Source organism: Streptomyces sp. NPDC058052 (assembly GCF_042885515.1).
GTDB lineage: Bacteria > Actinomycetota > Actinomycetes > Streptomycetales > Streptomycetaceae > Streptomyces.
In genome coordinates this window covers 1-56,824 of record NZ_JBHVRX010000025.1, presented here as the reverse complement: position 1 = coordinate 56,824, position 56,824 = coordinate 1, and the positions used below count along the sequence as shown (strand labels likewise).

Sequence of the window (56,824 nt, the reverse complement as noted above, 5' to 3'; positions counted from 1 at the left end):
GGTATTTTCTGCACGACCGTCCTGTACGTCTGCTCCCTCTCCTTCTCGGGCGCGCCCACCTCGCTGCTGTCGGGACACGACTTCCACCTCGTCGGGATGCAGTCGACCGCCGTGATGGCCATTCCCGCGGGATTCCTGCTCGGGTGGGTGGGCAGTGCCGTCGGACGGCGTGGACGGCCGGTGGAGGAACCTGGGGCGGACCTCCGCTGGCGCGAACGGGTCCTCGTCGGAGTGCGAGAGCAATGACGCGTGCCGCGGCCCGGCAGCTGGACCGGGCCGCGGCACACGCCGCGCACTCACCTACGGCAACGGAACGGGCTCACGGTTGCAGGGCCCGGCTCAGGCCGGCTTGGCCCCGATCCTGGCGGCCAGTGCGGGGAACTGGGCCAGCGCGTTGGAGCGCTCGACAGCCAGTCGCTCAGCAGGCGAGAAGGTCTCGCTCAGCTGGGGGGCGGGGTCTCCTGCCGCGAGGAACAGAGCGCTGGTGAACGGCCAGTCGGTGGCGAAGAGAACGCGCTCCGTTCCGGCCAGCTCGCGCACGGATTTCATCGCCTGGGGTGCTGGAGACAGAGCGGTGTCGTAGAAGATCTTGCGGAAGTTCGGGCTGCTGTCGTCCAGGCCGGCGGCCCCCACCTGCTGCGCGATCGCCGGGGTCAGGGTCAGCAGGCTGGTGCGGTAGGAGATGTACGGCAGGGTGCCGCCGGCGTGCGCGGCCAGCCACCGGATGCGCGGGTACCGCTGGTAGACGCCCTTGTAGAGCATGTTGACCAGTGCGCGGGTGGTGTCGAACGTGAACTCGTACAAGAAGGGCGGCAATCCGAGGTCCGGGTAGCTTTGCGGGGTCGAGGGGTGGATGAACACCATGGCGCCCAGGTCGTCGAGCGCCTTCATCAGTGGGGCGAACACGGGATCGCCCAGGTACGTTCCGCCGTAGCTGCTGAAGATGCCCACGCCGTCCAACTTCAGGTCCCGTACGGCTCGTCGAACCTCGGTGACGGCGTGGGAGACGTCCTGCTCGTCGACGGTGCCGCCCAGGGGCAGGACGGCGAATCCGCCGAAGCGGCCCTTCAGGTGCGCGGACGTCGTGTGGACCAGGTCCCGGCTCGTGTAGGTGTTCAGGCGCTGTGCCATCGCCACCCGGTCCGCCGGGGAGGACAGGTAGGTGACGCCCGGCTCGGAGACGGAGACCACCTGGGTCTGGATGCCGTAGCGGTTCATGAAGTTCACCGCGAGGTCCGGGCTCCACGGGGGGACCGGCACGCCTCCGATCTCGGTGATGCCGTGCGCCGCCAGGTCCCGGCGGTAGAAGTCCGGAATCAGATGACAGTGCACGTCGACGCGGTCTCTGCCGCGGCGTACCGGAGCGCCGGAGGGGGCGCTGCCGGCCGCGGTCGCCGGCCAAGCGCCGAGGGCTGTCGCGGTGGCTCCCAGCGGCAACGCCGCCTTGAGCAGTCCGCGCCGTCTCATGCCGTGTGAGTCGGCCTGTCCTGGAGCAGCCATGAAAACACCTCACCGAAGGGGGGATGGGGGAAGGCGCGTCCGCTGAAGGATCCACGCGGACACCGGGCAGCCACAGGTGGCCGGCGCGGCGGCGGTGACCGCACCGGCTTCTTGTAGTGTTCACTACAGTGACTGGAATGACCGCTACGGTAAGAGGGGTGAGGGTGGGCGTCAAGGATCGCGGCAGGGGTGATTCACGGAGGTGAGGGCCTGCCGGGTGCGCCCGCTGCCGACGGGCCGGGCGCCCGATGCCGGCTCAGGAAGTAGTGCTGTCCGCCGATCCGCCGCCCGAGCGCAGCACGCGGGACAGGCCCAGAGCCGCTGTCCGTACGGCGGGCGCCAGCTGGGCGGGGTGGAAGCGGCCGCGCGGCACGGCGACGGACAGGGCGGCCACCGCCGTCGCACCGTCGAAGACGGGCGAGGCGATGCAGTTGACGCCGAGGGCGGCCTCCTGCTCCTCGTACGCGAGACCGGAGACCTGGATCTGCTCCAGGGCGGTACGCAGCCGCGCCGGATCGGTGACCGAGTGCGGGGTGAGACGGGGCAGGGGCCCGGCCAGCACCTCGTCCGCCAGCTCGGAGCCGGAGAAGGCCAGCAGTGCCTTGCCGACGCCCGTGCAGGTCAGGGGAAGTCGTCCCCCGATGCGTGAGGGCAGCGTCAGGGTCTGGTGGCCGTGGATCCGCTCGACGTAGACGACATCGTGCCCTTCCCGAATGCCGAGGTGCACGGTCTCGTGGGTTGCCTCGAAGAGGTCCTGGAGGTAGGGCAGCGCGGCCTCCCGCAGGTCGAGCCGGCGTGGCACCAGCGAGCCCAGCTCGAAGAGCTTGCCGCCGAGCCGGTAGGTCTCTCCGGTGCGTTCGAGCAGACCGAGGCGCACCAGGTCGGCGCAGAGGCGGAACGCGGTCGTCTTGGTCAGTCCCGTACGGGCGGTGATTTCCGTGAGACGGAACGTACCGCCGTCCGGACGGAAGCAGTCGAGGACGGCAGCCGCCTTGTCGAGCATGTTCCCCTGCGCGCTGTTCCGTGTCATGGAACGTATTTTGCCGCGGCTCGAACCGTACGCCTATACCTGTCATGGATCGACGGACGGCCACCGCCGCCTCTCCGACAGCCCGCCACTCTCCGCCCGGAGGTACCCGCATGTTCGCTCCGCACCGACCCACCAGTGCCCGCCGGGGGCGACCATGAGCCGCCGCAAGCCCGCCGATGCCGTGGCCGACGCCGTGGCCGAGGCGGCCGCTGTCCTGGAGAAGGCCACCCGCACCGGCGTCCCGTGCGCCCCGGTGCGCTCGCTCCTGCCCGAAGCGGACATCGAAGCCGCGTACGCCGTACAGCGGCTGCACGTGGAACGCGGGATCACCGCCGGGCGACGGCTGGTGGGTCGCAAGATCGGTCTGACCTCACCAGCGGTGCAGCTCCAGCTCGGCGTGGACCGGCCGGACTTCGGCGCGCTGTTCGCCGATATGGCGGTGCCCGAGGGACGCCCGATCGCCCCCGGCCGGCTCCTCCAGCCGAAGGTCGAGGCCGAGGTCGCCCTGGTCCTCGGCACGGACCTGCCGCATCGTGACCCGACCCTCGCCGACCTGCTGCGCGCCACGGCGTTCGCGCTGCCCGCACTGGAGATCGTCGACAGCCGCATCGCCGACTGGGACATCACCATCGTCGACACCGTCGCCGACAACGCTTCCTGCGGCCTGTACGTCCTGGGCGGCACCCCCGTCCCCCTGGACCGCGTCGACCTGCGGGCCGTGACGATGACCCTCACCAAGAACGGCGAGACGGTCTCCGAGGGCACCGGAGCCGACTGCCTGGGCAGCCCGCTCACCGCCGCCCTCTGGCTCGCCTCCACCCTCGCCGGGCTCGGCGACCCGCTGCGGGCCGGCGACATCGTCCTGACCGGTGCGCTCGGCCCGATGGCCGTCGCCGCCGGGGGAGACGAGTTCACCGCGCACATCGAAGGGCTCGGCACGGTCACGACCACGTTCGCGTCCGCCGCCACGGAAGGGGCCGCAGCATGAGCACGAAGGTCGCCGTCATCGGGTCGGGCAACATCGGCACCGACCTGATGATCAAGATCCTGCGGCTCTCCGACTCCCTGGAGATCGCCGCCATGGCCGGGATCGATCCCGACTCCGACGGTCTGGCCCGCGCCCGCCGCCTGAAGGTCGCCACCACCCACGAGGGCGTCGACGGCCTGGTGAGGCTCGACGAGTTCGCGGACGTCGAGATCGTCTTCGACGCCACTTCGGCCGGCGCGCACCGCCACCACGACGAGGTGCTGCGCTCGCTGGGACGCAGGGTCGTCGACCTGACGCCCGCCGCGCTCGGCCCGTACGTCGTCCCGCCGGTCAACGGCGACGACCACCTCGACGCACCGAACGTCAACATGGTCACCTGCGGTGGCCAGGCCACCATTCCGATCGTGGCCGCCGTCGGGGCCGTGACGCCCGTCCACTACGGCGAGATCGTCGCCTCCATCTCCTCCCGTTCGGCCGGTCCCGGTACCCGGGCCAACATCGACGAGTTCACCGAGACGACCTCGTCGGCCATCGAGAAGGTCGGCGGCGCCGCCCGGGGCAAGGCGATCATCGTCCTGAACCCGGCCGAACCCCCGCTGATCATGCGCGACACCGTGTACTGCCTGGTCGGCGAGTGCGACGACGCCGCGGTGACCGCTTCGGTGGAGGAGATGGTCGCCCGGGTCCAGGCGTACGTGCCCGGATACCGCCTCAAGCAGAAGGTCCAGTTCGAGCGCGTCGCCGACGACGACCCCCTGCGCTCGCTGCTGCCCGCCGGCACACGGTCCACCGGCGCCGCGAAGGTCTCGGTCTTCCTGGAGGTCGAGGGCGCCGCCCACTACCTGCCCGCCTACGCCGGGAACCTCGACATCATGACCTCGGCCGCCCTGCGCACCGCCGAGCGCATGGCCGCCGCACAGCCCTTCACGGAGGTGGTCTCCCGATGACCGAGAACCAGCCCCCCGCCCTGTACGTACAGGACGTGACCCTGCGGGACGGCATGCACGCCGTACGCCACCGCTACACCGTCGACCAGGCCCGCACCATCGCCGCCGCGCTGGACGCCGCCGGGGTCGGCGCGATCGAGATCGCCCACGGCGACGGCCTGTCCGGCTCCAGCATCACCTACGGCGTCGGCGCGCACACCGACTGGGAGTGGATCGAAGCCGTCCGCGACGCCGTTCGCCACGCGGTGCCCACCACGCTGCTCCTGCCCGGCATCGGCACCCTGCACGACCTGCGGCAGGCCCACGCCCTCGGCATCCGCTCGGTCCGCGTCGCCACCCACTGCACCGAGGCCGACATCTCCGCCCAGCACATCGCGGCCGCCCGCGACCTGGGCATGGACGTGGCCGGGTTCCTGATGATGTCCCACATGGCCGAACCCGCCGAACTGGCCCGCCAGGCCAAGCTGATGGAGTCCTACGGAGCCGGGTGCGTCTACGTCACCGACTCCGGCGGCCGCCTGACCATGGACGGCGTCCGCGATCGCGTCCGCGCCTACCGCGACGTCCTCGCACCCGACACCGGAATCGGCATCCACGCCCACCACAACCTCGGCCTGGGCGTCGCCAACTCCGTCGTCGCCGTGGAGAACGGCGTCACCCGCGTCGACGCCTCCCTCGCCGGCCAGGGCGCCGGAGCCGGAAACTGCCCGCTGGAGGCGTTCATCGCGGTCGCCGACCTGATGGGCTGGGAGCACGGCTGCGACCTGTTCCCCCTGATGGACGCCGCCGACGACGTCGTACGTCCCCTGCAGGACCGCGAGGTCCGCGTCGACCGCGAGACCCTCACCCTCGGCTATGCGGGCGTGTACTCCAGCTTCCTGCGCCACGCCGAGGCCGCCGCTCGCCGGCACGGCCTCGACACCCGCGCGATCCTCGTCGAGGTCGGCCGCCGCAAGATGGTCGGCGGCCAGGAGGACATGATCACGGACATCGCCCTCGACCTCGCGGCGGCCGACTCCGTCGGCTGACCGGCAGCGGCTGGCACCGATACCCCGTGGCCGTTCGGCGGAGACGGCGCCACCGACACAGGGGGCCGGACCCGGCGGATGCGAAGCGAAGCCCGGTCGGCGTACTCACCGCCGAGGGCCGCATCAGGACCGGCGGGTCCGGCCGGGACCGGACGTGAAGAGATCGTCCGCGAAGCGACAGTCGCCCCGGTGACCTTCCGATTCACTTCCGGGGCCGTTCCTTCGAGACCCGATGCCCCTCTTGCGGTGGGCCGGCGCCGTCCTCGCCCGTACACGCCCGCCACGGTTTCTTGACCACGCGACCGCTCAACCGGCCCACGCAAAGGAAGCACCATGGAACCGCACCCCGATGGCAGCCACGGCCACCGGCCCGGGCCCGGCGACGGCTTCCCGCCCGTCCGCCCACCGCGCCGGAGCGCACGTCGCAGGGCCGTCATCCTCGCCACCCGCCTGTTCGCGGTGGGAGCGGCGGCCGTCACCGTCGACCGAGTCGCGGCGAGCCGTGTGGAGAGCCGTACGGTCGAGGCGTTCCAACAGGGGATGGGTACTCCAGCGCGCCCCTCGGTCGAGGTATGCGGCTTCCCCGTCCTGTCGCATCCCGGAGATTCTGGTCAGCTGCTGGTGTGAAGATCTCCAGTCAGAGCCGCAACGATGTCAGACCACGCCGCGGTGCCGAGCGCCGCGTCAGCCTCCGCCGTGCCGCCGTAGCGGAACCGCTCAGAGTGTCCGGCGGGCCCTTCCCCGGGCAACCGGGGACGATGCCCGGCATCGGACGAGGTCACAAGCCTGGCCGGGTGGCCCACCGAAGCGCGGCGCGCGGCCAGTTCCTGCGCGAAGGCCAGCGACGGCCACATCTGATCGTCCCCGCCCGCCACGAGGACTATCTGGGCGGCGGTCTCCTCGATCGGGATCGCGGCCGCGCGCGCAGCCGCCGCGTGGGTCTGCCTGCTCTGCTCGTAAAGGGTCCGACAGGTCGTCGGCTCGCCTTCTGCCTCTGCAGGAGTCCAGTCGTCATCGTAGGAGACGAACGGGACGGGCTCGCCCTTCCAGGTCCAGGAAGACCGATAGGGGTGGGTCAGACCATCGATGCAGGGTTCGACGTTCGCCCAGACCACGGAGGTGGGAGACATGGCCACCACCGCATCGACGCGCGGTTCGCGGATGGCCAGCAGCAGTGCCGCCTCGGCTCCCTTGGACAGTCCGATGACACCGACTCTCCCTCTTGCTTTGGTCTGCAGGAGGTCGATCGCCGCAACGAACCTCTCCAGCGGAATCTCGCAGATTCCCTGTGGCTGGCCGTCGCCGCCGAACCAGCGAATCGACAACGCGGTCATCCCCGCGCGAGCAAGTACACGGCAGCGTTCGACGTCGATGCGGCCACTGGAACCGGCCAGCACCAGTACGCCCACCCTGCTGCCTCCCACCGGCTCGACCAGCACACCATCGGAAGGCTCGCTGATCGCGTGTTCGATGATCTCCATGCCCCTCCCTCAGACATCGCCGTTCGCGATCATCTCAGGGAGAGTCGAACCGACCCACACAGGGCGAACGTTGCTTGATGCGGCACTAGCTTGATCTTTAACCATTGAGTCCGAACGAGTCCTCGCACTTGATCACTCGGACTGGTAACTGCCGTACACGCAGGCGGCCTTCGGCTGAGCATGTGATCCGACCAAGGAACACACAAGCTCATCGCGAAGGCCGTGGGGATGAGTCTGCTGCATCACGCCGTCCGGCAGGATCCGTTCGCGGAACTGTCACGCTTCCGGGGTGAGTTCCACTCCTGCCTGACCAGGCGTGCGGACGCACGGTTCGAGCTCGCGGACGCGGTGTTGTGCGCCGACGGCCCGGTCCGGTCGCTGGTAGAGCTGTCGCTGGTGGGCGAACACCGCCGCGGGCACGGCGGACTCTACGACGCTCTGGCCGCGGGCCGGGTGGACGTCGCCCGGTTGCGGCGGGCCCTGGCGACGGTGTCGCTGCCGCGGGCGGCGGACGGCCGGCTGCTCCTGGCCGCCGACATCACCTGCTGGCTGCGACCCAGTGCCCACGCCTCACCGCAGCGGATCCTGTGCCACACCTACGGACGGGGCAAGGACCAGCACATTCCCGTTCCCGGCTGGCCGTACTCGGTGATCTGCGCGCTGGAGACCGGCCGCAGTTCCTGGACCGCGCCACTGGACGCCCTGCGTCTGGCACCGGGCGACGACGCCGCCACGGTCACCGCTGGGCAGACGCGCGGGCTGGTCGAGCGGCTGATCGAGGCCGGGCAGTGGAAGGACAGTGACCCGCAGATCCTGATCGTGGTGGACGCGGGATATGACGTGCCCCGCCTGGCCTTCCTGCTGAAGGATCTGCCGGTGCAGGTGCTGGGCCGGATGCGCTCGGACCGCGTTCTGCGCCGGGCGGCACCGCGGCGCGAGCCCGGCGTCCGAGGCCGTCCGCCCCGCCATGGCGGCGAGTTCGTCTTCGGTGACCCGGCCACCTGGAACACCCCGGACGCACAGGCGGTGACCGCAACCCGTCTCTACGGCACCGCCACCGCCTGGGCCCGGGACCGGCTCCACCCGAGACTGACCCACCGCTCGGCCTGGACCGCCCAGCTGGGCGCCCTGCCGGTGATCGAGGGGACCGTGATCCGCCTGCAGGTCGAGCACCTGCCCAGCGGCGCGACACCGAAGCCCGTATGGCTACGGTCTGCCGCGCCCACCAGCACGCGGCCGGGGCCCGGGGGGCGGTGCTTGTGTTTCCTGCGCTTCGGAGCGGGCTGAGGTCGCCTGCCGTTTCGATTTCCCCGCCTCCGTGGGTTGGGGGGTTCGGGGGTCGGTGGCGGTGGGGGTCAGAGGAGCGCGGTGGCGGAGGGGGTGTTTCCGTTCTGTGCTTGTTGTGCACGGTCTGCCATCATTCGTCCGAGTGTGGTGAGTGATGGCTCGAGGTCGCCTGCTGCGGTGGTGTAGCGGACGAAGACGATGACCGTTCCGACCAGGACGCCTGCTTCGGCTTCCACGATGGATTCGTCGTCCTCGTTGAACCCGTTCTCGCCGGGGTAGGACTGGTAAGCGGTGCTGGTGTCGCCCATGGGCGGGAACGACAGGAGTGCTTTCTCCGAAGATTCCGCCAGATCGCTTCGGATCTTCTCGAACTCTTTGGCGGCGCGCGGGGCGCTGTCGAAGGCCGCGACGTAGAACACGGCCGTCTTCTGCGGTCTCTCGCGTTCCATGGTCGTCTCGGCGGTGAACAAGAGCCCCTCGCATTCGGGCCGGCATTCCTGTTCCCCGGTTTTCGTCACCGGCTCGCCCTGGCTCTTGAACTCGGCCGGAAGGCTGTTGCGGCCGGGAAGGACGCTCGTGACGGTGGTCAGCTCGGAAAGGGCAGCGACCTTCCGCTCGCCTTCGCCGTCGCCCAGCAGCTGCACCACGCTGCGCAGGCCCAGTACGACCAGCAGGGCCAGCACCACGCCGATGACAGCGAGGGTGACCACCGCACCGGTGGTCTTCTTCAGGTGCAGCGGCCCGACGTTGATGGTGGCGTGGTGGGCATTGCCGCCGATGTGGACACGCTGGGTGATCGTCGGCGGGTGCGCTGGAACCGGGGGAGGCCCGGCCTGCAGTGCGGCCCGCAGCTGCTCGGCGAGAGCGGGGTCTCCCTCCAGCTCGACGGTCAGCCGTGCCCGCACCGCTTGTACTGCCTGGTCCGATCCGGGTTCCGCGTCCCACAGGCCGAGCGCCCCGCGGCCCTCGTCCGAGCGGCCGAGGCGGGTGCGCACGAGATCGGCGAGGCGGGTGAAGGCGGCGGTGCCGGCACCGGAGGCCGCGCCCGAGGCGAGGGCGGCGACGACGGCACCCGCTAAATCCGTAGGTGACATGGACACATAATCCCGGAGTGGGGGGCGCTTTCGAAGAGGAGTGCGCCAAGTGGGAGAGCGGCGTCCGCACGCCTGAAAGCCGGATTCCGCGACGCCTTTCGTGTTTTGGCAGAGAGTGCCTTCCGTCGGCCTGGCGCCAGAGGAACGGAACGAGGGCTCTTCTTGTGAGAGTGGACGGTGGGTGTTCGGGTGTCGGTGACGTGGGACCGTGGCCGTGTCGCCCGCATCGGCCACCCTTCACCACGTCGCGTGCAGGGGCATGCCCTGTACGACGTCCTTGCCATGCAACGCTTCACCGCCCCGCGACGCCCTGGTCCGCGCGCACCAAGACGGCCGCGTCCCCGACGGGCACCGGGTCGGCGAACACCTCGGCATCCGCGGCACTGAGGCCGGCCACCTGGCCCGTGTCGGCCCGCTGCGGCCCGCCGTCCACGTCTGCAGCCGCTACCAGTCCCGCCGTTCGTCCCCCGCTGACGCCCTGTACCGCCTCGCAACCCTCGGTACTCTCCTCACCGACCCTGCGATCGACCGGGACACGGTCCGTCCCCCCGAGGGCCGGGCAGAGCGAGCGGCGTCGCGTCCTTCCCGTCGGACGCGACGGCGACGGAGGCCGGTCCGGAAGCAGCGGTGCAATCCGCGACCACTCCATATCGGTCAACGGCATGGCCGGACCAGCGACCCGGTGATTCGGATGCGACGACCTGTATGCAGGATGGGCTCGTGCTTCCTACCCGACTGCTGTGGCGTGATCCCCGGCCCATCCCCCGGTTCAATCGGCAGGAGCCGGTAACCCAGGTTGTCCGTGCTCCCGGCTTTTACGAACCGAGCGCTGAGGACGACTGCTCAGTGTTCTGGTACTTCTGCCAGGCCCATGACCGCCCGTACCGGTACGAGTCCTGTGGGGAAGGGCCGCACGTCATCTCACTGCACTGTCAGGAGCACGGGCCCGAGATCATGTGGCCGCAGCCACTGATGCTGATGTTCCCGGAAGGGTTCACTCCTCCGCTGAGTGACGCGCAGCTGGCCTGGGTGCGGGCGGAGGACGACGCTGTCTGGACATGATCCGAAAGAGACGCCTAGGTGCCAAGGCGGGCCGGTAGGGGCAGGCCAGGTCTCCTCATCCGGCCGGCTGGCGCAGGTAAGGGCCACTATGGGGGAGCCATCGCTGAGGACCTTGCCGTCGACTGTTGGGTACTGATTTCGGCTCGTCAAGGTGAAGCTTCGCGAAGGCCCTGACGGGTTTGGAGCGGTGGCTCTATCCGGTGGTGTGTGAGATACGCGGATGGAGGCGGGCTGACCGCCGTGGGCTGTGGCGCCGGGAAGTGGTACAGATCCAGGCGGCAGAGCTGTTCGAGCGGGGAGTCAAGGCACCGGAGGTCGCGCGACGACTGCGGTTGAGCCTGAAGTCGGCCTACCATGCGAGGGTGGTCCCCGTGGACGGGGCGATCACGGCGGACGCCCGCGAACGCGCCGCCGGACGGACGGACGGCGGACGGCATGAGCGAGGTCTGGCGAGGGCTGCAGCCCCTGCGCGTGGCACCCGGCTGGCGGATCGACATCAACAGCCTCTACGCCGTGGACCCGTCACCGGAGACCATCGAGTGGTTCTACGGCTCCGTGCTGGTGAGCGGCCACGGGGTGCACGACGGGCTCTGCTTCGACGCGCGCTGGGGGCCGGAGGGCGATCCTAAGGGGGCCTACGGCGTCGACTTCCTCCGGCTCGCCGGTTTCGGACCGAAGAGACGGAGCACCCGCGAGCCCACCCCTCTCGGCACCTGGACCACCAGGAGCCGGACCGCGCTCGTGACGGCCTTGGAGGAGTTCATGTTCACGGGGAACCTCCCCGTCGGCCACACCGCTCCGCCGCTGTTCCCGAACCATCACGATTGACTGCCTGACTTCGGCTCGTCAGGGTGAACCTTCGCGAAGTCCCTGACCTGTCGGACGAGTACGGCTGATTCGGCGTCGGGGGGAGGGTTCGATGCCGACGGCGATCATGCCGGTGCCGGGGTCGCCGTCTCGGAAGGTGACGCCGGTGCAGGGCCAGGGCCACCAGGCCGGCACGGGTGCGGTGAATGTGCCGGCCGTGTACCGGGCGCGCCAGCGGTGGCGGCGGCCGTCGGCCAGGGCGTCGGCGTCGGGTTCGTGCATGGGTTCAGTCTCCGTCTCCGGTGGTGGCGCAGAGTCCGGTGGAGCGGGGTTTGACGCAGGTGTCCCAGCCGCGGAACTTCTCGTCTTCTGTCCCTGCCGCACGGCACCCCGCCGTCGCCTCGACGCCGCACCGCGGACCTGCTGAGCATCAGCGGACTGCCCGGCACGGAGTGGTTCATGCGGAAGGCGAGTGTGTGCACGGACGACCTCAGCGCCATCCCCCGGCAGGACAGCAGGTGGGGCACCGCTTCAGCTCGCGGTCCCCGCCCCCACCTGGAGTACGGCCCGACGGCGGCGCCACCCGCCGCCCGGCCGAGGAGCCCGATCCGCGCCAGGACGTCTCCGGGCAGCGGGCGGGGCACGTGCCGCGGCTCCCACCGCACATCCCGGTGGCCGGGCGCCGGTGTACCCGGTCCCCGCTGCACCTTCTCGGGACCCGCCGTAACCCACCTGGCCGACCACCTCGAAGCCGGCCGGCTCTTCACCGACTGCGTGACACCAATGGCCATCGAAACGAAGCATCCGCCGCGCCCTCACGTCTTGGATCCGAAGGTTCGACGCCCGAGCCGCCGAAGGCGCCGAGGACGCCGCCGAACTCGCCGCCGACGTCGCCGAGATGCTGGAGCGGCTGGGGGAGGAGGCCGCAGCCGCGATGTTCTGTCCTGGGCCGGGGGCATCTCTCCGACTGATCCCGTAGTCACCGCTTCGCTCGCCCGGCCCTACTCCGGACTGGGCGCCGAGGCCGGATGCGGGGGTGATCGGGTGTGGGTGGGGGAGCCGACCGGGGCGGGTACTCGCGCACCGCGGGCACGTGAGACCCAGTGAACCCGCTGCCGGGGAGGCAGCAGGGAGCAATCCAGTGTCCGCCTGCCCGATCGACCCGGCGGAGTGGATGCCGCCGCTGTCCGACGTGCACTGCCGCTATGTGGGGGAGTGGACGGCGACGAAGCTGCGCTGGGGCCTGTCCGTCGACCCGGCGGAGGGCGACGCACCGGCCGTGTTCGAGGGGGCGTGCGAGACGACCGTCGTCCACCACACGCCCGCGCCGTAGACCTCGCCCCTCGCGGTCGGGGATGCGGTGATGTGCGAACGTCGGCAGAGAGGGGTGACCAGGCCGCTCCCGCTCTGACTACGCCGTGGTCCGTGGTTCTCCTCGGCTAGGCATGGCCGGTGTCGAGGCAGTCAGAGCGCCTCCGTCCGCTAGATCATCGACATCACAGGGGGCGTCGACGTCGCCCGTGGGCTGCGTATCAACGGCCCGAGACCGACCCCCCAGCAGGCAAGGGCACTTTCACCCGGCCGGCGCATCCGCGACAGTACGTGCTGCGCCATGCGGGTGGCATCCATGAGGGGCACCTGTCCGCCGCCGTGGTCGTCACGAAGCCCTTACGAGTCTCCGGCCGCCCGGCCGAGGAGCGACGAAGGAGTGAACATGCGCAACCGCACCATCACAGCGGCATCCGCGGCCGTTCTGGCCGCGCTGTGTGCGGCACCGGCGTTGGCGGCCTCCAGCCCTGTCCGGCAGACACTGCCGGTTCACGACCACAAGGCGCTGCGCGCGGTCGGCCTGACCGGGGATCAGCGCCTGGTCGAATTCGACGTGCGCAAGCCGGCCAAGACCTGGCCGCTGGGCAGGGTCTCGGGCCTGTCCGGTGACACCAAGCTCGTCGGGATCGACTTCCGCGTCCAGAACGAGAAGCTGTACGGCGTCGGTGACAAGGGCGGCGTCTACACCCTGAGCACCGCCGACGCCAAGGCCAGGAAGGTTTCGCAGCTCACGGTGACCCTGGCGGGCAGCGCGTTCGGCGTGGACTTCAACCCCGCGGCCAACCGGCTCCGGGTCATCTCCGACACGGGACAGAACCTGCGGCACAACATCGACGATCCGGCAGCCCCGCTGACCACCACCGTCGACGGCACCCTCACCAACCCGACGATGCCGCCGACAACCGCCATGGGCGTCACCGGCGCGGCCTACACCAACAACGACCTGAACGCCGCCACCGCGACCACCCTCTTCGACCTCGGCACGATGGCCGACCGGATCTCTCTGCAGTCCCCGGCCAACGCCGGAACACTGGCCCCCACCGGCGACCTGGGCGTGGACGCCGCCCTCGACGCCGGTTTCGACATCTACTACAACCCGGCCGCCGGCACGAACCACGGTTTCGCGGCCATCCGCAGCGGTGCCGCCTACCGCCTCTACGCGGTCGACGTACTGACCGGCAAGGCCACCGGTCAGGGTGCCTTCCCGGCCAAGTACCAGGTCACCGACCTGGCCCTGCCCATCGACCAGATGTAGCGGCACCCCGGACGTGTCGCTGACCCCGGGTTCTTCGTGGAATGGCCCGGGGTCACTGACCGTGGGTGGTTGGTGTCTCCGTCGCGAGCTGATTGGGGCATGAGGACGGTGTCGACGTTGTAGACGGTGTCGGGGCACACCCCCATGTGCTCAGCCAGGTACGCGGCCATGTGCTCAGCCAAAGTGGCCTCGACCGGGCAGGGATACGGGACCACCCGACGGCGACCACTGGGAATGGCCGCGGTCCGTCAAGGGGGATGCATCATGAGTAAGCCGCACCGTGTGACGCGCGCTCGCTCCGCGGTGTGGGTCAGCCGTGGTCCTCCCACTCCGCTTGGCAGAAGCGTGCCCCGCTGACCACGGCGTCGCCGGCTTGGGTGGCTCGGACATACATGTTGAGGCCGGTCGGGCCGGGATCTCCTCCGCAGCCGAAGGTCACGCCCAGCCCGCTCTCCTCCAGGTGCTGGATCAGGGACGCGTCCACGGACTGGACCGGCATGCCGATCAGCCCGATGCCCTCAAACTGCACCTGCGGCCCCGTGAGTCCGTCAACCGTGACGGCGCCCAGTGTGGGGGGCCAGCCTGGGCCGCAGGCGTAGTGAGCGGTCACGCCGGCTTGGTCGAACCGGTCGTGGTGCAGGATCCACTCCCCGGGGCCTTCCCACGGCTGCCCGAAGGGATACCTGCCGAGACGGGCAGCCGGCTTCTCGCCCAACGCGCGCCACACCTGCTGCGGGTTCATGCCGAACTGAAGGGGACCGATGCGCTGCAGCGGCGTCCAGTCCCAGCGCGGCCGATCTTGTTCAGCCTTCACAGGCCACGCCCCCGGGTTCGGTCGCTCATCACTGACATCGCACCAGTAGACGACCGGCTTGGACCCGTACGGATCTTCCGCCAGCTCACCGCTGACGAGCAGGGCATCAGTGATCATCGTGTCCTGCCGCTGCAGATCCCCCGCGGGCGACAGCCCCATTGCCTGTGCGGCGCCCATGGATACGCCCCACGCCTCGATCTCCGGATCACCGCTCCAGTTCACTCGCACGGAAGTCCCCTCCCGGTGTGCGAGGTCCTGGATATCCGCGCATGCCTCGGAGGGCACTCGGGCAATCAGCTCAATGTCCCGCAGACTCACCAGCGGTCCGTCCATCGCATCGATCGCTACCGCGACCAGGCCTGAATCCGCCCCAAAGATCCCGGTCACGCCCCAGTCGGTGTATGACCCCCAGCCCATACCGCTGCCCAGCCCCTGTGAGACATGGGCGATCGCCCCGTCCAGAGCCGATGCCACGTCGTCCGAGTTCATCCCGAACCGCAACGGCCCCACGCCCGCCAACGGCTCAAGCACCCACTGTGCCCGCTCCCCGGGCTTCCTGTTCCACCAGCGCACCCCAACCCCCACCGCTATTGCGAGCACTCCCGGCACTCTTGCTCGTGATCAGGGACCCACCCTAGGCGCGACCTCCGACAACGGACTCCAGCACTGCGGGCGCACGAGGATCGCGGAGGGACGTGGCCATTGAATCGAGACGAGCGACGACGAGGAACTGCAAGCGGTACCAGGGTGAGCACTTTGCCGCGTACCTGGTTGTGCACTTTCATGCGAACGCTGACAGACGGTGGCGTTGGCGGTGGGGATGCCGCAGACGACCTTGGAGGTGTCGCTGACGGTGTAGTTCTCGCCGGTGCCTTCGGTGGTGATCGTGGTCTTCTGGAAGGTTTCGAAGGTGCCGTTGTCCAGCCGGCCCTCATGACAGCGGTGACGAGGGTGGACAGGGGGGTTGTTGGAGGCGGCGGTGGCGACGGGGTCCTTGGTCGTACCCTCGAAGGAACCGGCCCCGCCCTCCGGCGCACCGGCACAGGCCCGCCCGAAGGGCTGGTCCATGGCCATGGGGTCCTCGGCGGGGGCCGTGCCGGCCGCGCTGGAGCCGGCGGCGGCCGAGGAGGGCGCGGCGTCCTTTGCGAAACCGCTTCCTCGGCCGGAACGCGGGAAGAGGCCCCACCTGCCCGACCATGCGGCCGGCTGCGGACTCCCGGACACCGAGGAGCGGTACGAGCCGGCGCAGCGTCAGGCTGGTACACCAGTGCACAGCTACCAGAAGCACTCGATCCCTCAGTGGAATCCCCCACGAGCGGCCCCGCCGAGTGATGTCGGCGCTCTGGAGCCCGCAGTGCACGCACCACCCGGTCGAACTGGCGCGGAGCCACGCCGGTGAACGGGACTGTCCAGGGCGACCCGGACGCAGTGATCACACGTGACGCGGTCGAGACGATCGCAGAGCAAGATCACTCGCGGGGTAGCCCCCAGGCTCTGCGCGGCCGTCGTCGGCCGGTTCACGTTCAGCGGCCCCGTCATCGAGGCCGGCACCGATTCCTCCGGCCTCGCCGGCACCCGCCGCGGAAACCGCCAAGGCCGGCTGATGACAGCTTTCGTTTGACGGTCCGCTTCCCGTCCGGGCGGTGGGCTGGATCATTCACGGCGGGCCGTGTTCTGGGACCAGACATGCTGGATCGCTCGGTAGTCGATCACGTGTATGTCCTCTTGCCGGAGAGCTTCACGGGTTCGCGGTGACGTCAGGAATTCGTAGTCCGTCCGGCGCACGGGCCAGCCGGTGTCGAGGGCCTGCGACTCCTCATCGCCCAGGCTGGGATGTACTGCCCATTCGCTGAGTCCGGCGGGCAGGTCACGCAGCAGCTGAAGGTACCGGGCCGGTTTCCCCTCGATGCCGAGGGAGAAGCTGTCCAGGAAGTCGTTGTCGGTGACGGGCAGGCCCTGCTGCCGCGTCGAGCGGCGTGCTGGCTCCAGCCAGACCCGGACCGCGAGACCGTACTCCGCGGCCAGCCCGGCCGTGAGGCCGAGGATGTCGTCGCGGCCGCCGTCGGCCAGGCAATGGAAGTCCAGGTGGGTCGGCGTGAGCCCGGCGTCGGCGACAGCAGCGATCTGGGCACGGAACTCGACCTCGACCTCATCAGGCCGGGCCTGGCCGAGCAGGGCCGCCCGTCCAGCGGGTGTCGGGGGAAACAGTGCGCCTGCCGGGTCGAGCAGCGAGGGAACCCGTTCCCTGGCCGCCAGCGGTCCCCAGGGCATGCCGGGGAAGTCGGACATCAGGGTGAGGTGGATCCCGAACGGGATCTGCGGCCGTCGTCTGAGCAGATCCAGGGCATGCGACGCCGCGGGAGGCGGGACCATCAGGCTGCACGAACTGGCGATGCCCTCTTCGACCGACTCGATCACTGCCGCATTGATCGCGGGATACATCCCGAAGTCGTCGCAGTTGACGATCAGCAGCCGGGCATCGGGCGGATACCCCAGCAACTCACTCGACTTGACTCCAGGCGTGAAGGCGGCGGGCCTGCTGCTTTCGTCCATACCCGCAGTCTGAGACCCAGCCGGACGCCGCGCACCGGGTTATCCCTGCAGCACCACGGTAGTGCCGTCATTTCTCGTCGGCATCGACGAGTCCGGCGATCACCAGCCGCCGCTGGAACCGGTGAACGAACGCTGTTGCCCGGCATCGGCAGAGCCATCAGGCGGGTGTTCATCTCGTGGTGGTGCGATCGGGGCCCGGTCCGGCCACTGCCGGGGGCTTTCGCCGGGAGTGCTCGCGGTGTCTGGGGCAGGGCTGGAGTGTCCGCTGCTGCTTGTGCTCGGTGCTGGCGTGCCCGGCGCGGGTTCGTCGTGATGACTGCTGGCGGCCGGTGGCGTCCCCCGCGGTGAGGGCCCTGGCGGGGCGTGGTTTCAGGGGCGGCCATGTCCTGGCCGGGGAGCTGTGTGGCCGGTCCTGGTGGCCGGCATCGGCTCTGGTCCTGGCCGCCGGGTGTCGCTCGGACGGGTCGCAGGTGCCTGTCGTCTTCACCGTTGCTTGGTCGTGCGCGTGGCCGGGCCGGAACGCGCCGGCCCTCAAAGGGGTGCGGCCCTGTTCGCCGGTGACGACGGTGGCGATCTTGGTGGTCTGCCGCGTCTTCCCTGGGACGGACGCGCGTCGTCCCGGTGGGTTCGCCCCGTAGCGGCGCACGCGGTCCTCGGTACCGTCCGGCCCCAGTTCCATGCCTTCGGCCGCCGCGCAGGCGGAGTCGTCCTCCAGGCGTGTGAAGCCGCGCGGCGAGGCGTTCTGGCGCAGCGATGCCCCGAACCGGACGGTGCGCAACGCCGAGGCCCTGGTCACCAAGGCGGTGGAGGCCGCGGAGAGCCGGCACACCGCGGTCGCGGGGGAGCGGGCCATCGCGAGGATGGTGCAGACCTTGGTCGGTGAACTGGTGTCCCTCAACGAGAAGGTCGCCGAGGTCGAGGGCCGGATCGAGAGCCGGTTCCGCGACCACGAGCGTGCCGCGATCATCGAGTCGGTGCCCGGTAGCGGGGCCGTCCCCGGTGCAGAGTTCCTCGCTGCCGTTGACGGAAGTCTCGACGCTTGTGCCACCCCTGACAGGCTCGCGATTGCGGGGGTGACGCCGGCTCCGCGGGATTCAGGCAAGATCAGTGGGAACCTTCACCGGCCGAAGCGCTACCACCGCGGTCTGCAACGAGTCTTCTACGCGTCAGCGCGGTTCAGCATCCAGAGCGTCCCCAACTCGCGGACCTTCTACGACCGCAAGCGCGCCGGGGGCAAGCGACATGTCCAGGCGGTCCGTGCCCTGGCCCGACGACGCGTCGACGTCCTCTGGGCCCTGCTGCGAGACCGACGCTGCTACACGGTCGTAGCCCCGGCTGCGTAGCCCAACCCCCCCGTGCCGTGCGATCGGCGCCGGCCTGGAGGCATCTTCCAGCGGTAGGGGGCCGGGTGTGGAGGTCACTGGCCGGTGGGGAAGGCCGCCTGGAAGGCCAGTCGATGGGCGGCGCCCGCGCCGAGGCGGGTGAGGAGGTCGTCGAGGGCGAGATACTCCTCCCAGGGCTCGCGTCCCGAGGCGGCGGCCAGTGCCTGTACGAGCCTGTCCTCCAGGTCGGGGACGCGTTTGTCCTTCCAGATCTTGTCGGCCGTGCTGACGAGGAGGTCCTCGATCGTCACGGCGGGGCCGTCCCAGGTCGCGTGGGTGGCGGCGAACCTGGCAAGGTCGGGTGCGAAGCCGTGATCCAGAAGGAGGTCACGGCCGGCTGCCTCGTGGGCTGATCCGGGTCCGGAGAGCTCCTCGGGATGCAAGGTCTTGCCCACGTCATGGGTCGCGGCACCGAAGAGAACGGCGTCGCGGACCACTGCCAGGCCCGGGTACCGGTCTCCCACCCAGTCGGCCAGCTCGACCGCGACGTCGTGGACCGCGCGCAGGTGCGCCGCCAGACGTGCTGGCGCTTCAAGGGAGCGCAGCAGTTCCGCGACTTCGGGCGGCAGCGGTCTCAGGGACGGCTCCGCCGGGGTGTCAAGGGCTCGGGACAGGGCGGCGGAACGTATCGCGGTCATCCTGATGACAGTACTGGTCTCTGGCGTGCAGTTCAGGCAGGCTCCGAAGATACGCCCTCCGCGGCAGCCGCCTGACTGCTGCATGGGGAAGCAGGGCCGCCGGGCCGTCCCCAAGCAGCTCGGCGAGTGCAGGGCCCGTGAGGTGACGTCGCATCCCTGGCGGAGATGCAGCGGGCTGGGCCCTGCCACATCAACGTCCCCCGCACCCGGCTCCATCCAGGGGTGCTCCGGGTCCGCTGGGGCCTGTCCGGCGGATCACCTGACTTCTCGCGCAACGGCACGTTGGCATGTTCATGGGCGAAGGGATCTCATGGACGAAGAATGGGCGCGGCTGAAGCCGCATCTACCCAAGACAGGTCAGTGCGGTGGGCGTTGGGCCAGCCACCGCAGGATCATCAACGGGGTCCTGTTTCGGAATCGGACTGGGGTGCCGTGGCGGGATCTGCCGGCGCGTTTCGGGAAGTGGAAGACTGTGAGTTGCCGCCAACTTGAAATCGCAGGTCAAGGGGCTGGTGTGACCGGTCCACCGGGTACTCGTACTGGTCGCGAGCGGGTGCCCACGGAGAAGATCATCCGTCAACGGTTGACTTCGAGGTTCGTCAGGACGAGCAGAGCGCGCAAAAGTCGGGTGGCTCGGGCGGGATCACTACGGAGTTTCGTGAGGATCCGCCAGTTCTTGAGGTGTGCGAAACCGTGCTCGACCGGCGCGCGTCCGACGGCGAGGACGCGGTTGGCTTCCTTCTCGCCCGGGGTGAGCTTGTGAGTGCGGCTGGCGGCGTAGCCGGTGACGATGACGGGGTCGAGGATGTTGTTGTCCAGGCCGCGGAAGCCGAGGTCGGCCAAAGCTCCGAGGCCGGTGGCGCGCAGGTGGGTCAGGATGTGGTCGTGGCGGGCTGCGGTGTTGTCGTGGGTGCGGCCGGGCCTGGCGGCGGATATCCAGATCAGCCGGCCGTTCTCCTCGGTCAGGGCGAGGAAGTGCAGGCCGTGGCGTCGGTGCTTTCCGGAGTAGTGCCGGCGGTCGGCTTTTCCGGTGCGGCGCTGGGTGGGGATGAGGGTGCCGTCGATCAGGACCACCTCCCCGCCCTGCTTCGTGATCTTCCGCAGGGCGCGGTCCAGGCGCGGGGCCTGGGCGGCGAGCAGTCCGATCAGCTCGTCGCGCCAGCGGCGGACTGTCGACTCGGACACGTCGTTGCCGCCGGCCATGTCGGCCAGGCGCTGGTCGTGGCGCAGGACGGCCAGGACGATCACCGCGATCCTCCCGGGCGGCAGGATCCGCCACCTGGACCGGATCGCCTTCAGATGACGCCGTAGCAGGTCGGCGACGTGGTTGACGGTGCGCGTGGACAGCGTCAGACGGCACTGGTAGACAAGCGGGCAGGTGTCCTCGGCGCGTTCTTTGGCATTCGTCACACAATCCCAACGGCCGCCGGGGGCAACCGGGTCACGCCCGTGCCGAGCCGCTCCGAGTGGCCGTGCTCCTGGTCACAGGCGGGTGGTGAACCGGCCGTCGGGCAGTTTGCGCAGCCAGCCGCGGTCGACAAGTCTGAGCAGCTTGCCGCGCAGCGGTTCCAGCTTGGACTTCACACTGACGTCCACCCCCACTGCCTCGCCGACCTCGCGGGCCATGACCGGTCTGGCGGCCTGCCGCACGGCGGTGATGATGCGCTGGTAGTCCGGCGGGAGCGAATCTTCCTCCACGCCCGGTTCGCGGTGCGGGATCAGCATCACCGCCCGGCCTCCCACCTGCCCCGGCATCGGCCTGGCGGAGGCGCGTTCCTCGGCGAGCTGCCCGGTCATCCGTTCAAGGACGCGTTCGGCGACGGCGAGTTCGTCCCGTTCGCCCCGCACTTCCGCCAGCTGTTTGGCCAGCTGTTCTTCGAGTTCGTCCAGTTCCGCGCGCCGCGCGGTGATCCGTTCCAGCAGCTCGGGATCCAGCATGCACCGGATCGTAGAGGGCCGTCCGGCCCCAGCGGGCAGGAACTGGGATGTGCTCGCGCTCCAGGTCTGGCAAAGGAGCCAGGGCGGCTCGTCATCAGTGTGCCCAAGGCAGGCGAACCGCCTCGATCTCGGAGTCGTTCAACAATGCATGGATGAGGGCTGGTGAACCGGCGACCTTGGTGGCCCACAGGTCGTAGTCGGTGCAAAGGACCCAGGAGCGGTCATCGGCCCAGAGATTGGACGGGCTGAAGTCTGCTTCGGATTGGTCATACAGGAGCTCGGCGTCGCCGAGCCGGCCCGCACGCACGTGGAGGTTGTCGAAGTCGGTGGCTCCGAGCGTCAGCGGGTTGTAGTAGGCAAGGCAGCGAGTGTCCGGGCCTGCGGCGCTGTACTCGGTGAGGACGGCGATCAGGCGATTCCAGGTCTCCCGGTCCAGGCTTCCTTCGGTCGGCGGGACCATGCTCAGTGGCCAGCTGCCCTCCTTCTTGGCCGAGGGAAAGCAGCGGTAGGAGGGCATCAGCCCGTCAGGCGCTATCGGGTCGCCAGTCCGCCGGGCGAGCTCGGTCCAGCGCAGCCGCCGCCAGCCAGGGCCGGGGTGCCGGGCACGGCCCAGACCTCCCCCCGTGGCGACGCCCACGGCGTCGAGGTCGAGGTCTCCGACAGCGTGGGGCTGGGTACTCCCGTCGGCAAGACGCGCCTGGTGGTACTCGTCGTACGACACTTCGGTTGGTCCCTGCTCGTGCTCGTACATGGCGTTGAGCACCCACACCGCGTCAGGCATCGCCGGAGGCATGAACCCGGTGAGGCCGTCGCCACACAGCTCCAGCAGCCAGTTGGTGGCCCCAGACGGCACGAGCGGCCACAAGCTAGACATCGGGTTCGGTTCCTCGGACATCCGCTCATGGTCCCAGGTGGAAACCGCCCTTCTGCGAGGGGCCTACATAACGAGACGTACCTCAAGAACCGACAGCCGACCGCCGGCAAACGATCTACACCCCAGACAACCACCCACGACCAGCACGAGTACCCGGAGGACCGGTCACACCAGCCCTTTGACCTGCAATTTCAAGTTGGCGGCAACTCACTGACCCGGCATGTCTTCCACGGCGACTGGAACTACGTCCTGCACCCCCGTCCGGCCCCGCCCATCCCGGCGCCCCGGACTCCGGAACCGTGCGAGCCGGAGTGGACACCGGCCATGATGTCCGCCCCCGCGCCGATCGGCATGCCTCCGGACTAACTGCACGACCTGGTTCAGACTCTGGCATCGGACGGGGACACCCGGCGTGGCCGCCCACCCCACCTCGCCTTTCCCGACCAGGTCCTGGCCGCAGTGCTTCACTTGCGCGTCACTCTGGCCGCGGAACCCCTCGCCGTGCTCTTCGGCAGTAGCCGCACCGCCATGCACCGCACCCTGCTGAAGATCAGGAAACTGCTCGAAGCACACGGCATCTTCATCCCATCAGCGACCACCCCACCCAACGCCCTCGCACCACTCCAAGCTCGGGTCCTCGCCCAGAGCAGCGATCCCAACAGCAAGATCAAAACGACGCGTTAATGATCTGCAAGCCCTTAGGTGTACAGGGTGACCCGTTTCTTCGTCGCGACTGCGAGCACGGAGGAGTCGGGGGAGAACGCCAGCGAGGCGACGGCCCCGTCGTGGGCGACGGGGGCGCCGAGCCGGGCGCCGGTGGTGGCGTCCCACAGGCGCAGGGTTCCGTCCGTGCCACCGGTCGCGAGGGTCCGGCCGTCGGGGGAGTAGGTCAGCGCCGGAACCGTCCCGGAATGGTCCGCGAGGGGGATGCCGATCGGGTCGCCGGTGGCGGCACCCCAAAACCGAACGGTCCCGTCGATGTCGCCGGTCGCGAGAAGGCGGCCGTCCGGGTAGAAGGCCAGGGCGAGGGAGGCCCCGCCGATACCGGCGAGCGGAACGTCGATCCATGCGCGGCCCACCGTGTCCCACAGCCACGGTGCTCTACCCGCACCGCTGAGCGCGAGGTACCTGCCGTCCGGGGAGAACGCCACGGCCTGGACGGACCCTGTGTGACGGCCGGAGGGGCCGTTGATCGGGTCGCCGGTGATCGTGTCCCACAGCCGCACGGTCCCGTCGCTGCCTCCGCCGGCGAGGAGATTGCCCTTCGGCGAGTACGCCACGGATGTGATCCCTCCGCCGTGATCGACGCGAGGGGCGCCGAGCAGCTCGCTGGTGATCATGTCCCGTAGTCGAACGCTTCCGTCGGCACCGCAGGTGGCGAGGGTGCCGCCGTCCGGGGAGAACGCGGCGGAGAGGACGGCGTCCTCGTGGGTGGGGAGGGGGCCGCCGCACAGGGTGCGCAGGACGGGGTCGAACAGTCGCACGGCGCCGTCGTCGCTGCCGATCGCGAGAACGTCCGTGGCGAACGCCACCGTGTGGACGTCGTTGTCGTGAAGGAGTCCGCCAAGTTCCAGGGGGTGGCCCGCGTGCAGCCGGCGGTGCAGCACCGCCCGGACGGCGAGGGGCAGCGGTGCGGGCGGCCGAGGGGGCGGTACGTCGTCCGGGGTCTCCGGCTCCCGGGGCATTACGGGGGAATCGTCGTAAGGGGGCCGTACGGACGGATCCGCTACCCCAAGCGCCACGGACGAGTCTGGTTCCCCCTGCCGTAGGGCGGCGCCCTCTTCCCAGAGTCGTACGGAGCTGTCCTCGCCTCCGGTGCCGAGGAGACGTCCTCCGGGGGAGAACGCGACCGCCCAGACGGGTCCGGTGTGCCCGATGACGGGATCACCGATCGGGGCGCGGGTGGCGATGTCCCAGAACCGGAGGGTGCCGTCCTTGCCCGCCGTGGCGAGCAGGGAGCCGTCTGGGGAGAAGGCCAGCGCGTACACGGATCCGGCGTGGCCGGTGAGCGGTTCGCCGGACCGTGTCCGGGTGGCGACGTCCCAGAACCGGAGAGTGCCGTCCTTGCCCGCCGTGGCGAGCAGGGAGCCGTCCGGGGAGAACGCCAGAGCGTGCACGGACGCGGTGTGCCCCGCGGGCAGGATCTCGGCCTCCGCACGGGTGGTGAGGTTCCAGAGCCGGACGGTGGTGTCCTCGCCACCGGTGGCGAGGAGGCGGCCGTCAGGAGAGATCGCGAGGGCCCAGACAGACCCGGCCGGGCCTGTGAGGGGCTCGCCGATCTGCGTTCCGGTGGCGACGTCCCACAGACGCACGCCGCTGTCGTCGCCGGCGGTGGCGAGAAGGCGGCCGTCGGGAGAGAACGAGACCGCCCACACGGCTGCCTCGTGGCCCTTGAAGGGCACGAAGGCCGGGGACGGGGCGGCTGTGTCCCACATCAGCACGGGTCCTTCGCGATTGCCGAAGACGACGCGCCCGTCGTTTGGCGAGAACGCAACCGACAACGCGGGCCCGTCGCTGGTGCGGATCGTGCCGATCACCTTGTGGGTGGCGAGGTTCCAGAGCCGCACGGCGCCGTCCTCGCTCGCGGTGACGAGGCGGCCGCCGTCCGGGGAGAACGCCAGGGATACGACAGGTCCGTCGTGGCCGGTGAGGACGTCTCCCCGTGCGAAGGAGACCGGACGGGGTCCGGACGGCCGGGGGGAAGGCGACACCGGGTGGCGGCGAGCCTGCGTACGGACGGCGTTGAGGTCCCGCCAGCGGCCGCGCCAGGGGGTGAGTTCCTCGTCGCGCCGGCCGGGCGGCGCGCACTCCTCCCCGTACTCGTCCCAGGACATCACGGCCCGCACCAGCCAGATCAGCTTGTCCAGCGAGATGAACTGTCCGCCGGCGAAGACCTTGCTCATGGTCCCTTTGGAGCACGCGCCGGCGTCGCCGAGGATCTTCAGGCCGCGGGCACGTATGCGGTCGAAGGACGGCGCCCCGCGCTGGGCACGCAGCTCACTGAGTTCCTGTCCGAAGTGCAGCAGGGCTTCCTCGTAGGTGTTGTACGCCCGGCTGTCCATTGTTCCCGCCCCCCGCTCGGTCCGTGAGCTCGAGGATAGGCCCGTGTGCACGACGGCGCCGATGCTTCACTGAACATGAGTGAACACCGTTGAACACGGGTTGGGTTGAGCCGTTCTGTTCAGTCGTGGTCCGAACCGGTCGGAGTGAGACGGGAGTGTTCGACGGGTGCGGGCCAGGTCAGGAGCCAAGGGCACAGTCGAGGCATGAATCCGACGCCGCCGGTCGACTCCGGCTCCCCCGCAGCCCCTTCGCCGGACCCCGTGTTTCTGTCCCTGCACACCAGCGTCGTCCTGCTGGCCGCGCTCGTCATCGGGCTGATCACGGGCGGGCTGACGGCACTGGCCGGCGCGCCGGTGGCGGGCGCGGTGCTGGCCGGTCTCGCGGCCGCCGGCCCGGCCGTACCGACGCTGCGCGCACTCATCAGTCCGCCGTGCCATCGCCGCTAGCCAGGACAGGGCAGGTGTGTCCTGTTCCCGGTCCGTGGGGAGGTGGTGGCCGTGCAGGCGGAACACCATTTCGTCCGGTGCCGAGATGACACGGGCCCGGCGCCAGGCGGCGTCGAAACTGGCAGGAGCGGAGGCCGGGGCCTCGCGACACAAGCGGAGCGCCCGCCAGGAAGTGCGGGGGTCGAGCAGGACTCGTAACAGTATTAGTTTCATGCTTGTGGCCCCCCGGCATGGGCCACGGCGGCAGGGGATCCGGGGGTCGGGGTACCGGTCCGTCCTTTCCGATCAGGGCTTCGAGCGCGTCGTGCAGCGCGAGCTTGGCCCGGTTCTGCAGATCGACGTCGGTGAACCCCCGGCCGATGCTCTCCCACTGGGCGAGCACGGGCTCCCACCACTGGCCGGATGCGGCGATGGACCGGGCCAGCCGGTGCCAGTCCGCCACCTGCTCGGTCCCCGGGCACCCTCCGTGCTGTTCGATCCGGTCGAGGACGAACAGGTTGGGATTGTTGTAGAGATGGTTCCGCAGGAACCGCATGCGCTGCACACGCTCCTCGTCCGCTCGCCGCTGGGCCACGGTCGCACGTGCCGCTGCCGACAGCCCGAGCTCCGAGCGGGCGGTCAGACAGTGGTACGGGTGCCGCGCGTGCGCTGGACGCCTCCCAGCTCCGCCCTGACGGCGTCCTGCGCGTTGCGTACCTCAACCGCCGGGAGCTGCCGCGCGATCTCACGGGCCCGCGCGACGGTACGGCTGATGAGCTCTTCGAGGCCGGGGCGGGTACGCAGGGCGCTCCAGGGTCATCGCTCCGAACGGCAGCTCCGCCCCGTCGGAGCGGAGCCCGGCCGGGGAACCCGCGGGGAAGGCCGGGGGCTCTAAACTACTTTCCACAGCAACGTGAATGAGCTGGTAGAGGTTGGTGCCGGCGGGGCAGTAGGCGATGTAGTAGGAGATCTCCTCGGGCCGGCTCACGCTGCGGCAGGCGATCACCCAGTGCCGCCGGTCCTCGCGGTGCCAGGGCCGGACTTCCACTCGCCCAGTCGAAGACGCGGGGCCGTGCGAACCGTTGCTGCAGGACCGCCGCTTCCACTTCTGCCGGGGCAGATCGTGGAACAGGTCATGGACGGGGTGATCGATGGCCCAGCGGGTCACGACGGTGTCGTGACGGGTGGTGGCCATGACATGGAAGACGTCGGCCTGTTCCAGTTCGGTCCGCCAGCTTTTCGAGTAGTCATAGCCGGCGTCCGCGGTGATCCAGCCGAAAGGGATCTCTGCCTTGATCACCCGGCGGACCATAACCCTGGCTATCGCCACCTTGGTCTCGAAGGCGACCGTGTCGTCGATGCCGGCCCGCCGGCACCGTTCCCGGTCGTCCGTCCATGACGCCGGAAGGTAGAGACGCCGGTCGATCAGCGTGCGGCCTCGGCTAGTCCCAAAGGCGAGGAACACGCCGACCTGGCAGTTCTCCGTCCGCCCGGCCGTGCCGGAGTCCTGCCGCTGGACCCCGGCCGACCGGACCCCTTTTTCAGGAAGCCGGTGTCGTCCACGATTCGAGCGCGAGTTCCTGCGTCGGGCAGCCGCCTATTTCGCACGGGAGGTGAAGTGAGCCCTCGCCGTTGGGGTTTCATCTCCGACAACCGCGCCGACTTCGGCGTCAATCGGATCTGCCAGGTGCTCTGGGTATCCCGTGCCGGCTACTACCGACACCTGGCCACCGAACAGCCCCGCGCCGAGGAGAAGTGGACCGTGAACGAGATCCGCGCCATCCACACCGAGCACCCTGGCGCGTGCGGTGCCCCGCGCGTCCATGCCGAGCTGCGGGCGAGAGGGCACAGGATCAACCGCAAGCGCGTGACCCGGCTGATGCTGGTCCACCACGTCGTCGGCCGGCACCTGCGGAAGAAGAAACGGACGACGGTCGTGGACGGGAACGCGCCGCCCGTGCCGGACCTGGCGACGAGTGACTTTACGGCCGCCGAACTGAATACCAGTCGTGCGGCGACATTACCTACATTGCCGTCGGCACGACGTGGCACCACCTCGCCACGGTGATCGACATCTACTCGAGGAGGGTGGTCGGCTGGTCGAGCGAGGACCTCATGTGCACCTCGTTGGTCACCGACGCGATCGCGATGGCCGTGGCCGCCCGCGGCGGCCGGGTCCACGGCGTCGTCCACACCGACAGGGGCGCCCAGTACAGCGCGGCGGCCTTCGCTGACGTCTGCCGCCGGCACGGCATCCTTCGCAGCATGGGCCGGGTCGGCTCGAGCTGCGACAACGCTCTCGCCGAGTCGTTCCTTCAGGGCTGCAAGCGCGAGTTGTTCCACGGACGCCATAGGAGTTCGAAGACACAGACCCCGACTCGAGCTGTTCCGCTGGCTTCCCCACTACAACCGGCGCCGTCGACGCTCCACGCTCGGCTACCGCACACCCACCGAGTTCGAACAGCAACTGATCACCACGCGTACGCTGTTACTCGTCGCTTGAAACCAGCTGTCCACTCCTCGGGAGCATTCTCAATCCTGCGCAGCACCTTGAGCGCAGTCACGTACTCCCCGTTGCCAAGCCCTCACGGACAAGATCGCGCTGCTGACCAGTCGTGTCGTGGCGCGGATGGCCCGCCCTGCGCTGGGGGATTTGCATTGCTGGGCGTTTGCTCAGAGTCACGCAGCCGCGCGAGCCCCAGTAACTGGAGCTACCAACGTCCAGGCCCCTAGCTGCCCGCAACGAAAGAGCACCACGCTCCTTGTTCATATGATCACGCCGCCGCCGATGTGGCTGGCAGACGAAAGGGGGTAGTAAGTATGAACGAGCATGCAATACCACCAGGTTGGAGCAGTGGTAGATGGCTGACGAGGCGGGGCCTGAGGAGGGTGGCCCTCGCCACCGCCGCTCTGATGGCCGTTGAAGTCATCATCGCTCTAGAGGCCAGCGGAAGCGCTGTGGCTCTTCCCGGTTCGGGTTCATCCGCCGATGGCAGGGCATACGCAGCCGAGGCATCGGATCTCCCTTCTGCTGTCGTGGCCGCACGCCTGTCGGGCCAGCGGGTAGAGGCGTTGGCGGAGCGGACGGAGTCGACAACTACTTGGGCGAATCCGGATGGAACGGTCACTACGGATTCTGCGTCAGGACCGATCCGGTTCATGGACAAGGCCACTGGCATATGGCGGAGTATTGATGTCAACCTGACAAAGTCTGGCGATGGAACGGTGGTCGCTAAGGACCACCCCCTGAACCTCAAGCTTGGAGGCAAGACACCAGGAGCCAGGGTTGCTCGCGCAACGGCTTCAGGCAAGGCTGGCGGAGAGCAAAGGACTCCAGTTCCGCTTGTGTCGCTGGACGCAGGGGATGGCCGGATGTTGGGCCTCTCGTGGCGCGGAGCACTCCCGGAACCGGCGCTATCGGGAACGACAGCGCGCTATACGGACGTGCTGACGGCTACGGACCTGGTCATTGAGTCGACGCGGACGGGCTTCGAGCAGTTCCTGGAGTTGAAGGACCGCAGCGCGGTCGACGCAACGGGATCGGTCACTTTGACGCTCAACGCCCAGGGCATCGAGGCGCGGGCAAACGCGGACCGTTCGGTGACGTTTCTGGATGCCGAGACCGGAAAGCAGGTCGGTGTGCTGCCGGCGCCGGAGATGTGGGATGCGTCTGTCGACGAGAAGTCCGGTGAGCACACCCGGCGCGCGGATGTCGGGCTGAAGGTGACGCAGAACGGTGACTCGATCGATCTGACGCTGACACCTGATGCGGCGTTCCTGGCCGATCCGGCGACGGAGTTCCCGGTGACGGTGGACCCTGCGGTGAACATCGGGGCAAGCTTCGACACGTTCGTGCAGGAAGGCTACACGAACGACATGTCGGCGTCGACCGAGCTGAAGCTCGGCAACAACGGCTCCGGGCAGGTCGCTCGCTCGTACCTGCATTTCCCGATGGCGCAGATCACGGGCAAGCAGATTCTGAGCGCGAAGCTGAACCTGTGGAACTACCACTCCTGGTCCTGCAGCCCGAGCAGCTGGGAGGTGTGGGACGCCCCGCACGTCTCGACCGCCACCCGCTGGACCAACAAGCCCAACTTCAACAATAAGTGGGCTACCTCGACCGCGACGAAGGGCTTCTCATCCTCATGTGCGGACGGATGGGTGTCGCAGGACATCAAGAACCTCGCCGCCGCCTGGGCCGCCAACGGCAACTCCAGCAACGCGATGGGCATCAAGGCCACTGACGAGTCCGATCCGTACTCGTGGAAGCGGTTCAACTCCGGCAACGCCGCCTCCAACACTCCGTACGTTTCGGTCACCTACAACACGGTCCCGGTCGCAGGGAACCCGATGTCCGTCGCGCCGGGCCGGGCGATCGGCGGCAAGAACTGGGTCACTACGACCACGCCTGTCCTGAAGTACACCGCGAGCGACGCCGAGACCACCACTCTGGGCACGAACTGGGAGGTGTGGGAAGGGTCGACAAACCTGCTGGTCCAGGAGTCTGGCACCCTCTCTCCGGTCACGGACAAGACCGTTTCCTACACGGTTCCCGCCGGGAAGCTGGTCAATGGGCGGACGTACTGGTTCAAGGGCCGCGCCTACGACGGCAGCGCCTGGTCGGGCTGGACGCCGTCGGTGTACTTCACCGTCGACACCACCAAGCCCGCCACCAGCACCATCACCTCCGGTGACTACCCGGCCAACACCTGGTCCGGTACCCCGGACGCCGGTGGCAAGTTCTCCGGCTCATTCTCTTTCACGCCCCCGGCCAGTGATGTTGCCGAAGTGCAGTACAAGCTTGACGCCGGCACCTGGCAGTCCGCCGCCACCACTGGTGCGACCGTCACCAATGCCCTGACCTTCGCGGCGGGCAAGCACACCGTCGCCGTCCGCACGGTGGACCCGGCCGGAAACGTTTCCGCCGAGACCAGTTACGTCTTCTACGCCGGCTCCGGCGCCGCTCTGCTGACCCCGGGCCAGGGCGAACGTCCGGCACGGCGTGTGGCCCTGTCGGCCGAGGGCCAGACCTCGTACACCGGCGTGACATATCAGTACCGCCGCGGCGAGACTGACACCTGGAAGAATGTTCCTCTTGCTGATGTTCGCAAGGGCGCAGATGCCGTGTCGGCGTGGCCGGTCGCAGTCACGGGCGGCAAGCCCGTCGGGTTGACCTGGAACATCACCGACAGCCTGGCCGAGGACGGCCCGATTGAGGTGCGTGCCGCGTTCACGGACGGCACCACCACCGCCTACTCTCCGGCCAACGACATCACTGTCGACCGCAACGCCGGCACGGCGCCGTCCGAGGAGGCGGGGCCAGGCTCGGTCAACCTGCTGACGGGTGACTACACCCTGTCTGCGACGGATGCCTCGCTCTTCGAGCTGTCGGTGTCGCGTACGGCGTCGTCGCGCCAGGCGGACGCGGGTGCGAAGCAGGAAGGTCAGGCGGCGATTTTCGGCCCTCAGTGGACCTCTGGCATCGTTGCGGAGATCACTGAGTCGGACTGGGTGTATGTGAAGAAGACCTCGGCGACCTCGGTGGCTCTGGTCGATGTCGACGGCGAGGAACTCGGCTTCACCGCCACCACCGGCGGCGGCTGGAAGCCCGAGCCGGGCGGCGAGGACATGACGCTGACCGGTTCGCTGACGGGTTCGTTCACGCTGAAGGACACCGAGGGCACCCTGACGGTGTTCACCAGGCCGGACACGGCGGCCACCACGTGGCAGGTCGCATCCACCGCCCTGGACGGCCTGGCCCAGTCCACCACCACGGTCGTCTCCGAGACTCTCACCGGTGCGGACGGCAAGAAGCTCGCGCGTCCGAAGCTGGTGATCGCCCCGACGTCGGCAGCCTCGGCCACCACGTGCACGGCGACGCCGTCCACGAAGGGCTGCCGGGCACTTGAGTTCGTCTACGCCACCAGCACGACCGCGACAGCATCCGTCTTCGGTGACTTCGCTGGGCAGGTGAAGGAGATCCGCGGCTGGTCCACCGAGCCCGGTGCCGTCACGGCGACCGCCAAGACCGTGCAGCGGTACGCGTACGACACCGCGGGCCGCCTGCGCGAGGCGTACAACCCGCTGATCACCCCGGCGCTGAAGACCCAGTACGCCTACGACACCGCTGGCCGCGTCACCAGCCTCATCCCGGTCGGCCAGCTGCCGTGGACCTTCACCTACGGCAAGGCCGGCAATGCCGCCACCGTCGGCGACGGCATGCTCCTCAAAGCGTCCCGCTCCGGCCTCGCTCAGGGCACCAAGGACACCGTGTCCGGTACAGCATCGACGTCAATCGTCTACGACGTTCCGCTCACCGGCGCCAACGCCCCCTACAAGATGGGTGCCACGGACGTGGCCGCCTGGGGCCAGAGTGACGCCCCGTCGGACGCGACTGCGGTCTTCCCGGCCGACGCCGCCCCTGCCTCCCATGCAGGAACGGGTCTGACCGCCTCTGACTACCGGCGTGCCACGGTCACGTACACCAACGCCTCCGGCCGTCAGGTCAACACCGCGGCGCCGGGCGGCCACGTCTCCACCATCGAGTACGACCAGTTCGGCAACACCGTCCGCGAGCTCACGGCCGGCAACCGGGCTCTCGCACTGGGCGGCACGGCGGCCGATCAGGCCACCCTCGCCGATCTCGGCATCAACGACCTGCCCCCTGCGGACCGCGCCGACCTGCTCACCACCACCTCCGTTCATGATGCCAAGGGTCTGCGTGAGCTGGAGGAGTTCGGGCCGCTGCGCCGCATCTCGCTGAACGGCGAGTCGACCGTGGCACGCTCCTGGACGGTCAACGAGTACGATGCCGCCCGCCCGACCGACGGCACGGCGAAGGTCGAGAACCAGATCACCAGGGTCACCGCCGGGGCCCAGGTCCCGGGCACCACCACCATGACCGACCCGCGCGTCACGCAGACGGTCTACGACTGGGCCAAGGGGTTGCCGGCCAAGACGGTCAAGGACCCGTCCGACCTCGCGATCACCGAAACCACCGAGTACGACTCCCTGGGCCGCGTCACCAAGCAGCTGCTGCCTGGCGCGACCGGCACAGACGCCGGCACCCGCGTGACCACCTACTGGTCCGCGACCGGAACCGGCACCTGCCAGGGTCGGCCCGAGTGGGCCGACCAGATCTGCTCCACCGGCCCGGCCGGCAGCATCGTCGGCGGCGGTACGAACCCGACGCAGCTGCCGACAACCACAACCGAGTACGACTGGTGGGGCAACGAGACCAAGGTCACCGAGACCGCCAACGGCGTCATTCGCACTACCACGACCACCTACGACACCGCAGGCCGCCAAACCAAGACTGTCGTAACTGGCGGAATCGGTGAAGTCGTCCCGGAGACGACCACTGAGTACGACCCGGCAACCGGCCAGGCCGTGCGCACGGTCTCACCGACTGGCGGGACGATCACTAAGGAGTACGACCAGCTTGGCCGCCAGATCTCGTACACGGACGCTGACGGAGGCGTGACCCGCACGGAGTACGACCTGCTCGACCGTCCGGTCAAGACCACCGACTCGGCCCCGTCCACGGTGGCCTACACCTACGACACGGCCATCGAGCCGCGCGGCCTGGCCACCAAGACGACGGACTCGGTCGCCGGCATCTTCGAGGCCCGGTACGACGCGGACGGCTCCGTGTCCTCGGAGAAGCTTCCGGGCGGTTACACGCTTACGATCGAGGAAGATGCCACTGGCGCTCCGTCCTCACGGGTCTACACCCGTGACAGTGACGGCCAGGTCATCTATTCCGACACCGTCGTCGAATCCGTCCACGGTCAGGTCACCCGCCACGACGGCTGGTCCGGCCAGGACTACGCCTACGATGCCACCGGGCGCCTGACCCAGGTGAAGGACACCGTAGGCGATACCTGCACCACCCGCTCCTACACCTTCGACAAGCGCACCAACCGCACCAATCTCACCACCGCCGGAGGGGCGGCCGGCCTGGCCTGCCCGACCACAGGAGGAACCACCACCACCCACACCTACGACAGCGCCGACCGTCTCATCGCCCCGGGCTACGTCTACGACGCTCTGGGCCGCACCACCGCCCTGCCCGGCACCCAAATCGGCTACTACGCCAACGACCTGGTCCACCAGCAGACCGCCAACACCCAGCGCCAGACCTGGCAGCTCGACGCCGGCCACCGCTTCCGCTTCTGGACTGTCGAAGAGAACACCGACGGCACCTGGACACAGACCGCCAGCAAGATCAACCACTACGACAGTGACAACGACGACCCCCGCTGGATCACCGAGAACCCGACCGACGGCAGCATCACCCGCAACGTCGACTCGGCCTCCGGCGACCTCGCCGCCACCACTGGCAACACGGGCGGCACCGTCCTGCAGCTGACCAACGTCCACGGCGACGTCGCCCTCCAGCTCCCGCTGGACACCGCCGAAGCCCCCCTGGTCCTGGACAGCGACGAATACGGCGCCCCTCGCGCCGGCCAGCCCGCCACCCGCTACCACTGGCTCGGCGGCAAACAGCGCTCCACCGAGACCCTCACCGGCCTCACCCTCATGGGCGTCCGCCTCTACAACGCCGCCACCGGACGCTTCCTTTCCACCGACCCCGTTTACGGTGGCTCAGCGAACAGCTACGAGTACACGTACGCCGATCCTGTCAACAAGTACGACCTTGACGGTAGGTGGGTGTGGTGGTTTGGTTCAATTAGCCGTCCAGTGCGACTCACCAACAACCAGAGGGCTCTCTTCGCTCACCCGAAACGACAGGGTAAGCGGCGGAACCAGCAGGACCGAAAGGGGCATCGCACGGGGAAGAGCAAGTCGACGAGTGACAGGCATGCGCACGGCGACAGGCATGGCGGATGGAAGAAGAGCGTGAATAAGAAATTTAAGCGCTTCAATACCTTCTTCGGGAAGTTGCGTGGACTCGGATGGTATAACAGGAAGATGACCATCCCGCGTTCCTTCCGTCTTCGCTATCGTTAGAATTCGTTAAGGTAGGTTGTGCACCGCCCGGAGTTTCCGGGCGGTGCACAGCTGCATGATAAGGGGATAGTTTAGTGAGCGAATATGACCGACTGAAGTCTGAATGGGATGAAAATTTCACCTCCGGAGTGCTGGGTGACTGCAGGGATAGCTTTCTTTTGAGAGTTTCGCGAAGGTTGTGGAATGTGAATCTCAAAAGTCTCTCCAAGTCAATACTTGGGAGGCTTGCTGAAAGGGGAAACAGAGACGCCCGGGAGATCCTGGTAGACCTTACAGTCGACGAGAAGGGATCCGACCAGGCCGCTGACCTCCTCCAGAAATTTGCGTTGGAGGGGGTACCGGGCGCCGCGCTGCATTTGGCCGATCTTCTCGCTGAAAGCTATGGATCCCGAGAAGTGGCAGAAAAATGGTACAGGGCTGCCATGTCGGAAGGAGATCCCGCCGCTCTGAACAACTTTGGTTGCTTCTTGAGGGAGGATGACGCCCGTTTCGCCGAGGCGGAGAGCACACTACTGCAAGCTTTTCAGATCGGCGATCCCCTTGCATCGGGGAATTTGGCTCGAATGTATTTCGATGCGGGAGATTTCGATAAGGCGCTCCCGTGGTTCTCTAAATCTGTTCAGCTCGGGGTGGATTCCGTTCTTCCGGTGGCGGCTAGGAACCTTGCGGCTCTAGGTAGGGGGAAGGAAGCTGAGGAGATGATCCGAGATGCTCTGTCGAAGGAAGTCCCGGGCGCGACCCTTGCCTACGCTCAAATCTTGAGTGCATCATCCGAGGATGGTTCTCTAGGGAATCCGGAGGAATGGTTCCGGGAGGCGGTGAACGAAAGTGCGCCTGGAGTGAGCTTCCCCTTCGCCTGCTGGCTCGAGAGTCGCGGGAGGGAGGAGGAGGCGATCGCATTCTATGAGGCGTCGGCTCGCGAAGGGGAGCCTAATGCTCATCTGAACCTGGCCATCATTTATGAGCGGCGTGACAATTTTAGGCTCGCGGAGATACATTTTCAGGCAGGTATGGCATCTGGCGATGTTAAGGCCGCAGTAACCTATGCGCATTTCCTGGCAGAGAACGACCGGCAGGATGATTTGGGGAGAGTTCTTGAGGGTGCTCGAAAGATGGGTGCTTCGGAGAGGGATGTTAGTGAAATCCGCGATCTAATGGACTTCTAAACTGTCCGTTTGGAGAGTCGGGGAAGCGATCTTTGTAATCTAGAAGGGTTGCCGGCAGAGTTCTGGTCTACGGAATCCATGTAGTCGATATGCGGGTCAAATCGCCCCGGTAGCCCTCCCTGTCCTCGGTGGAGTCTGCGGAGGGCCTGAGAACCTCCATGACTTGGCCGACCTTGTCCGGAGGGCGACGATCGACGGCGTCGGCCGCCTCACCGGGGGCATTCCGGGTCTGGTCCCGGAACGCCTATGAGGACTAGGACGTAGCGTCGCGGTGCCTATCCACGGGTAGATTTGTTCAACAGGTGCCGACGTTGTCGGTGCTGGTTGTGTATGCGGTGAACGTGCGAGCGTGATGCCGCATGAGATGCGGCATAGGCCCGGGACAGTGAGCCGTTTTCATCCTGAATAGCTGCAGGTCGGCAGGGTGTGGACGGCTTGGACGAGGGTGCCGATGCGTTGGGTGGAGCATCGGGCCCGGCGGAGGATGCGCCAGGACTTCAGCTGTGCAAAGGCCCGTTCCTCGGGAGCTCTGAGCCGGGCGTGGTCGCGGTTGAACTGCTGGTAGTGATCGGGCTGTTCGCGGTGGTGGTAGTACGGGGTGCGGATGGTGGCGCCGGCGCCCTGGTGGGCGGTCCGCGAGGATGAGGATCTGCCGGGTGAGGCAGGCGTGGACGATGCCGTGGGCGCGGGCTGCGGTCAGGTCGTGGATGTGTCCCGGTGTGGCCCGGGAGAACCAGAGTGGTGTGCCGTGCGGCCGGGCGATGACCTGGATGTTCATGCCGTGCTGCTTGTGCTTTTGGGAGTGGTACGGCTCGTCGGCGGCGACGCGATCGGTGGGGATCAGAGTGCCGTCGAAGACGACGAAGTCGCCCTCACCCAGCACGGTCAGGGTCTCGTGCGGGCCCGGCGCCCACGCCGCGAGGACGTTCAGGGTCTCGTCGGCATAGCGCCAGGCCGTCGCGGTCGAGACGCCGAACCCTGCCGCGAGCTGGGCAAGCGTCTCGTTCTTCCGCAGGTGGGCCAGAACGAGCAGTGCCTGTCTGAAGCAGCTGAGTCGTCGCCAGGGCCAGTTCAGTTGACGCCTTCGGGCGTAGATGCGCCGGGAGACATGCTCGACGAGCTCGTACGGGACGTCGAGCATGGAAGGGTACGGAAACCTTCAGGGCCCTCGGTCGCCGGTGTGATGAGTGAGATCACCGCGCCAACGACCAGGGGCCCTGCCCTGTCACACCCTCGTCCACCAGCCCGTTTCACCCTCCCGACACTGGATGAAGAACGTCCACTGATGCCGCCTGATGTTCGTCCAGGCGAACTTGGGAAGGTGTGCGCCCGTGGCACGGTCACCGAGTATCCGGTTGTTCATCTTGGATCGGTTGAGCCTGCCGAAGTACTCATTCACGACCCAGTGCTTCGACCTCTTCGGGTGGGCGCGCTTGGCCCACTTGTAAGGAGACTGGCCTGCGCGGATACACCAACGACCACACCGTGGGGGAGCAGCTGCGTCAGAACGGGGCACCGTGGGATCTGGCGGAGGACCATGACAACTCCGGACCTCCCTGGGCGACGCCACCGTTGCCACCGTGTACGAGGTCCTCATCCCTGAAAGTCTTGTCGTCCTGGCATCCGACGGGGTACACGACTACGTCGAGCACGATCACCTTGAGGACCTTCTCCACGCCCATGCACAGGACCCCCAGGGTCTCGCCGAGGCGCTCGTGAACGCCGGCGACTGGGGGACCGGTGGCTATCGGGACGACGCCACGGCCGTCGCGCTTCGGCGAGGATGATGGACGGCACGGACATCGTGCAGTTCCACGACCGCCGTGCCGAGGAAGAGAAGATCGCTCGCGCAGCCACCCCGGGCTTGTGGTGGTACAACCGGGGCAAGCAGTGGCTCAATGGGGAGGCGTTCGTGCGCTACGACGTGTCCAACACGAACCGGGAGCGGAGTATGGGGGAGAATCTCGGCTTGACCTGTCCCACAGACGTGTCTGCCTGGGGCGGGTGAGGGCCAGCGGTCGGCTGGTGAGGTCCTGCCCCTAATGCTCCAGCCGCAGCGGCAGCGCTACCGCATTCCTCCACGCCGCCAGCTGCGTCTCGTCCATCGGCTTCATCCCGCCGTGGAACATCAGCGACTGACCGTCCTTCACGGTCCCGCCATACGGCCAGGCCGTGGTTGCGAACACGTACGTCTTCCCGTCCTGCAGACGTTGAACGGGGTCCTCGTCCAGCGCCCACGTCACTCGCACGGTGCCCCTCACATCGCCGCGGAGAACATCCACCACGCTCACCCGGTAGATGTCCGTCGTCCACGCGTCGATCTCCCGCCGCTCCTCGAACGCCTCCACTCGGCCGGTGAACACGTCCTCGGAGTGCGGCGCCGTACCAGCCGCGGTCCGGGCGTCATAGCCCCGGATCACGGAACCGGCGCTCACCGGCTCCTCCAGCTGCTGGTAGCCGACCCAGCCGCCCACCGCCAGCGCCCCGGCGAACACCGCACCCGCTGCCAGGGCCACCGTCTTCTTGCTCATGTTCATCCCCACAGTGCGTGATACGCCTTGACGTCGTCCGCCGTCGGCTTGTTGGTTTCCATCAGGTCGATGTCGTCGTACACCTCCCACATCACCGACAGGTTCTCGGTGCTCTTGTGGCGGAACCCCAGTGCATGACCCAGCTCATGAACCGCGACCCATCGGCGGTGCTCGGTCGCCCCGTGCGTCTTCCCGTCATCCAGATACGCACGGTTGAACCACAGGTAGTCCGTCCCCGTGTTGGGATCCCACCTGCCGTAGACGAGCCTCCACCCCTGCCCGGTCTGAGAGGTGTCCTTCCATTCCAGATCGGCGTAGCTCGTTGCGTCATCCGGCTTGATCTTCACCCGGTTGAGCGTCCCTGCCGTCCACGCGCCGATCGCGTACTTGCGCGCGTCGTCGAACTTCGAGACTTCGTCCCAGGCCAGATCGGTCCCGTCCACACAGGACCGGCCGCGCGAATCGATTTCGCCTTCCAGGCGCTTGGTGGGGCTGAGCCGCACCGGGTGCCGCGTAGGCGGGGGCCGGAACAGCCAGCAAGACGGCGGCGGCCGAAGCCGCCGCGAGGGCTAACGTGTTCGTCCTCATGACCGGACGATAGCGTTCCGCGACCACCGAGAGTCGTCGGCCCACGTCAGTCAGTGCCCTCCTGGAGTTGCAGCATCTGGTAGAAGACGGACCCGGCCCCGCGCCGGGTGAGCTCGTCATAGGTGCCGGTCTCGATGATGCGTCCGCCTTCGAGGATGACGATGCGGTCGGCGAGGCGGGCGTTGGCGAGTCGGTGGGTGATGAAGAGGGTGGCGCGGCCGGCGGCGAGGGACTTGAGACGCGTGAAGGTGCGGTGCTCGGCGCGGGCGTCGAGGGCGGCGGTCGGCTCGTCCATGACGAGGACTGGCGCGTCGCGGTGGAACGCGCGGGCGATGGCGAGGCGCTGCCACTGTCCTCCGGAGAGGTCGTGCCCGCCCCATTAGGAACGCGCGAGGGATGTGTCGAGCCCCTGGGGGAGCTGGGCGATGACTGCGTCGGCGCCGGACGCTTGGGCCGCGGCGTGGATGGCGGACCCACCGCCGGCACGGGGCTGGCCGAGGTGGACGTTGGAGCGGGCGTCGAGGGGCCAGCGGGTGTAGTCCTGCGGGACGAGTCCGACGTGCGGGTGGACGGTGACCGGGTCGGCGTCGGCGAGGTCGATGCCGGGCCGACCTTGCCGCGCCCGCTGCGTACGGCACCACCCCGTACGTTGCCCTGACGACGTACGCGCGAGGTCACGCGAGCAGAGTGTCCAGGTACTGACCGGCGCCTGGCACGCGTACGGCGCGGGTTGCGTCACCGCGCGGTACGACAGGCTCGCCGTCCGTTTCGAGGCGACCGTGCTGGTCGCAGCGATCAACGAATGGTTATGACTCTGTCTCGCGCGTCATCACGTACATGTTCCCGATGTCCGGATCGCCGTACATGAAGAACAGCACCAGCCCATCGTGCCAGTCGCGGTCCACAGAGAAGAGCCACGAGTAGGTTGACGGGGGCTCCTGAGCCGAAGGGTTGGCCACAGGTGCGGGAAAGCGCCTCTCGACTCGGCTCCGGGCCGTCAGCGCGAGTCGGACGACCTGTCCGCCGTCATCGTCGGTCAGCTGCCAGGTTCCCGCACCGGAGAGACGCCAGCCGTCCTCGAAGTCGAAGTCCTGTCCGTCGAGCTTCTCAAGAAGGGCCGTTCCGTCCTCCCGAAGCACTACACGGGTTGCTTCGACGTTCTCCCAGCCTCCGGCGAGTTCGGTCGTCGTGGCGTCGTGGAGCCCCGTTCCCTCGTAGTACTGATACGGACCCGCGCATGCGGTCAGAACGGTCAACATCACCATCAAGCCGCCGAGGGCTGCCACCCACGCACGCAGCCTGCTTCCGCCCGTCATCAGGCCCTCCCGCCCCCAGCCCGCGTCGGTCAACCGATAGGAATGGTCTGCGGGAAGTCACCTTGCCAGAACTGTTGAACGTGTTCAACTATGCGCCTGGAGAGGTGGTGCGCGTCACCCCCGGCTCGCGTATCCAGCCACCGATGAGCATGGCGAACAGCGCTTTCGATACACGCGCTCATGCTGCACCGCCCTGGACCCGATGCCCGACACGGGCCAGTGAGGTGTTCCTGGAACTCGGCAACATTCCAGAGCCGGCCCAGCAGCGGATGATCCTGGAACCCGCCGACATCCGTTCTTGGTTCTCACCTATGCAGCCACTCGCCTGAAAGCCGTCCCGGCCCTACTATCAGCGCTCATGTCCACCACCACCTCACCGATACCCGTCCTCCGGGGCCGCGCCGGTACCACCCTCCAGGCTCAGGGCGACGTGCTCGTCCTGAGCCGGCGGCGCAAGGAGAAGCGGATCCCGCTCGAGGCCGTCCGCCGTGTTTGCGCCGAGGGCCGTGCCCTTGCCGTGGAGCTGACCGCCCCGGCCGGGACGACCCCGGTCACGTACAAGGTCCAGGGCGTGAGTGAGGTGGCGGCCACGGCGTTCGCCGACGCCGTCACCGCGCTCCTGTCGGAGGAGCGGGCGGCCGACGGCACGGCTCTCGTCACCGACAGCGCGCCGGCGGGGTCCGACGACGACTGGTACACGCGCGCGTTCAGGCTCACGGCGTGGGTCACCGGCCTGGTGGCGGTCGGGGTGGCCGTACCCCTGGGCATCGTGGAGTCGGTGAGCCGCGCGGTCGCGTTCCTGGTGTTCATCCCCATCGCCGTGGGCATCGCCGCATTCGGGGTCGCGGCCCTGTCCATGCAGTACCGCGAGTGGACCTACCCCCGGTACGGCATCACCGTCGAGGCGGTGCGCCGCGGCCCCAAGGACTATGCCTACACCGACCTGCACGGCGTGGTCCGCGGCGCGTACATCTCCGGCACCGCGCCGACCATCAAGGTCGCCTACCACCCGAGGAACCCCGCCGACCCGGTCCATGCGAAATCGTGGATCGCCAAGGCGGCGGGCACGCTCGTCTTCCTGGCCATCATCGCCGTCGGTCTCGCCTTCCTGGCCCTCACCATCTCCATGGCCGCCGACGGCTTCCAACGCGCCTGATCCCCGCCCCGGCGGACGCACTCCCGACGATCCGGGAGCCGCCCCGGAAGTACCCCGTGAGCCGCCCCGGGCCGCTTGGCGTCCGAAGCATCCCGGACCTCGCCGCGGCTGCGGCGCCGACGTGGCAGTGTGGCGGCGGCTGGGGCGGGAGGGCGAGCAGACGCTGACGGACGCGCTCGACAACCCCGACGGCCACGCCCTCTACCGCGACCATGAGGCCCGCGCCGACGCGGAGGACCAGTGGCGCCGTGCCGCTGAGCGGGAGGCGCAGCGCCTGATATGCGCGCGGTGCGGGCGGAAGCTCAGCGACGAGCGCTGGGAGGAGATCACCGTGCACCGGACCGCTGTACGGGCTGGAGGCAAGTCCGTGTGCGGCCCGTGCCGTGCCGACGATGTCGCCCGTCAGGATGCCGCCGCCGAAACAGCCCGCCCCGCCTCGAGGCCGCTGCGCCGCCGGAACCACAGGACGGCCCCGAGCCGAAGAGGGGCCGCGGTTGGCTCCTTCGGCGGCCCTGACGATTCTCTTCGCTACCGGCTCCACCACGGCCCGCCCTGCACCGCTGTGACTGCGAGGGTCATTGTTTGGGTCACTCACCACGGCGTCTGGTGCAAAGGGCCAGTCTTACCGCGCCCGCCGTGTGCGGCACCACCCCCAGCCGTACGTCACCTCGACGACGTACGCGCGAGGTCATGCGAGCAGAGCGCCCGGGTACTGACGCGGCGCCTGGTATGCGTACGGCTCAGATTGCGTCAACGATTGCGCGGTAGGTTGCGCCACTGGTCGCCCACGTCACTGAGTCGGCCCCGCGTCCGTACAGTCAGGGGTTGGTCAGTCGGCCTGCATGCGGCGTGTGATCGGACTTCCTCCCAGTCGCCGATTTCAACCCGGGTCGTCCACCGGTCTCCCGCTCCGCCGCCGGACATGAAGCCGAACGCGATACGCCCCTCGCCCTCACCCCGGACGGTCTCCACAGCGAACCTCCTGCTGACCGAGGCGCCGTGGTCGTTGCGGCTTCGGCACGTCTTGCCCTCCTCGAGGACGGGGGCCGGCGGCTCTTCTGCTTCGAGCGTCCACTTCCAGAGCCGGCTGCCCGGCCGCAGCCGCTCCTTCACGGACCAGGGCGCCGCCTCGTACACGACGCCGTCGGCGACGATGTAGGTGCCGGTGTCGGGGACGCCGACCTTGCCTCGGACGACGTTGAGGACGGCGCCCCTGGCGACGTTCGCGCCGAGGTTGGTGGTGCTGAGGCTGTGGATGGCGGCTTCGACGTCGGTCATGGGGTTCCTCTCCTTGACGGGGTCGCACGGGGGGTGCCGGTCGCAGTCCCACTGCTCGGCGTGCTCGACGGTGTGGGCACGGGGTGCTTCTTCGTTGGCCTGCATGCGTCGGGGCACGACGGTGTCCTTCAAGGGTTGCTAGGGACGGCTCTGGTCATTCGTATCGAACGCGCATGGGGCGGCGCGTCAGAGCACACCGGGGGCGCACTCAGGAGCAGGGGTGAGAACCCGGGAAGCATCGAGCCGAAGGGCACTTGGGCCCTCGAAGTCGCGAAGGGGGTTCGGCCATCTACCCGGCTGCCGACCTGAAGAAACAGGCGCGACCGAGATTTCTTCCTCTAACGGGCTGAACTTTTCGTGATCAACAGACAGTTGATCGCCGCCGGGCTCGTAGGCTTCAAGCAGCAAATCCACCCCACCCGAGAGAGGGCACTCTCATGCCCAAGAGCACCGTCATGTCCGAGAGCGGGAAGCAGCAGCCGTTCCTCGAACTCCGCATAGGTGGAGTTCACTTGACCATTCAGCGGGTGCCGGGCTGGGTCATCGGTCTCGTCACCACCATCCTTGGGGCGGCCCTCACCTGGTGGACGCAGCAGTAGGCCGCCGGCACTCCTGCCGGTGCTCGTCGAAAGCGGGGAAGATACGGTCGAAGAAATCGGCCGGAGTGTCGAAGGACCATCCGCAAGGGCAGTCCACCCCGTACCGCCGCGGGATGAACCAGAGGGCGGACAGCCGGCCCGGCCGGTAGCCGCGGACCCGCGGCTTCACCGCCTCATACCGCTGGCGTACCGGACTGTGGAGGTCGGGCGAGGCCATGGCCGCGACGGTCTCGGCGTCCCGGCCGAGCTGGCGCAGGACGCCGCGGCTCTTGTCGGTCGTCTCGCTCTGTGCGGCCATCTCGACCAGGACCGTGCGGTAGGTCGCGAGTCAGGACACGGCTCCCTGCGCGGGCATCGGCTTGGCTCGCTCGGCTTCCAGCGCTGGGACCACCGGGCCACAGGCCGTCCAGTCCTCGTTCGTTGGTGTAGAGATTGTCAGCGGAGCGGTTGGTGATGATGATCGAGGTGACGGCGGGGCTCTGCTCGGCGACCGCGACGGTCTCGGGCACCTTGCCGTAGGCCAGGTCCTGGCGCTCGGGCGGCGTCCACCGGCCGCCTTCGCCGCCTTCGAGGAACCGGACAAGGGCGTCGATGCGGCTGCGTTCCTGGCGAACCGCGAGTGCAACGACTCCCACGGGGCGGCCGGCGGCGGCGAACCGCTCGGCGGTCCCGATCGTTATCGCTGGGTCGCGGAAGACGCCTTCGAGCAGCAGGCCGTAGTTGTGCTCCAGGGCGTGCTCGATGCTCATGCGGACCATGGAGCCGGAGAATTGGGCGGTGGCCATCTCCCGGGTCTGGGCGTCCTCGCCCTGGAGCATGTGGTACCGAGGATGCAGCGGGCGCACCTCGTCGCCGGTCAGAGGTACGAGGGTGCCGCCGTGACGCCGGACGGTAGCGGCCATGGCCTGGCTCTTCCCGGCCGCGGGCTGGCCGCCGAGCAGCACCAGTGCGGGAGTCTCCTGGGGCTCGTAGCCGCCGAAGACGAACTCGCACACCTGCTCCTCGAGGTGGGTGCGTAACTGCTCCTCGGTGAGGAAGTAGACGCTGGGGTCGTTCACCGGCCCGCCTTCAGGGTCTCGGTCTCCGTCTTCCAGAGGGAGATCTGGTCGAGTAGGGCCTGGCGGTCCAGCGGGTCCACGGCCCGGCGGGCGTCGCGGACGGCGAGGACGCGCTGCCACCATGCTTCGCGGGTGGCCGGGTCGGCGGCCGTGTTGGACCGGTGGGCCAGCAGGGCGATCAGCTCGTTGGCATTCTCGACCGCGATGTCGTAGACGATGGTGGTCGGGGTGTGCTCGTCGAGGGAGCGGGGCGTCTCGGACATGAGAGTTCTCCTGTTCTTAGTTCGGTCAGAGCGCGTGCAGGCGGCGCGGGCGGATAGGCGACGGGTTGCCCGGGTCGGGCCAGTCGGCAGCGGACAGGCCGTACGAAGGGGGCTCCCACCTTGCCGAAGGGTAGTGCCGGTAGACCTTTTCCCACGGTGCCTTGAAGTAAGCCGGCAGCAGGCCGCCGCGGTTCGGGATCGGCTCGGGCGCAGTGGCGTTCTGCTCGCGGACCGGTTCGGTGAGGCCGGGACGTAAGAGGGCGGTCCTACTCTCTCGCGCGCGTAGGACGGTCTCGGAAGTCGTTTGAAGGACGAGACGCTAGCCGTCGGCGTCCGTACGGTCCGCCGACATGACCGAAGAGATGAACCCCCAGCAGTCCCTCGCTCGCCGATGTCCGCGACGACGGGGCCGTCCCTCGCTCCTGACCCGACGGTGATGGACCTCCGCCCTCGAGCCGCTGTGGTGGGCCTGCCGATCGGCCAGGCCGCCGAGGTCGCCGGAGTCTCCCGCGCCACCGTCTTCCGCTGGCTCGCCCACGGTGAGGAGGCCATCGAGGACAAGCACGACGGGCAGCTCGACGTGAACTCGCCGGACGCCTACGCCGCGCTCTACTCCCGCGTCACCCGAGCCCGAGCCGCGGCCGATGTCAGCGCCGCCGGCCACATCGAGGAGGCCGAGCGAGGGCCGGTCGTCTCGGAGACCTACCAGACGTGGACCGACCCCGTCGGGTGAGCACCGCAGCGAGAAGCGCGTCTGCCGGCGCCCAGGGGCGAGCGTCGGCGTGGATGCTAGACCGCCTGGACCCGCGTCCCGCGAAGACGCTGGAGAACTCCTCGACGAGGAGGACGCGAGACAGCGGGCTCGGGAGGGGATGGCGATGGAGCGCGCGCTCACGCCGCACCTCCAGGACCTCGCGGAGCGGCCGAGGAAGACGCTGGCCCAGTACGAGGAAGAGGACGGTGTGAGGATGCTGGGGTCCTTCCCGGGTTCGTAGGGTCGGCAAGAGGCCGAGGGGCCAAGGGAAACGACAAGGCCGCCATCCACAGGAGTGGACGGCGGCCTGGGGCACCCACGCGCCAACGTAGGGGCAGGAAGTCCCTGATCAATCCGTGTGCAGCCACGTGTACGACAGGGGGCAACCAGGTGCCCGAAGCACCATGGCGTTATGGATACCCCCCTGTTGGTCATCGTTCAAACCGATGACCAGGTCTTTGAGCCAACTAGGGCGTGTATCGGAAGTGGATCTCGAGCATGGGATGATCTTGGTTTGTGGCGCGTGGAGACCTGACGGACGAGCAGTGGACGGTGCTGGAGGCGTTGCTGCCGAAGGGTGCGAAGCCCGGCCGACCGCCGCTATGGACCCGGCGGCAGCTGATCGACGGCATACGGTTTCGGGTCCGCACCGGCATCCCCTGGCGGGATGTACCTGCCGAGTACGGGCCGTGGGGCAGGGTGTACGACTTGTTCCGGCGTTGGCAACGCGATGGCACGTGGCAGTGGATCTTCGCCGCACTTCAGGCCCGCGCGGACGCGAAGGACCTGATCACCTGGGACATCAACGTCGACTCCACGGTGTGCCGGGCCCACCAGCACGCCGCCGGGGCACGGAAAAGGGGGATCTACAGAAGGAGCCGCCCGGCGGTTTTGCCAGCGAACCGGCTGACCACGGGCTCGGACGCTCGCGCGGCAGCCTGACCACCAAGCTGCACCTCGTCGAGCAGGGCCAGAAGCCCATGTCGATCGTGATCACGGCTGGGCAGTGCGGCGATTCCCCGCAGTTCGAGGTCGTTCTGGGACGCATCCGGGTCGCGCGGCTGGGGCCGGGCAGACCGCGCGTTCGTCCCCGCCGGGTACAGGCCGACAATGCCTACGCTTCCCGCAAGAACCGCGCCTATCTGTATCGACGCGGCATCCGCTGCACGATCCCAGACAAGGCTGACCAGGCCCTCAACCGCAAGAAGCGCGGCTCACGCGGCGGCCGACCGCCGAAGTTCGACTCGGAGGACTACAAGGAGCGCCACGCAGTCGAGTGCGGCATCAACCGCCTCAAGAGGAATCGGGCGGTGGCTACGAGATACGACAAACTCGCGGTCCGCTATGAGGCGACCGTCCTCGTTGCGGCCATCAACGAGTGGCTGTGACCGGCGCGGAAATCGGTTTGCCTCACCGTGCTACAGGACTGAAGCTCGTCCCATGACGGCAGACCTCATCGTGCGTCCGGCCCGGCCCGCCGATTCGCGGACCTTGGCCGAACTACGTTGGACGTTCAAGCAGGAGGACCACGAAGGGCAACCGCCAGCTCCTGCTCGGCTCCTGGAAGAGGCCGAGCAGTGGATCCGCACCCGGCTCAGCGAAGGCCACTGGTTGGCCTGGGTCGCGGAGACCGAGGGTGAAATCTGCGGACACGTCTTCCTCTGTCTGGTTGAGAGGATGCCGGAGCCCTATGGCGACAACAACCCGTTCGGCTATGTCACGAACTTCTTCGTCATGCCGTCACAACGGAACAAAGGAGCCGGCTCGGCACTCCTGGAGGCGCTGAAGCAGCACTCACGCAGCGCCGGCCTTGAGGGCTTGATCGTATGGCCGTCAGAGCGCAGCACCCCTCTGTATCAACGCTCCTGTTTCCAGCCTCCAGAGGAACTGCTGGAACTTCCGCTCGACACCTGATGAGATCCACTTCCGATACACGCCCTAGGGGCCGACGGTGCTGCGGTGCTGAACAAACTGTTCACAGAGGGGCCCGAAGTCAGCAGATCGAGGCGCTGGAGCCCCTCGTTACGGCTGAACGCCTGTCCTATCTTCCCCCAAAAAGAATGCCGCCCTGGCGGAAAGCCAGTGAGCCAACGGCGAGCTGCGGGTGGTCACTGCGCCGCGGATGACGGATCTACCTGCAAGGATTGGACCGGCAGCGCAGGGAGCGCCAACTCCCGCGAAAGCACCTGCCGTTCATGCAGCCACGTGTGCCGAGGGAAGAGCTCTGCCCTCCCCGGCGAAGTACGAAGGGGGGCATCACCATGCCCAAGAACATCTCGAGCCCGGCCGTAACGGAGCCGGCGGTCGCGCCGGGTTCGGAGACGAACCGCCTGACCCTTCCGGTCGTTCTCGGCCTTGCGGTCTTCCCGGTCACCGCGGCAGATCTCGCCGTGACGGGCATGCCCACCACCGAGATCGTCCCGCTCCTGGCTTACTCCACAGGGATCGGTGTCCTCGCTGTGCTCGCGCTCAGTGGAGGCCGCCGTCTCGTCGCCGGCCTCGCCGCGCTTGTCCTGCGTGCCTCTCAGCAGTAGGGGTCGGATATGGGACGCCCGGAGAACCCGGTCGATCGCAGTGTCGCCCATCGGGGGATGCTCGCCGAGCTGCTGCGCGCGGAGCGCGTTCGGGCCGGAACGCCGACGTACAAGCAGATGGCGGCAGGGTCGGATGTGTCTGCCGCAACGCTGAAGAGAGCCGCCTCAGGCAGGTCTACGCCATCGGCCAAAACCATCAACGCCTACCTCCTCGCGTGTGGAAGCGGGGTGAGCACCCAGGAAAGGGCGCTCATCCTGCGGCTCAAGGCCCGTCGAGACGAGCGAGGAGGGCGGCGGAAGGTGTTCGTGGAAGGCAGCAGCATTCCGACCGCGCTGCTCGACGGCCTGGCAGCCCTGCATGTGAACCTCGGGGCGCGGCCGTACGAAGAGATGCAGAAGAGGGTCGGCGGCGCTCACATGCTGCCGCTCAGCAGCATCTCGCGCATCCTCAACCGGGAGATGCTGCCCGTCGACGAGAGGCAGATGGCCGCCTTCATCCAGGGGTGTGGTGTGCTCAACCGCGACTGGTTGAAGTGGATGGAGGCATGGCGCAGGGTCAAGGGCACAGAGAGCCAGCCCCCTCGTCCCCAGGCGTTGAGGCGGATCAACCTTCTGGAGCGTCGCGATGAACTTCATGGGCTGAGCGATCCCTGGCACGAGAGGGCCCGTCGTTCGGACTCGTTGCTCCGCGGCATGCTCCTTGAGCTGCTGGAGGATCGACCCAAGGGATTCTGGAGGCTTGCGGAGGCCGAGCTGGAGAAAACGGGATAGACGAAGGCGGTCACCGGCGGCTGTCCGTCCGACGGTGCCCAGTGATCGTCGAGATCAGCTCCTGTTGCCGGCGCCCCCGGGGCCGAAAGGCCGCCGCGCCCCACCGGGCGCCGCTCAACAGGCGTTGGTATCTCCATCCAGTCTCCGCCGACCGCGCGCTCGAAGGCGGTCTTCGCGCGGTCGGCGCGCTCGGGGATCTGGACCTTGACGCCAGCGCCGAGGAGACGTCGAGTAGTGCTCATGCTGGACTTCCTCTCGCGCCGCCGCTGACGCACCCGGCCGCCTGCCGGAGATGGACCACAACTTCCTCCTGTGCGTCCAGGAGGAGGCGTAGGAGTGACCCATCCACTGACCCACGGGGGCTGACCAGCGGATACCGGCCGGCTGCGAAAGGGGCAGCGCAACCGCTGGCGCAACCTACTGCGCAACGAGCGGTACAACCTGCTGCGCAACTGGTGGTGCAACCCGCTGTGCAACCGGTACGGCGACCGCTGGGACGGAGGCCGGCCACGACGATGCCGCCGCGCGCCGAACGATGCCGACCGGAGCGGGGGCCTGGGGGGCCGGCGAAGGCCGATGCAGTTGCCTTAGCGTCCCGGCCTCATAGCGCCGCGTGCAGCCCGAGAGAATCACGGCATGACCATCTTCCGCTGTGCCAACTGTCAGCAGCCCGTGACCAGCGAAGTGGTGCCCGGGGAACCAGTGAGGGGTCCCGAGCGGCCGCCGGGTCACGAGGTGGCTCCGCCGCGGATGGCTCTGGGGACCTTCAAGACCAACTTCGACGGCAGCCTTCTGATCTTCCACCCGGACGATGTTCCTGGGGCGGTGCTTCACCCAGACCCGCGGCGTGGCAGTGGTTGCTGCGGGCTCGCGGGCCAAGACGGGCCCAACCTCGTCTGCGGCGGATGCGGCGGATGCGGCGTTGAGGTAGCGACGATGGAGTCCGATTGCTGGACCGACAACCTTGTGGCGCTGATTGCCGCCGCAGTGACTCATGGGCGTGCCACGGACGCTGACATCTAGCTTGATCTTTAACGTGCGGCGTCGAACGGTGCGTCGTACTTGATCACTCGGTTTGGTATCCGCCGTACACGGAAGCGGCCTTCGTCTGAACATGTGCTCCGACCAAGGAACACGTCCAGCACGAAGGCCGTGAGGATGAGTCTGCTGCATCACGATGCCCGGCAGGAGCCGTTGGCCGAACTGTCACGCTTCCGGGGCGAGTTCTATTCCTGTCTCGCCGCGCGTTCGGACGCTCTGTTCGAGCTGACCGATGCCGTCTTGTGCGGTGACGGACCGGTGAGGTCACTGGCCGAGCTGTCGCTGGTGGACGAACACCGCCGCGGCCACGGAGGGCTCTACGCCGCGCTTGCCCAGGGCCGGGTCGACACCGGCCGGATGCGGCGAGCCCTTGCCTCGGTCCCGCTACCCCGGTCCGTTGACGGCCGGCTGGTCCTGGCCGTCGACGTCACCTGCTGGCTGCGGCCCGACGCCCACACCTCACCGCAGCGGACCCTGTGCCACACCTACGGCCGCGGCAAGGACCAGCACATTCCCGTTCCCGGGTGGCCCTACTCGGTCGTCTGCGCGCTGGAACCCGGCCGCAGCTCGTGGACCGCACCCCTGGACGCGCTCCGTCTGGCACCCGGGGACGACACCGCAACCGTCACCGCCCGGCAACTGCGCGACCTCGTCGAGCGGCTGATCACCGCAGGCCAGTGGCAGACCGGCGACCCGGACATCCTCGTCATCGCGGACGCCGGATACGACGCACCCCGGCTTGCCCACCTTCTGCGGGACCTGCCGGTGCAGGTCCTGGCCCGGATGCGCTCGGACCGCGTCCTACGCAGACCCGCACCATCACGACAGCCCCATACCAAAGGCCGGCCGCCCCGGCACGGCGGCGAGTTCGTCTTCGGCCAGCCCGACACCTGCGGCACCCCGGACGCCACCACCGTCACCGACACACGCCTCTACGGCACCGCCACCGCACGGTCCTGGAACCGGCTCCACCTCAAGCTCACCCACCGCTCGTCCTGGGCCGCGGCCGACGCCACCCTCCCGATCATCGAGGGGACCGTGATCCGCCTGGACATCGACCACCTGCCCAGCGGAGCCACCCGAAGCCGGTCTGGTTGTGGTGGTCCGGCACCGACGCAGACGCAAGCGACACCGACCGCCTCTGGCAGGCATACCTGCGACGTTTCGACATCGAGCACACCTTCCGTCTCTTCAAACAAACCCTCGGCTAGACCTGCCCGAAGATCCGCACCCCAGAGGCAGCCGACCGATGGACCTGGCTGATCCTCGCCGCCTACACCCAACTTCGTCTCGCCCGACCCCTGGCAGCTGACCGGCGTCGGCCCTGGGAGAAACCCGCACCTGTCGAACGTCTCACGCCCGCCCGCGTCCGCCGCGACTTCCGGCACATCCGCCCGACAGCCGCCTGCCCGGCCGGTGCACCGAAACCCTCCCGCCCCGGCCCCGGCAGGCCACCAGGCAGCAAGAACACCCGACCCACCCCACGACACGACATCCACACAGTGCGCAAAACCGGCACAGCCACGTCCGGGAACAAGAAGTCGACGACCCCAGGACCTCGCCGCACAGGTTAAAGATCAAGCTAGGGGGTGTCTCTCTGAAGGCGTGGGGCGTAGGTGACTCCGGAGGCTCGACTCACTTCGATGTCAGCAGCGACTGGGATGCTCCTGCGCATGAAGCAGAGGTTCAAACCCACTCTCACCCAGATCACCGAGATGCATGAGGTCTCTTCCGATCTGAGACGTCAGCTCGTCGACTGCTGGATCGCGGTCACGAACGCAGGTGGTGCCGCGGGATTTCCTTTCCCTCCGGTCCATGACGACGACGTCTTGCCGGTCGCAGACGAGCTCCTCAGCCATCTCGCCCCGTCGCGCAGCCGCCTCATCGTCGCCAGGTTCGGTGAGGCTCTTGCCGGATGGGTTGTCCTCAAGAGTGATCCCTTTCGGCTCGTCGCGCACTGGGGAACGGTCCACCACCTCCAGACCCACCCCGGCTTCCGCGGCCGTGGGGTCGGCTCCGCTCTCATGCGTGAGTTGCGGACTGTGGCCCGTGACGAGCTGGGGCTTGAGCAGCTTCGTCTCACGGCCCGGGGGAGAGAAGGGTTGGAGGACTTCTACGGCCGCCTGGGATGGCGGGAGGTCGGCCGCTGGCCCGGCGCCTTGCGCTTCGCCCCCGACGACACCCGAGACGAGGTCCTGATGCTCCTCGATCCTCTCTGACCGCCAACCCCTGAGGCGCGTCCTCTCGATCACTTGCGAGCCCAGACGAGGGTGGTGGCAGAGTGGAGGGCTGCCTGGTGGGCGATGGCGTTGACCGGCTCCCCTCGCACGGACAGGACTGGTGTCACGGGGGACGGATCGCGGTCTTCCCCGCGCCCGGCTGCCCCGGCACGATCACGACCTGCAGCGGTTCCTGCGGGGTGCCGGCGAGGGTGTCGGGCACGATCTCCCGCAGAAGATGCACTCGTTTTCTTCCTCGGGCAGGACGTATCCGGCTCGTGCGGCGATGGTGCGTGAGCTGCTCACCGGGGGGAGGGAGGGGAGAGGCGGTTTCTGAATGACAGGGCGGCACGGGGATCTCGGCGGGGTGCTGCCGATCCCGAATCTTCCTCAGAGCTGCTCTTCGCCCCTGTTGGTTCGCGCAGTGAACCAACGCGGGCGCGTGGGGAGCGAGCGCGCGTGACGTGGTTGCTCTTCGGGTGCCAGAGCTGTGGGGGATGATCGAGCCATGCTGCAAGCGAGAGACGAGCACGGTCGTCAGGTGAGGAATCCGGGGCCCACGGCCTTGAGCCGGATGGTGGCGAACCTCGGGCGGGGCAATGCCTTCGTGATGGTCGAGCGAGTCGACGATGATGCAGCCGGCGACTGGTATAAGCAGGTGTGGCCGAGGGATGACAACACCTATCAGCTGGAGTGCCGTGACGGGACGGCGGCAGAGCACTACCAGACCCGGACGATTTCCCGGGAAAAGGTGATCGTCGCCCTGAGAGGTTGGGCCAAGGGGCGCGCGGACTGGAAGGACGCTTTCATGTGGAACAACATCGGCGCCTGCTTCGGGAACGCCGACTGACCCTGCCGCCGCCTGAGGCCGGCAAGGTCAGTGACGCGCGGTCGCTCAGCTGCGCCGCATGGGGATGACGTCGGGACCTGCTGCGGGGATGGTGGGCTGCGCGAGGATGACGCGCCCTCGGTCATGGCGGCGCTGCGGCCGATGCCGAAGCCGTAGATGACGGTGTCGCCGGGCTCGATGGCGACGTTCCGGGCGTCAGGCACTTCCATGGAGATCTCTCAGTGTGATCATGCGCTCGGGGTGCTCGAAGACGCGGCCCAGTTCGGGCACGTCCACATACGGGTAGCCGGACGGAGTGCGGGCCACCTCCAGCTGGCCCCGGCAAGGTGCCCCCTGACGCTGCCGTGGTACGGCCTGGCCGTATCGCCCCTGCCGTGCACGACGACGGCCCAGTCGCCGGGGGCGATGACGACACCGCGAGCGTCGAGGACGGGGTCAGGCATGATCGTCCCACTCTCTCGGAGGGATCTCGGTGATGGTGTCGCGGCCCTCGTGGATGCGGTAGATCCGGAGCCGGCCGTTGGAGCCTCCGCCGCTCCACTGGTACTCGTCCCGCCACTTGATGGCGCCCTTGGGGAAGCACGGGCGCTCCGTCCAGACGCGCCGCCGGGTCGGGTTCCAGGGCAGGTATCGCTCAGCCGCCGTCGGCCTCCTCGGCCTTGCCGATCTCGGTCATCGGTACAGCTCCTTGTAATGCGCCCTGCCGTTGGGGAAGTTGTCGAGAACGCCACCGCCCCAGTCGAGGTCGAAGTAGGCGTTGTACCGGGCGTGCCGGGTCAGCTCCGCCATGCGGTCGACGAAGTAGGGGTTGTCGCCGCCGCCGGCGTAGCTGTCGCCGCGCTTGTAGAGGCCCCACTCCGGGTAGGAGATGGGCTTGCCGACGGCGGCGGCGAACGCCCGGTGGTCGGCGACACCGATCGTCGTTGTGAGCGTGTGCTTCCACCGCTGCTGCGGGGTGGCGCTGTACCGCTGCCACCACACGTCGTAGACGTTGAGACCGACGATGTCGACGTACGCGGACCCCGGGTAGAGCGTCCACCAGGAGGTGACCCGACCGGACGTCCCGACAGCCAGGTTGAAGTCGAAGCGCAGGTTCGGCGCGATCGACTTCATGATCCCGTGGGCCCGGTGGTACATCGCCTTGAAACCCTCGGGGTTCGACGTCCCCTGCCAGGGCCCGATGCTGGGGTTGTTGGGTTCGTAACCGAGCCGGATCACGCTGTCGCCGAGGCCGTGCTTCACGAGCATCCGGGTCAGCTCCCGGTACTGGGCGTCGTACGCACCCCGCTGGCCCGCGCTCAGTGATCCGCCCTGCTTCGGCACCATGTGGATCCCGAGGACGACCTTCCGGCCGGGCTGGGTCTTCTTCCACGCCCCCCAGCGGGCCAGCGCGACCGGGTTCCAGTCCCCGTTCCAGGACGGGTCGAGGTAGTCGGTGGCCTGTACCTCGCGCCCCAGCCAGGAGCCGAAGGCGCCGAGCTTGCCGACCTCGCCGGGGCCGCGGTAGACGCCCGTACCCGGCTGCGGCGACACCGGGATCGTCATCACTTGTCCCGCTTTCATCATGTCCGGATTGTTCCCGATCGCACCCCGGTTCGCCTGCCACAGGGCCTCCCAACCGCCGGGGACGGAGTAACGCGCCGCGACCTTCGACAGGCCGTCCCCGGCGGCGGTGTGGGTGACGGCGCCAGCGGCGGGGCATCCCCGGCAAGCGGGACGAGTGCGGGTGTCACCGCGGCTGCCGGATGGAGCGGCACGTGTGCGAGAAGCCGTGCCAGTGGCCGGCGTGTCTGACCGGCGAGGAGGCGGATGTCCTCGTCACCGAAGTCCTGAAGATCGCCCGAGGTGATGACGATGACGGATGACCGGTGCGACTGCGGCTGCCAGCGTCGTACGCCGCCGACGGAATGCCCCGACTGCGAAGGCCCCTTCAACCCGACGACGCCTCCGTCGGTCCGGGGGTCCGGGTACGGCCACCGCGGCTATGAGGGCGACAGCCGCTCCTGCGGGTGGCGGGCGGGGTGAGGTGCGGGAGTGCGGCGGCCCCGTCGACCGCTACGGCAGGGGAAGTGACGGTCTCTGCGTCCTGTGCCGCGAAGACAAGGGACGGAAATGAACCGCAGCGCGACAAGGTCGCTCTCGGTGTCGCCGCCGCTGTCGCTGCCGGTGCCGCCTGCCGTCGACATCGACGGCCGCATCGCCGGGACGGCGTGCAACGGGGTTCTGACGGACGGGCGTGAGCGCCCGAGGGTCGGCCACACCAGCCCTTTGACCTGCGACTTCAAGTTGGCGGAGACTCAGTGAAGGGCCCCGGGCCTCTTACCTGATCGTTTCAGAATGAGTTCGGCGTAGGGGCTTGGCGGTCAGGTCGGGTGGCGGCAGAGTGGTGCGGGTGTCGGATGATCTTGTGCCTGATGAGCTGTGGGAACGCATCGCCCCGCTGCTGCCGCCCTGGCCTCCGCTGCGACATCGGTCTCCGGGGCGTCTGCCGGCGGACGACCGTGCGGCCTTGCGGGGCATTGTGTGTGTGCTGCGCAAGAACGTGAGCTGGAGGGACGTGCCGGCCGAGCGGACCGGCTGCAGCGGGGTGACCGCTTGGCGGCGGCTGCGGGACGGGACCGAGGCCGGCGTCGGGCCCTGCCTGCACGAAGCCTCCTGGCCGAGCTGCGTAAGGCCATCCTGCTCGACATGGACGCCTGCGCGATCGACGGCTCGCACATCCGGGCCCTGAAGGGGGGGCTCACACCGGACCTTCGCCGGTTGACCGCGCCCGGCCGGGCAGCAAGCACCACCTGATCGTCGACCGCCACGGCACACCTCTCGCTGTCACCCTGACCGGCGGGAACAGGCACGACGTGACCCAACTGACGCCGCTGCTGGACGCGAGCCCCCGCATCTGCGGACTTCGCGGGCGGCCGCGGCACCGGCCGGGCCGGCTCTTCGCCGACCGCGGCTAGGCCGTGTGTCGAAAGTGGATCTTGAGCTGTGAATGATCAGGGCTCATGGGTCGGGGAGATCTCACGGACGAGCAGTGGGCGGTGCTGGAGCCGTTGTTGCCGAAGGGCACGAAGGCGGGTCGGCCGCCTGTCTGGCCTCGGCGGCGGTTGATCGACGGCATACGGTTTCGGGTCCGGACCGGGGTTCCGTGGCGGGACGTGCCCGTCGAGTACGGGCCGTGGGGCCGGGTCTACGACTTGTTCCGCCGGTGGCAGCGCAACGGCACCTGGCACCGCATTCTCACCCGGCTGCAGTCCTTGGCCGACGCGAAGGGCGCGATCGTCTGGGACCTGAGCGTCGACTCCACGGTCTGCCGCGCCCATCAACATGCGGCCGGGGCCCGCAAGCAGGGCGATCTGCAGAAGGAACCACCGGGCGGCATCTTCACCGAGCCCCATGATCATGGGTTGGGGCGGTCGCGCGGCGGGTTCACCACCAAGTTGCACTTGGCCGTCGAGCAGGGGCAGAAAACCATGTCGATCGTGGTCACGGCCGGGCAGCGCGGGGACTCGCCGCAGTTCGAACCCGTGCTGGAGAAGGTCCGCGTGCCCCGCCTCGGGCCGGGCCGGCCGCGCGTCCGCCCCGACCGCGTGCGGGCCGACAGGGCGTACGCTCCCGCAAGAACCGCGCCTACTTGCGGCGCCGAGGGATCCGCTGCACCATCCCGGACAAGACCAGGCCCGCAACCGCAAGGGACTCGGTTCCCGCGGCGGCCGGCCGCCGCATTTCGACCCGGCCGACTACCGCCAGCGCCACGCGGTCGAGTGCGGCATCAACCGCCTCAACTGGCACCGTGCGGTTGCCACGCGCTACGACAAACTCGCGGTCCGCTATGAGGCGACCGTCCTTGTCGCAGCCATCAACGAGTGGCTGTGACCCACGCTCATCGGCCCTAGACTCTGCCCTGCCTTCTCCCTTAGGCTGCGTGATCCACATCGTTCGGGGGATCATGAACTTCATTCGCTATCGCAGACCGTCGGCCTTCCTGCTGCTGACGGTGGCAATCGTCTTCGGCGCCGCGGCCGTAGCTGGACTCGAGTCGGGAGACGAGGGCTCGCTGGTTCTGCTGCTCGGGCTCCGCGAGTACGTCCTTCTGCTGGGATGGCTGGCCCTGACCACGCTGACCGGGGCGGTCCTCTTAGAGGTCCTAACAAAGGCGTTGGACATGACGGTGGGTGATCAGGCAGGCCGCGAGGCCCAGGAAGGCTTCGTGGATGTCGTCACGCCGTTCCCAG

Annotated in this window: 44 protein-coding genes and 12 pseudogenes (1 of these 56 cut by a window edge); 33 read left to right on the top strand and 23 right to left on the bottom strand. The window is 68.4% G+C overall.

The window, feature by feature from the left end; all coding sequences use genetic code 11:
• Positions 1-246 carry the 3' portion of a cation acetate symporter gene (locus ACFVU3_RS28770; protein WP_390070686.1) on the top strand. 1,395 nt of this gene lie to the left of the window's left edge, so the window shows 246 of its 1,641 coding nt (coding positions 1,396-1,641); the start codon falls outside the window, past its left edge; the stop codon is at positions 244-246.
• A 93-nt stretch (positions 247-339) separates the two neighbouring features.
• Here the strand turns inward: ACFVU3_RS28770 and ACFVU3_RS28765 are convergent, their stop codons facing one another.
• Together ACFVU3_RS28765 and ACFVU3_RS28760 are read right to left on the bottom strand one after the other, a co-directional pair.
• Positions 340-1,500 (bottom strand): amidohydrolase family protein, encoded by a 1,161-nt coding sequence (locus ACFVU3_RS28765; RefSeq protein WP_390070685.1) that lies wholly within the window; start codon positions 1,498-1,500, stop codon positions 340-342.
• Positions 1,501-1,756: 256 nt separating this feature from the next.
• Positions 1,757-2,503 (bottom strand): IclR family transcriptional regulator, encoded by a 747-nt coding sequence (locus ACFVU3_RS28760; RefSeq protein ID WP_390070802.1) that lies wholly within the window; start codon positions 2,501-2,503, stop codon positions 1,757-1,759.
• 181 nt (positions 2,504-2,684) lie between these two features.
• On the opposite strand from ACFVU3_RS28760, the gene mhpD reads away from it, so the two are divergent.
• The 3 genes from mhpD to dmpG are packed head-to-tail and all read left to right on the top strand — an operon-like array spanning position 2,685 to position 5,493.
• Entirely contained in the window at positions 2,685-3,518 is an 834-nt protein-coding gene (mhpD, locus tag ACFVU3_RS28755; RefSeq protein ID WP_390070683.1) for a 2-keto-4-pentenoate hydratase, read from the top strand.
• Positions 3,515-4,465, top strand: a complete 951-nt coding sequence (locus ACFVU3_RS28750) for an acetaldehyde dehydrogenase (acetylating) (protein WP_390070681.1) — start codon at positions 3,515-3,517, stop codon at positions 4,463-4,465. Before mhpD ends, ACFVU3_RS28750 begins: the two co-directional genes overlap by 4 nt.
• A complete protein-coding gene (gene dmpG / locus ACFVU3_RS28745) occupies positions 4,462-5,493 on the top strand; it encodes a 4-hydroxy-2-oxovalerate aldolase (RefSeq protein ID WP_390070679.1) in 1,032 nt (343 codons plus the stop codon). The genes ACFVU3_RS28750 and dmpG overlap by 4 nt, the downstream gene beginning before the upstream one ends.
• Positions 5,494-6,104: 611 nt before the next feature.
• Here dmpG and ACFVU3_RS28740 read toward each other — a convergent pair.
• A complete protein-coding gene (locus tag ACFVU3_RS28740) occupies positions 6,105-6,974 on the bottom strand; it encodes an acyl-CoA thioester hydrolase/BAAT C-terminal domain-containing protein (protein ID WP_390070677.1) in 870 nt (289 codons plus the stop codon).
• A gap of 228 nt (positions 6,975-7,202) precedes the next feature.
• Here ACFVU3_RS28740 and ACFVU3_RS28735 point away from each other — a divergent pair.
• A pseudogene (locus ACFVU3_RS28735) lies at positions 7,203-8,183 on the top strand (transposase); the annotation flags it as partial.
• 146 nt (positions 8,184-8,329) lie between these two features.
• Here ACFVU3_RS28735 and ACFVU3_RS28730 read toward each other — a convergent pair.
• Positions 8,330-9,355 carry a hypothetical protein gene (locus tag ACFVU3_RS28730; protein WP_390070675.1) on the bottom strand — a complete coding sequence of 342 codons (1,026 nt, stop codon included), beginning with the start codon at positions 9,353-9,355 and terminating at the stop codon, positions 8,330-8,332.
• A gap of 1,497 nt (positions 9,356-10,852) precedes the next feature.
• On the opposite strand from ACFVU3_RS28730, the gene ACFVU3_RS28725 reads away from it, so the two are divergent.
• The 3 genes from ACFVU3_RS28725 to ACFVU3_RS28715 all read left to right on the top strand — a co-directional run bounded on the left by ACFVU3_RS28725 (position 10,853) and on the right by ACFVU3_RS28715 (position 13,808).
• The gene (locus ACFVU3_RS28725; RefSeq protein WP_390070673.1) at positions 10,853-11,245 is read left to right on the top strand and encodes a hypothetical protein; all 393 of its coding nucleotides are present in this window, start codon (positions 10,853-10,855) and stop codon (positions 11,243-11,245) included.
• Between the two features lie 1,120 nt (positions 11,246-12,365).
• Positions 12,366-12,557, top strand: coding sequence for a hypothetical protein (locus ACFVU3_RS28720; protein ID WP_390070671.1), 192 nt, complete (start codon positions 12,366-12,368; stop codon positions 12,555-12,557).
• A gap of 381 nt (positions 12,558-12,938) precedes the next feature.
• Positions 12,939-13,808 carry a DUF4394 domain-containing protein gene (locus tag ACFVU3_RS28715; RefSeq protein WP_390070669.1) on the top strand — a complete coding sequence of 290 codons (870 nt, stop codon included), beginning with the start codon at positions 12,939-12,941 and terminating at the stop codon, positions 13,806-13,808.
• A 310-nt stretch (positions 13,809-14,118) separates the two neighbouring features.
• Here the strand turns inward: ACFVU3_RS28715 and ACFVU3_RS28710 are convergent, their stop codons facing one another.
• From ACFVU3_RS28710 to ACFVU3_RS28700, 3 genes and pseudogenes are all read right to left on the bottom strand, one after another.
• Positions 14,119-15,153 carry a hypothetical protein gene (locus ACFVU3_RS28710; protein ID WP_390070668.1) on the bottom strand — a complete coding sequence of 345 codons (1,035 nt, stop codon included), beginning with the start codon at positions 15,151-15,153 and terminating at the stop codon, positions 14,119-14,121.
• 267 nt (positions 15,154-15,420) lie between these two features.
• Positions 15,421-15,786 (bottom strand): annotated as a pseudogene (locus tag ACFVU3_RS28705) (fasciclin domain-containing protein); the annotation flags it as partial.
• 489 nt (positions 15,787-16,275) lie between these two features.
• Positions 16,276-17,175 carry a carbohydrate deacetylase gene (locus ACFVU3_RS28700; protein WP_390070666.1) on the bottom strand — a complete coding sequence of 300 codons (900 nt, stop codon included), beginning with the start codon at positions 17,173-17,175 and terminating at the stop codon, positions 16,276-16,278.
• A 761-nt stretch (positions 17,176-17,936) separates the two neighbouring features.
• Here ACFVU3_RS28700 and ACFVU3_RS28695 point away from each other — a divergent pair.
• Positions 17,937-18,518: pseudogene (locus ACFVU3_RS28695) on the top strand (transposase); the annotation flags it as partial.
• Between the two features lie 74 nt (positions 18,519-18,592).
• Here the strand turns inward: ACFVU3_RS28695 and ACFVU3_RS28690 are convergent.
• On the bottom strand, positions 18,593-19,195 hold the full coding sequence (locus tag ACFVU3_RS28690; protein ID WP_390070664.1) for an HD domain-containing protein: 603 nt from the start codon (positions 19,193-19,195) through the stop codon (positions 18,593-18,595).
• Positions 19,196-19,505: 310 nt separating this feature from the next.
• Between ACFVU3_RS28690 and ACFVU3_RS28685 the strand changes: the two are divergent.
• A pseudogene (locus tag ACFVU3_RS28685) lies at positions 19,506-19,703 on the top strand (transposase); the annotation flags it as partial.
• A 68-nt stretch (positions 19,704-19,771) separates the two neighbouring features.
• On the opposite strand, the gene ACFVU3_RS28680 reads toward ACFVU3_RS28685, so the two are convergent.
• From ACFVU3_RS28680 to ACFVU3_RS28670, 3 genes are all read right to left on the bottom strand, one after another.
• Positions 19,772-20,605 carry a transposase family protein gene (locus ACFVU3_RS28680; protein ID WP_390070663.1) on the bottom strand — a complete coding sequence of 278 codons (834 nt, stop codon included), beginning with the start codon at positions 20,603-20,605 and terminating at the stop codon, positions 19,772-19,774.
• A gap of 72 nt (positions 20,606-20,677) precedes the next feature.
• A complete protein-coding gene (locus ACFVU3_RS28675) occupies positions 20,678-21,133 on the bottom strand; it encodes a hypothetical protein (RefSeq protein WP_390070661.1) in 456 nt (151 codons plus the stop codon).
• Between the two features lie 94 nt (positions 21,134-21,227).
• Positions 21,228-22,028: a hypothetical protein gene (locus ACFVU3_RS28670; protein WP_390070659.1), complete on the bottom strand. Its 801-nt coding sequence runs from the start codon at positions 22,026-22,028 to the stop codon at positions 21,228-21,230.
• A 189-nt stretch (positions 22,029-22,217) separates the two neighbouring features.
• On the opposite strand from ACFVU3_RS28670, the pseudogene ACFVU3_RS28665 reads away from it, so the two are divergent.
• Positions 22,218-22,691, top strand: a pseudogene (locus tag ACFVU3_RS28665) (ISAzo13 family transposase); the annotation flags it as partial.
• Between the two features lie 14 nt (positions 22,692-22,705).
• Here ACFVU3_RS28665 and ACFVU3_RS28660 read toward each other — a convergent pair.
• Positions 22,706-25,069 (bottom strand): WD40 repeat domain-containing protein, encoded by a 2,364-nt coding sequence (locus ACFVU3_RS28660; protein WP_390070657.1) that lies wholly within the window; start codon positions 25,067-25,069, stop codon positions 22,706-22,708.
• 204 nt (positions 25,070-25,273) lie between these two features.
• Here ACFVU3_RS28660 and ACFVU3_RS28655 point away from each other — a divergent pair, with 204 nt between their 5' ends.
• Positions 25,274-25,516, top strand: a complete 243-nt coding sequence (locus tag ACFVU3_RS28655) for a hypothetical protein (RefSeq protein ID WP_390070655.1) — start codon at positions 25,274-25,276, stop codon at positions 25,514-25,516.
• Between the two features lie 886 nt (positions 25,517-26,402).
• Here the strand turns inward: ACFVU3_RS28655 and ACFVU3_RS28650 are convergent.
• Positions 26,403-27,061 (bottom strand): annotated as a pseudogene (locus ACFVU3_RS28650) (IS701 family transposase); the annotation flags it as partial.
• Position 27,062: 1 nt separating this feature from the next.
• Here ACFVU3_RS28650 and ACFVU3_RS28645 point away from each other — a divergent pair.
• The 3 genes and pseudogenes from ACFVU3_RS28645 to ACFVU3_RS28635 form a co-directional block, all read left to right on the top strand.
• A pseudogene (locus tag ACFVU3_RS28645) lies at positions 27,063-27,998 on the top strand (IS3 family transposase); the annotation flags it as partial.
• A gap of 410 nt (positions 27,999-28,408) precedes the next feature.
• Positions 28,409-34,468, top strand: a complete 6,060-nt coding sequence (locus tag ACFVU3_RS28640) for a DNRLRE domain-containing protein (protein WP_390070800.1) — start codon at positions 28,409-28,411, stop codon at positions 34,466-34,468.
• 74 nt (positions 34,469-34,542) lie between these two features.
• The gene (locus ACFVU3_RS28635; protein ID WP_390070654.1) at positions 34,543-35,634 is read left to right on the top strand and encodes a tetratricopeptide repeat protein; all 1,092 of its coding nucleotides are present in this window, start codon (positions 34,543-34,545) and stop codon (positions 35,632-35,634) included.
• A gap of 396 nt (positions 35,635-36,030) precedes the next feature.
• Here the strand turns inward: ACFVU3_RS28635 and ACFVU3_RS28630 are convergent.
• A pseudogene (locus tag ACFVU3_RS28630) lies at positions 36,031-36,831 on the bottom strand (transposase family protein).
• 359 nt (positions 36,832-37,190) lie between these two features.
• Between ACFVU3_RS28630 and ACFVU3_RS28625 the strand changes: the two are divergent.
• Both ACFVU3_RS28625 and ACFVU3_RS28620 read left to right on the top strand, forming a co-directional pair.
• The gene (locus ACFVU3_RS28625; protein ID WP_390070798.1) at positions 37,191-37,421 is read left to right on the top strand and encodes a SpoIIE family protein phosphatase; all 231 of its coding nucleotides are present in this window, start codon (positions 37,191-37,193) and stop codon (positions 37,419-37,421) included.
• A complete protein-coding gene (locus ACFVU3_RS28620; RefSeq protein ID WP_390070652.1) occupies positions 37,421-37,642 on the top strand; it encodes a hypothetical protein in 222 nt (73 codons plus the stop codon). Before ACFVU3_RS28625 ends, ACFVU3_RS28620 begins: the two co-directional genes overlap by 1 nt.
• A gap of 31 nt (positions 37,643-37,673) precedes the next feature.
• On the opposite strand, the gene ACFVU3_RS28615 is transcribed toward ACFVU3_RS28620, so the two are convergent.
• The 5 genes and pseudogenes from ACFVU3_RS28615 to ACFVU3_RS28595 all read right to left on the bottom strand — a co-directional run bounded on the left by ACFVU3_RS28615 (position 37,674) and on the right by ACFVU3_RS28595 (position 40,069).
• Complete coding sequence (locus ACFVU3_RS28615; RefSeq protein WP_390070650.1) at positions 37,674-38,165, bottom strand: hypothetical protein; 492 nt, start codon at positions 38,163-38,165, stop codon at positions 37,674-37,676.
• 2 nt (positions 38,166-38,167) lie between these two features.
• Positions 38,168-38,668, bottom strand: coding sequence for a matrixin family metalloprotease (locus tag ACFVU3_RS28610; RefSeq protein ID WP_390070648.1), 501 nt, complete (start codon positions 38,666-38,668; stop codon positions 38,168-38,170).
• A 131-nt stretch (positions 38,669-38,799) separates the two neighbouring features.
• Positions 38,800-39,111, bottom strand: a pseudogene (locus tag ACFVU3_RS28605) (ATP-binding cassette domain-containing protein); the annotation flags it as partial.
• Between the two features lie 21 nt (positions 39,112-39,132).
• Complete coding sequence (locus ACFVU3_RS28600; protein WP_390070646.1) at positions 39,133-39,552, bottom strand: hypothetical protein; 420 nt, start codon at positions 39,550-39,552, stop codon at positions 39,133-39,135.
• A 7-nt stretch (positions 39,553-39,559) separates the two neighbouring features.
• Complete coding sequence (locus ACFVU3_RS28595; RefSeq protein WP_390070644.1) at positions 39,560-40,069, bottom strand: hypothetical protein; 510 nt, start codon at positions 40,067-40,069, stop codon at positions 39,560-39,562.
• Positions 40,070-40,131: 62 nt separating this feature from the next.
• Here ACFVU3_RS28595 and ACFVU3_RS28590 point away from each other — a divergent pair, with 62 nt between their 5' ends.
• Entirely contained in the window at positions 40,132-40,398 is a 267-nt protein-coding gene (locus tag ACFVU3_RS28590) for a hypothetical protein (protein WP_390070642.1), read from the top strand.
• A gap of 29 nt (positions 40,399-40,427) precedes the next feature.
• On the top strand, positions 40,428-41,225 hold the full coding sequence (locus ACFVU3_RS28585; RefSeq protein ID WP_390070640.1) for a hypothetical protein: 798 nt from the start codon (positions 40,428-40,430) through the stop codon (positions 41,223-41,225).
• A gap of 750 nt (positions 41,226-41,975) precedes the next feature.
• Here the strand turns inward: ACFVU3_RS28585 and ACFVU3_RS28580 are convergent.
• The gene (locus ACFVU3_RS28580; protein WP_390070638.1) at positions 41,976-42,503 is read right to left on the bottom strand and encodes a hypothetical protein; all 528 of its coding nucleotides are present in this window, start codon (positions 42,501-42,503) and stop codon (positions 41,976-41,978) included.
• Between the two features lie 437 nt (positions 42,504-42,940).
• Between ACFVU3_RS28580 and ACFVU3_RS28575 the strand changes: the two genes are divergently transcribed.
• Positions 42,941-43,102 (top strand): hypothetical protein, encoded by a 162-nt coding sequence (locus ACFVU3_RS28575; protein ID WP_390070637.1) that lies wholly within the window; start codon positions 42,941-42,943, stop codon positions 43,100-43,102.
• Positions 43,103-43,275: 173 nt separating this feature from the next.
• On the opposite strand, the gene ACFVU3_RS28570 is transcribed toward ACFVU3_RS28575, so the two are convergent.
• Complete coding sequence (locus tag ACFVU3_RS28570; RefSeq protein ID WP_390070635.1) at positions 43,276-44,160, bottom strand: zeta toxin family protein; 885 nt, start codon at positions 44,158-44,160, stop codon at positions 43,276-43,278.
• Positions 44,157-44,423, bottom strand: coding sequence for a hypothetical protein (locus ACFVU3_RS28565; protein WP_390070633.1), 267 nt, complete (start codon positions 44,421-44,423; stop codon positions 44,157-44,159). Before ACFVU3_RS28565 ends, ACFVU3_RS28570 begins: the two co-directional genes overlap by 4 nt.
• Before the next feature lie 436 nt (positions 44,424-44,859).
• Here ACFVU3_RS28565 and ACFVU3_RS28560 point away from each other — a divergent pair, with 436 nt between their 5' ends.
• From ACFVU3_RS28560 to ACFVU3_RS28520, 9 genes and pseudogenes are all read left to right on the top strand, one after another.
• Complete coding sequence (locus tag ACFVU3_RS28560) at positions 44,860-45,156, top strand: hypothetical protein (RefSeq protein WP_390070631.1); 297 nt, start codon at positions 44,860-44,862, stop codon at positions 45,154-45,156.
• A gap of 537 nt (positions 45,157-45,693) precedes the next feature.
• Positions 45,694-46,565 (top strand): IS5 family transposase gene (locus tag ACFVU3_RS28555; protein WP_390070629.1). Its coding sequence is split into 2 segments (ribosomal slippage): positions 45,694-46,042 and positions 46,042-46,565, totalling 873 coding nucleotides; the frame shifts between segments, so codons are not numbered across the junction.
• Positions 46,566-46,617: 52 nt separating this feature from the next.
• The gene (locus ACFVU3_RS28550; RefSeq protein ID WP_390070627.1) at positions 46,618-47,091 is read left to right on the top strand and encodes a GNAT family N-acetyltransferase; all 474 of its coding nucleotides are present in this window, start codon (positions 46,618-46,620) and stop codon (positions 47,089-47,091) included.
• Between the two features lie 347 nt (positions 47,092-47,438).
• Positions 47,439-47,711 (top strand): hypothetical protein, encoded by a 273-nt coding sequence (locus tag ACFVU3_RS28545; protein WP_390070625.1) that lies wholly within the window; start codon positions 47,439-47,441, stop codon positions 47,709-47,711.
• Positions 47,712-47,768: 57 nt separating this feature from the next.
• Entirely contained in the window at positions 47,769-48,482 is a 714-nt protein-coding gene (locus ACFVU3_RS28540) for a hypothetical protein (RefSeq protein WP_390070623.1), read from the top strand.
• Between the two features lie 636 nt (positions 48,483-49,118).
• Entirely contained in the window at positions 49,119-49,505 is a 387-nt protein-coding gene (locus tag ACFVU3_RS28535) for a hypothetical protein (RefSeq protein WP_390070622.1), read from the top strand.
• Between the two features lie 135 nt (positions 49,506-49,640).
• A pseudogene (locus ACFVU3_RS28530) lies at positions 49,641-51,097 on the top strand (NF041680 family putative transposase).
• Between the two features lie 99 nt (positions 51,098-51,196).
• Complete coding sequence (locus ACFVU3_RS28525) at positions 51,197-51,742, top strand: GNAT family N-acetyltransferase (RefSeq protein ID WP_390070620.1); 546 nt, start codon at positions 51,197-51,199, stop codon at positions 51,740-51,742.
• Positions 51,743-52,250: 508 nt separating this feature from the next.
• Positions 52,251-52,592, top strand: coding sequence for a hypothetical protein (locus ACFVU3_RS28520; protein ID WP_390070619.1), 342 nt, complete (start codon positions 52,251-52,253; stop codon positions 52,590-52,592).
• 672 nt (positions 52,593-53,264) lie between these two features.
• Here ACFVU3_RS28520 and ACFVU3_RS28515 read toward each other — a convergent pair.
• Positions 53,265-54,158, bottom strand: a complete 894-nt coding sequence (locus ACFVU3_RS28515) for a hypothetical protein (RefSeq protein WP_390070617.1) — start codon at positions 54,156-54,158, stop codon at positions 53,265-53,267.
• 546 nt (positions 54,159-54,704) lie between these two features.
• Between ACFVU3_RS28515 and ACFVU3_RS28510 the strand changes: the two genes are divergently transcribed.
• The 4 genes and pseudogenes from ACFVU3_RS28510 to ACFVU3_RS28495 form a co-directional block, all read left to right on the top strand.
• Positions 54,705-54,896 (top strand): hypothetical protein, encoded by a 192-nt coding sequence (locus ACFVU3_RS28510; RefSeq protein ID WP_390070616.1) that lies wholly within the window; start codon positions 54,705-54,707, stop codon positions 54,894-54,896.
• Between the two features lie 88 nt (positions 54,897-54,984).
• Positions 54,985-55,546: pseudogene (locus ACFVU3_RS28505) on the top strand (IS5 family transposase); the annotation flags it as partial.
• Between the two features lie 48 nt (positions 55,547-55,594).
• Positions 55,595-56,465: pseudogene (locus tag ACFVU3_RS28500) on the top strand (IS5 family transposase).
• A gap of 49 nt (positions 56,466-56,514) precedes the next feature.
• Positions 56,515-56,824: hypothetical protein (locus ACFVU3_RS28495; RefSeq protein ID WP_390070614.1), on the top strand; the 310-nt coding region annotated here is incomplete at its 3' end.

Bases quoted from the DNA above. Each gene is read 5' to 3' on its own strand.
- ACFVU3_RS28765 (WP_390070685.1), bottom strand. From the start codon at position 1,500: ATGGCTGCTCCAGGACAGGCCGACTCACACGGCATGAGACGGCGCGGA.
- ACFVU3_RS28760 (WP_390070802.1), bottom strand. From the start codon at position 2,503: ATGCTCGACAAGGCGGCTGCCGTCCTCGACTGCTTCCGTCCGGACGGC.
- mhpD (WP_390070683.1), top strand. From the start codon at position 2,685: ATGAGCCGCCGCAAGCCCGCCGATGCCGTGGCCGACGCCGTGGCCGAG.
- ACFVU3_RS28750 (WP_390070681.1), top strand. From the start codon at position 3,515: ATGAGCACGAAGGTCGCCGTCATCGGGTCGGGCAACATCGGCACCGAC.
- dmpG (WP_390070679.1), top strand. From the start codon at position 4,462: ATGACCGAGAACCAGCCCCCCGCCCTGTACGTACAGGACGTGACCCTG.
- ACFVU3_RS28740 (WP_390070677.1), bottom strand. From the start codon at position 6,974: ATGGAGATCATCGAACACGCGATCAGCGAGCCTTCCGATGGTGTGCTG.
- ACFVU3_RS28730 (WP_390070675.1), bottom strand. From the start codon at position 9,355: ATGTCACCTACGGATTTAGCGGGTGCCGTCGTCGCCGCCCTCGCCTCG.
- ACFVU3_RS28725 (WP_390070673.1), top strand. From the start codon at position 10,853: ATGAGCGAGGTCTGGCGAGGGCTGCAGCCCCTGCGCGTGGCACCCGGC.
- ACFVU3_RS28715 (WP_390070669.1), top strand. From the start codon at position 12,939: ATGCGCAACCGCACCATCACAGCGGCATCCGCGGCCGTTCTGGCCGCG.
- ACFVU3_RS28700 (WP_390070666.1), bottom strand. From the start codon at position 17,175: ATGGACGAAAGCAGCAGGCCCGCCGCCTTCACGCCTGGAGTCAAGTCG.
- ACFVU3_RS28690 (WP_390070664.1), bottom strand. From the start codon at position 19,195: ATGACCGCGATACGTTCCGCCGCCCTGTCCCGAGCCCTTGACACCCCG.
- ACFVU3_RS28675 (WP_390070661.1), bottom strand. From the start codon at position 21,133: ATGCTGGATCCCGAGCTGCTGGAACGGATCACCGCGCGGCGCGCGGAA.
- ACFVU3_RS28670 (WP_390070659.1), bottom strand. From the start codon at position 22,028: ATGTCCGAGGAACCGAACCCGATGTCTAGCTTGTGGCCGCTCGTGCCG.
- ACFVU3_RS28660 (WP_390070657.1), bottom strand. From the start codon at position 25,069: ATGGACAGCCGGGCGTACAACACCTACGAGGAAGCCCTGCTGCACTTC.
- ACFVU3_RS28655 (WP_390070655.1), top strand. From the start codon at position 25,274: ATGAATCCGACGCCGCCGGTCGACTCCGGCTCCCCCGCAGCCCCTTCG.
- ACFVU3_RS28640 (WP_390070800.1), top strand. From the start codon at position 28,409: ATGGCCGTTGAAGTCATCATCGCTCTAGAGGCCAGCGGAAGCGCTGTG.
- ACFVU3_RS28620 (WP_390070652.1), top strand. From the start codon at position 37,421: ATGGACGGCACGGACATCGTGCAGTTCCACGACCGCCGTGCCGAGGAA.
- ACFVU3_RS28615 (WP_390070650.1), bottom strand. From the start codon at position 38,165: ATGAGCAAGAAGACGGTGGCCCTGGCAGCGGGTGCGGTGTTCGCCGGG.
- ACFVU3_RS28595 (WP_390070644.1), bottom strand. From the start codon at position 40,069: ATGACGGGCGGAAGCAGGCTGCGTGCGTGGGTGGCAGCCCTCGGCGGC.
- ACFVU3_RS28585 (WP_390070640.1), top strand. From the start codon at position 40,428: ATGTCCACCACCACCTCACCGATACCCGTCCTCCGGGGCCGCGCCGGT.
- ACFVU3_RS28580 (WP_390070638.1), bottom strand. From the start codon at position 42,503: ATGACCGACGTCGAAGCCGCCATCCACAGCCTCAGCACCACCAACCTC.
- ACFVU3_RS28575 (WP_390070637.1), top strand. From the start codon at position 42,941: ATGCCCAAGAGCACCGTCATGTCCGAGAGCGGGAAGCAGCAGCCGTTC.
- ACFVU3_RS28565 (WP_390070633.1), bottom strand. From the start codon at position 44,423: ATGTCCGAGACGCCCCGCTCCCTCGACGAGCACACCCCGACCACCATC.
- ACFVU3_RS28560 (WP_390070631.1), top strand. From the start codon at position 44,860: ATGGACCTCCGCCCTCGAGCCGCTGTGGTGGGCCTGCCGATCGGCCAG.
- ACFVU3_RS28550 (WP_390070627.1), top strand. From the start codon at position 46,618: ATGACGGCAGACCTCATCGTGCGTCCGGCCCGGCCCGCCGATTCGCGG.
- ACFVU3_RS28545 (WP_390070625.1), top strand. From the start codon at position 47,439: ATGCCCAAGAACATCTCGAGCCCGGCCGTAACGGAGCCGGCGGTCGCG.
- ACFVU3_RS28540 (WP_390070623.1), top strand. From the start codon at position 47,769: ATGCTCGCCGAGCTGCTGCGCGCGGAGCGCGTTCGGGCCGGAACGCCG.
- ACFVU3_RS28535 (WP_390070622.1), top strand. From the start codon at position 49,119: ATGACCATCTTCCGCTGTGCCAACTGTCAGCAGCCCGTGACCAGCGAA.
- ACFVU3_RS28525 (WP_390070620.1), top strand. From the start codon at position 51,197: ATGAAGCAGAGGTTCAAACCCACTCTCACCCAGATCACCGAGATGCAT.
- ACFVU3_RS28520 (WP_390070619.1), top strand. From the start codon at position 52,251: ATGCTGCAAGCGAGAGACGAGCACGGTCGTCAGGTGAGGAATCCGGGG.
- ACFVU3_RS28515 (WP_390070617.1), bottom strand. From the start codon at position 54,158: ATGATGAAAGCGGGACAAGTGATGACGATCCCGGTGTCGCCGCAGCCG.
- ACFVU3_RS28510 (WP_390070616.1), top strand. From the start codon at position 54,705: ATGAACCGCAGCGCGACAAGGTCGCTCTCGGTGTCGCCGCCGCTGTCG.